This is a genomic window from Halorhodospira abdelmalekii, from assembly GCF_016583625.1.
Taxonomy (GTDB): domain Bacteria; phylum Pseudomonadota; class Gammaproteobacteria; order Nitrococcales; family Halorhodospiraceae; genus Halorhodospira; species Halorhodospira abdelmalekii.
On record NZ_NRRN01000017.1, the window covers coordinates 1 to 57,671 of the forward strand.

General features: G+C 62.3%; 50 protein-coding genes (1 of these 50 running past the window's edge). 17 read left to right on the forward strand and 33 right to left on the reverse strand.

Going from position 1 to position 57,671, the window contains the following annotated elements:
• Positions 1-65 precede the first annotated feature (65 nt).
• On the reverse strand, positions 66-848 hold the full coding sequence (locus tag CKO15_RS05500; protein WP_200193335.1) for a ParA family protein: 783 nt from the start codon (positions 846-848) through the stop codon (positions 66-68).
• 52 nt (positions 849-900) lie between these two features.
• On the opposite strand from CKO15_RS05500, the gene CKO15_RS05505 reads away from it, so the two are divergent.
• The 13 genes from CKO15_RS05505 to ccmI all read left to right on the forward strand — a co-directional run bounded on the left by CKO15_RS05505 (position 901) and on the right by ccmI (position 13,044).
• Positions 901-1,629, forward strand: a complete 729-nt coding sequence (locus CKO15_RS05505; RefSeq protein ID WP_200193337.1) for a hypothetical protein — start codon at positions 901-903, stop codon at positions 1,627-1,629.
• A 207-nt stretch (positions 1,630-1,836) separates the two neighbouring features.
• Positions 1,837-3,057, forward strand: a complete 1,221-nt coding sequence (locus CKO15_RS05510; protein WP_200193339.1) for an HD-GYP domain-containing protein — start codon at positions 1,837-1,839, stop codon at positions 3,055-3,057.
• Between the two features lie 34 nt (positions 3,058-3,091).
• Positions 3,092-4,282, forward strand: coding sequence for an HD-GYP domain-containing protein (locus CKO15_RS05515; RefSeq protein WP_200193343.1), 1,191 nt, complete (start codon positions 3,092-3,094; stop codon positions 4,280-4,282).
• 34 nt (positions 4,283-4,316) lie between these two features.
• Positions 4,317-5,552: a GGDEF domain-containing protein gene (locus tag CKO15_RS05520; protein WP_200193346.1), complete on the forward strand. Its 1,236-nt coding sequence runs from the start codon at positions 4,317-4,319 to the stop codon at positions 5,550-5,552.
• A gap of 121 nt (positions 5,553-5,673) precedes the next feature.
• Entirely contained in the window at positions 5,674-6,471 is a 798-nt protein-coding gene (gene ccmA, locus CKO15_RS05525) for a cytochrome c biogenesis heme-transporting ATPase CcmA (protein WP_338036006.1), read from the forward strand.
• Between the two features lie 15 nt (positions 6,472-6,486).
• A complete protein-coding gene (gene ccmB, locus CKO15_RS05530) occupies positions 6,487-7,155 on the forward strand; it encodes a heme exporter protein CcmB (RefSeq protein WP_200193348.1) in 669 nt (222 codons plus the stop codon).
• A 119-nt stretch (positions 7,156-7,274) separates the two neighbouring features.
• Complete coding sequence (locus CKO15_RS05535) at positions 7,275-8,138, forward strand: heme ABC transporter permease (RefSeq protein ID WP_200193350.1); 864 nt, start codon at positions 7,275-7,277, stop codon at positions 8,136-8,138.
• Positions 8,138-8,314, forward strand: a complete 177-nt coding sequence (gene ccmD / locus CKO15_RS05540; RefSeq protein WP_200193352.1) for a heme exporter protein CcmD — start codon at positions 8,138-8,140, stop codon at positions 8,312-8,314. Before CKO15_RS05535 ends, ccmD begins: the two co-directional genes overlap by 1 nt.
• A gap of 14 nt (positions 8,315-8,328) precedes the next feature.
• The gene (gene ccmE / locus CKO15_RS05545; protein ID WP_200193354.1) at positions 8,329-8,781 is read left to right on the forward strand and encodes a cytochrome c maturation protein CcmE; all 453 of its coding nucleotides are present in this window, start codon (positions 8,329-8,331) and stop codon (positions 8,779-8,781) included.
• Between the two features lies 1 nt (position 8,782).
• Positions 8,783-10,828, forward strand: coding sequence for a heme lyase CcmF/NrfE family subunit (locus CKO15_RS05550; RefSeq protein WP_200193356.1), 2,046 nt, complete (start codon positions 8,783-8,785; stop codon positions 10,826-10,828).
• A gap of 126 nt (positions 10,829-10,954) precedes the next feature.
• Positions 10,955-11,488: a DsbE family thiol:disulfide interchange protein gene (locus tag CKO15_RS05555; RefSeq protein WP_200193358.1), complete on the forward strand. Its 534-nt coding sequence runs from the start codon at positions 10,955-10,957 to the stop codon at positions 11,486-11,488.
• Positions 11,485-12,018, forward strand: coding sequence for a cytochrome c-type biogenesis protein (locus CKO15_RS05560; protein WP_200193360.1), 534 nt, complete (start codon positions 11,485-11,487; stop codon positions 12,016-12,018). Before CKO15_RS05555 ends, CKO15_RS05560 begins: the two co-directional genes overlap by 4 nt.
• 120 nt (positions 12,019-12,138) lie before the next feature.
• Positions 12,139-13,044 carry a c-type cytochrome biogenesis protein CcmI gene (gene ccmI / locus CKO15_RS05565; RefSeq protein WP_200193362.1) on the forward strand — a complete coding sequence of 302 codons (906 nt, stop codon included), beginning with the start codon at positions 12,139-12,141 and terminating at the stop codon, positions 13,042-13,044.
• 60 nt (positions 13,045-13,104) lie between these two features.
• On the opposite strand, the gene CKO15_RS05570 is transcribed toward ccmI, so the two are convergent.
• Genes CKO15_RS05570 through CKO15_RS05580 form a run of 3 tightly spaced genes read right to left on the reverse strand, consistent with a single transcriptional unit; the run spans position 13,105 to position 16,197 of the window.
• Complete coding sequence (locus tag CKO15_RS05570; RefSeq protein WP_200193364.1) at positions 13,105-15,258, reverse strand: S9 family peptidase; 2,154 nt, start codon at positions 15,256-15,258, stop codon at positions 13,105-13,107.
• A gap of 8 nt (positions 15,259-15,266) precedes the next feature.
• Positions 15,267-15,734 carry a PaaI family thioesterase gene (locus CKO15_RS05575; RefSeq protein WP_338036007.1) on the reverse strand — a complete coding sequence of 156 codons (468 nt, stop codon included), beginning with the start codon at positions 15,732-15,734 and terminating at the stop codon, positions 15,267-15,269.
• The gene (locus CKO15_RS05580; protein ID WP_200193366.1) at positions 15,727-16,197 is read right to left on the reverse strand and encodes a PaaI family thioesterase; all 471 of its coding nucleotides are present in this window, start codon (positions 16,195-16,197) and stop codon (positions 15,727-15,729) included. The genes CKO15_RS05575 and CKO15_RS05580 overlap by 8 nt, the downstream gene beginning before the upstream one ends.
• Positions 16,198-16,529: 332 nt before the next feature.
• On the opposite strand from CKO15_RS05580, the gene CKO15_RS05585 reads away from it, so the two are divergent.
• Entirely contained in the window at positions 16,530-17,912 is a 1,383-nt protein-coding gene (locus CKO15_RS05585) for an OmpP1/FadL family transporter (protein WP_200193368.1), read from the forward strand.
• A 203-nt stretch (positions 17,913-18,115) separates the two neighbouring features.
• Here the strand turns inward: CKO15_RS05585 and CKO15_RS05590 are convergent, their stop codons facing one another.
• The gene (locus CKO15_RS05590; RefSeq protein ID WP_200193370.1) at positions 18,116-18,886 is read right to left on the reverse strand and encodes a flagellar motor protein MotB; all 771 of its coding nucleotides are present in this window, start codon (positions 18,884-18,886) and stop codon (positions 18,116-18,118) included.
• On the opposite strand from CKO15_RS05590, the gene CKO15_RS05595 reads away from it, so the two are divergent.
• Complete coding sequence (locus CKO15_RS05595; RefSeq protein WP_200193390.1) at positions 18,885-19,079, forward strand: hypothetical protein; 195 nt, start codon at positions 18,885-18,887, stop codon at positions 19,077-19,079. The two genes, CKO15_RS05590 and CKO15_RS05595, sit on opposite strands and share 2 nt — an antisense overlap.
• 67 nt (positions 19,080-19,146) lie before the next feature.
• Here CKO15_RS05595 and CKO15_RS05600 read toward each other — a convergent pair whose 3' ends face one another.
• The 4 genes from CKO15_RS05600 to CKO15_RS05615 all read right to left on the reverse strand — a co-directional run bounded on the left by CKO15_RS05600 (position 19,147) and on the right by CKO15_RS05615 (position 23,431).
• Entirely contained in the window at positions 19,147-19,956 is an 810-nt protein-coding gene (locus CKO15_RS05600; protein WP_200193392.1) for a MotA/TolQ/ExbB proton channel family protein, read from the reverse strand.
• A gap of 164 nt (positions 19,957-20,120) precedes the next feature.
• Complete coding sequence (pgsA, locus tag CKO15_RS05605) at positions 20,121-20,675, reverse strand: CDP-diacylglycerol--glycerol-3-phosphate 3-phosphatidyltransferase (RefSeq protein ID WP_200193394.1); 555 nt, start codon at positions 20,673-20,675, stop codon at positions 20,121-20,123.
• A 22-nt stretch (positions 20,676-20,697) separates the two neighbouring features.
• Positions 20,698-22,500, reverse strand: coding sequence for an excinuclease ABC subunit UvrC (uvrC, locus tag CKO15_RS05610; protein ID WP_274600121.1), 1,803 nt, complete (start codon positions 22,498-22,500; stop codon positions 20,698-20,700).
• Between the two features lie 127 nt (positions 22,501-22,627).
• Positions 22,628-23,431, reverse strand: coding sequence for a response regulator (locus tag CKO15_RS05615; RefSeq protein WP_200193396.1), 804 nt, complete (start codon positions 23,429-23,431; stop codon positions 22,628-22,630).
• Between the two features lie 73 nt (positions 23,432-23,504).
• Here CKO15_RS05615 and CKO15_RS05620 point away from each other — a divergent pair, with 73 nt between their 5' ends.
• Positions 23,505-24,488, forward strand: a complete 984-nt coding sequence (locus tag CKO15_RS05620; protein ID WP_200193398.1) for a pyrimidine reductase — start codon at positions 23,505-23,507, stop codon at positions 24,486-24,488.
• Between the two features lie 102 nt (positions 24,489-24,590).
• On the opposite strand, the gene CKO15_RS05625 is transcribed toward CKO15_RS05620, so the two are convergent.
• Entirely contained in the window at positions 24,591-25,982 is a 1,392-nt protein-coding gene (locus CKO15_RS05625; RefSeq protein WP_200193400.1) for a class II fumarate hydratase, read from the reverse strand.
• A gap of 186 nt (positions 25,983-26,168) precedes the next feature.
• On the opposite strand from CKO15_RS05625, the gene purB reads away from it, so the two are divergent.
• Positions 26,169-27,536: an adenylosuccinate lyase gene (gene purB, locus CKO15_RS05630; protein ID WP_200193402.1), complete on the forward strand. Its 1,368-nt coding sequence runs from the start codon at positions 26,169-26,171 to the stop codon at positions 27,534-27,536.
• 75 nt (positions 27,537-27,611) lie between these two features.
• On the opposite strand, the gene CKO15_RS14515 is transcribed toward purB, so the two are convergent.
• The 23 genes from CKO15_RS14515 to lepA form a co-directional block, all read right to left on the reverse strand.
• A complete protein-coding gene (locus CKO15_RS14515) occupies positions 27,612-30,434 on the reverse strand; it encodes a VWA domain-containing protein (protein ID WP_200193404.1) in 2,823 nt (940 codons plus the stop codon).
• A 20-nt stretch (positions 30,435-30,454) separates the two neighbouring features.
• Positions 30,455-32,203: a PEGA domain-containing protein gene (locus CKO15_RS05640; RefSeq protein WP_200193406.1), complete on the reverse strand. Its 1,749-nt coding sequence runs from the start codon at positions 32,201-32,203 to the stop codon at positions 30,455-30,457.
• Positions 32,204-32,213: 10 nt separating this feature from the next.
• Positions 32,214-34,697 (reverse strand): FHA domain-containing protein, encoded by a 2,484-nt coding sequence (locus CKO15_RS05645; RefSeq protein ID WP_200193409.1) that lies wholly within the window; start codon positions 34,695-34,697, stop codon positions 32,214-32,216.
• A 16-nt stretch (positions 34,698-34,713) separates the two neighbouring features.
• On the reverse strand, positions 34,714-35,724 hold the full coding sequence (locus tag CKO15_RS05650; protein WP_200193411.1) for a Stp1/IreP family PP2C-type Ser/Thr phosphatase: 1,011 nt from the start codon (positions 35,722-35,724) through the stop codon (positions 34,714-34,716).
• Positions 35,725-35,910: 186 nt separating this feature from the next.
• Positions 35,911-37,674 (reverse strand): FHA domain-containing protein, encoded by a 1,764-nt coding sequence (locus CKO15_RS05655; RefSeq protein ID WP_200193413.1) that lies wholly within the window; start codon positions 37,672-37,674, stop codon positions 35,911-35,913.
• A 145-nt stretch (positions 37,675-37,819) separates the two neighbouring features.
• Positions 37,820-38,959, reverse strand: coding sequence for a tetratricopeptide repeat protein (locus tag CKO15_RS05660; RefSeq protein WP_200193415.1), 1,140 nt, complete (start codon positions 38,957-38,959; stop codon positions 37,820-37,822).
• 90 nt (positions 38,960-39,049) lie between these two features.
• Positions 39,050-39,808, reverse strand: a complete 759-nt coding sequence (locus tag CKO15_RS05665) for a hypothetical protein (protein ID WP_200193417.1) — start codon at positions 39,806-39,808, stop codon at positions 39,050-39,052.
• A 187-nt stretch (positions 39,809-39,995) separates the two neighbouring features.
• Positions 39,996-40,760, reverse strand: a complete 765-nt coding sequence (locus CKO15_RS05670; RefSeq protein WP_200193419.1) for a hypothetical protein — start codon at positions 40,758-40,760, stop codon at positions 39,996-39,998.
• A gap of 250 nt (positions 40,761-41,010) precedes the next feature.
• Positions 41,011-43,140, reverse strand: coding sequence for a protein kinase domain-containing protein (locus tag CKO15_RS05675; protein ID WP_200193421.1), 2,130 nt, complete (start codon positions 43,138-43,140; stop codon positions 41,011-41,013).
• A 430-nt stretch (positions 43,141-43,570) separates the two neighbouring features.
• A complete protein-coding gene (locus CKO15_RS05680) occupies positions 43,571-45,676 on the reverse strand; it encodes a protein kinase domain-containing protein (protein WP_200193423.1) in 2,106 nt (701 codons plus the stop codon).
• A gap of 180 nt (positions 45,677-45,856) precedes the next feature.
• Entirely contained in the window at positions 45,857-46,624 is a 768-nt protein-coding gene (locus CKO15_RS05685; protein WP_200193425.1) for a hypothetical protein, read from the reverse strand.
• Positions 46,625-46,873: 249 nt separating this feature from the next.
• Complete coding sequence (locus CKO15_RS14665; protein WP_200193427.1) at positions 46,874-47,155, reverse strand: Lcl C-terminal domain-containing protein; 282 nt, start codon at positions 47,153-47,155, stop codon at positions 46,874-46,876.
• 250 nt (positions 47,156-47,405) lie between these two features.
• Entirely contained in the window at positions 47,406-48,503 is a 1,098-nt protein-coding gene (locus CKO15_RS05695; RefSeq protein ID WP_200193429.1) for a DUF1566 domain-containing protein, read from the reverse strand.
• Between the two features lie 47 nt (positions 48,504-48,550).
• Positions 48,551-49,198, reverse strand: coding sequence for an NUDIX domain-containing protein (locus CKO15_RS05700; RefSeq protein WP_200193432.1), 648 nt, complete (start codon positions 49,196-49,198; stop codon positions 48,551-48,553).
• A gap of 85 nt (positions 49,199-49,283) precedes the next feature.
• On the reverse strand, positions 49,284-50,606 hold the full coding sequence (gene rlmD, locus CKO15_RS05705; RefSeq protein ID WP_200193434.1) for a 23S rRNA (uracil(1939)-C(5))-methyltransferase RlmD: 1,323 nt from the start codon (positions 50,604-50,606) through the stop codon (positions 49,284-49,286).
• Positions 50,596-51,372: a 3'-5' exonuclease gene (locus tag CKO15_RS05710; RefSeq protein WP_200193436.1), complete on the reverse strand. Its 777-nt coding sequence runs from the start codon at positions 51,370-51,372 to the stop codon at positions 50,596-50,598. The genes rlmD and CKO15_RS05710 overlap by 11 nt, the downstream gene beginning before the upstream one ends.
• Before the next feature lie 20 nt (positions 51,373-51,392).
• Complete coding sequence (gene acpS, locus CKO15_RS05715; RefSeq protein WP_200193438.1) at positions 51,393-51,896, reverse strand: holo-ACP synthase; 504 nt, start codon at positions 51,894-51,896, stop codon at positions 51,393-51,395.
• Positions 51,893-52,690 (reverse strand): pyridoxine 5'-phosphate synthase, encoded by a 798-nt coding sequence (pdxJ, locus tag CKO15_RS05720; protein ID WP_242464593.1) that lies wholly within the window; start codon positions 52,688-52,690, stop codon positions 51,893-51,895. Before pdxJ ends, acpS begins: the two co-directional genes overlap by 4 nt.
• 150 nt (positions 52,691-52,840) lie before the next feature.
• Positions 52,841-53,764 carry a DNA repair protein RecO gene (gene recO, locus CKO15_RS05725; RefSeq protein ID WP_200193440.1) on the reverse strand — a complete coding sequence of 308 codons (924 nt, stop codon included), beginning with the start codon at positions 53,762-53,764 and terminating at the stop codon, positions 52,841-52,843.
• Between the two features lie 8 nt (positions 53,765-53,772).
• Positions 53,773-54,690, reverse strand: a complete 918-nt coding sequence (gene era, locus CKO15_RS05730) for a GTPase Era (protein ID WP_200193442.1) — start codon at positions 54,688-54,690, stop codon at positions 53,773-53,775.
• Positions 54,687-55,403 (reverse strand): ribonuclease III, encoded by a 717-nt coding sequence (rnc, locus tag CKO15_RS05735; protein ID WP_200193443.1) that lies wholly within the window; start codon positions 55,401-55,403, stop codon positions 54,687-54,689. The genes era and rnc overlap by 4 nt, the downstream gene beginning before the upstream one ends.
• A 5-nt stretch (positions 55,404-55,408) precedes the next feature.
• Positions 55,409-56,164, reverse strand: a complete 756-nt coding sequence (gene lepB, locus CKO15_RS05740; protein WP_200193446.1) for a signal peptidase I — start codon at positions 56,162-56,164, stop codon at positions 55,409-55,411.
• Positions 56,165-56,228: 64 nt separating this feature from the next.
• Positions 56,229-57,671 carry the 3' portion of a translation elongation factor 4 gene (gene lepA, locus CKO15_RS05745; RefSeq protein WP_200193448.1) on the reverse strand. 384 nt of this gene lie beyond the right edge of the window, so the window shows 1,443 of its 1,827 coding nt (coding positions 385-1,827); the start codon falls outside the window, past its right edge; the stop codon is at positions 56,229-56,231.

The window sequence follows — 57,671 nt, forward strand, 5'->3', positions numbered from 1 at the left end:
CGCCCGCACTCAGCCCCCGAAAGCCACTCCCGGCTATTCAGCCCCAGCCATTCAGCCCCTGCCATTCAGCCCCTGCCATTCAGCCCCTGGTAAAGGGCGCAATACTCGGCCGTCAACTTATGCCGCGGTGCGTAGTGGATCAGCGGACGGGCGTACTGATGCGACTCCCGCACCCTTACGGAGGCCGATAGGTAGGGCTCAAGCACCGGCAGACGCTCCTCAATCAACTCTTCGACGAGCGTACGCGGGTGCCGCGCTCCCACCTGAAAGTGGTTCACCACCACCCCTTCGACTGCCAGCGCCTCGTTGTGATCCTCCTGGATCTCGTGGATATGCTCAAGCAGCTCGTAGAGCGCCCGACGCGAGAAGTCGTCGCAATCGAAGGGAATCAGGCAACGCTGCGCCGCGATCAGCGCCGAACGACTGAAGAAGTTCAGCGCCGGCGGTGTATCGATATAGATCGCCTCGTAGTTCGCACCGAGGGTATCGAGGGCATCGCGCAGTTTATAGATCTTGTAGCGCGCCTCCAGCTTACCTTGCAGGGTCTCGAGTTCGCGGTTCGCCGGCAGCAGATCGAGACCGGCAAAGGGCGTTTCGGTGATGTAGAGCTCGAGTTGCGGCGGCTTACGCGAGCCGATACGGAAACCGAGCGTCGAGGCGAAGAAGTCGGCCATCGTCTGCTCGAGACCCTCCGCGGCGTCACCGAGCACGTAGCGACTGGCGTTGCCCTGCGGGTCGAGGTCGACCAGTAGCGTCCGTCGCCCCTCAACGGCGCTGATCGCTGCGAGATTGCAGGCGATCGTCGATTTACCGACCCCGCCCTTTTGGTTGAAAATAACCCGCCTCATTGTCGGCTCCCGCTGTTAAACTGCGGCCATTCTACCGAGCACGGGGAGTTCGATGAAGCGGGTTCGCAATTTTATCGAGGCAGCGCGCATCGATTGGGCCGAAGATGCCGCTGGGCGCGGTGCCGTTAAGGCCCTGATCGGCGCCGTGCTGATCGTCGCCGGCGTCCTCAGCGCGCTCGGTGAACTCTCTGGAGTGGCCGTCGGCGCCCTGATCGGCGCCCTGCTGCTCTACCTGGGCAGTCAGCTCGAACCTCCAGAGTATGCTGATGAGTGCAGCGTCGAGGGCGAGATTGCCGAGGTTACGGAGCTGCAACGCCTGCGTACCGCCCCGCGTTTTCGCCCGATTTACAGCTACAAGGTCAAGGGCAAGTCTTACCGCCTGCCAGCGACGATCCGCACCCTGCGCCCCCCGCAGATCGGCACACCGGTGCGCATTGCCTGCTCGGCAAGTGAACCGGCGCTAGCACACCGCGAGGATGGCATTGAGGGCCATCTGCACTGGGTCGCCTACGCTGCCGGGGCCGCAACGGTCGTTGTCTCGCTGATCGGGCTCTTAGTCAGCCTAGTCTTAGTCGTCGCCGGTCTCTTTGCCGTACGCGCCGGGCAGGCCGATCGGAGCGAAGCCAAACAGACCCAGGGCCTGTTTAAGGACCTGAAGATCCTGATCTACAGCATCAGCGAGCGGGCGGCAACCGCGCGACAACGTAGACTTCAGCGCACAGAGCCCACAAAACGCTCTACAACTCAGCGACGACGCAAACCCAAGCACAGTGCTGAGTGAGTGCACCACAGCACTCGCTATTCCCCTACTGGCAGGTCGATTTTTGGCTTGGCTTATGGCAATCTAGAGCGGCTACAGAGAACCTTCGCCCGAGCCGCCCCAGGGCGTGCTGAGGCGCATCCTGAGCGGGCAGAGCAGTCGGGCGCAGCCGCGCCGTGACCGACCGCCGCGTCCGGACGCGGGCAGGAGCAGACGGTGGAGTGCGACATGACCAAAGAGTCTGACTACGGCGGCCTATCGGGAAATGCGCCGGTTTTCGATCCGAGCCACGATGGGGATGCTGCCCTGCAGTGCTTGTACGACAGCCTGCCACTGTGTGCTCAAACCCCGGATATGCGCCTGCATGAGCGTCTTGAACGGCTGCGAACGCACATCAATCAGCGCTTGAACAAAGGTTCGAGTGGTGGCGAGATTGACCGCATTGCCGTTGCCATTTACGAGTCCAAGAGCGGCATGCTCAAGACGTACAGCGCCGCTGGGAACCGCCCTAGCGAACTGCTTCACTACGAAGCAACGCTCGCTGAGATCCCGACCCTGCTCGATCTAGCTACGAAGAGCCGCGGCCATATCGTCCAGGAGTACCAGGAGCACTCCTGCTCGCAAGAGCATAGCCGTAAAGTGCGTGCCGCAGGGCTGCTCTCAGCCCTGATCCTGCCGCTTACTTTCGAGCATCAATTCTACGGCTTTATTTTCTTCAACTCGCGCCGAGCGCACTTCTTCACGAGCAGCACCATTGAGCAGCTGGCGCCATTCGCCGATGTTGCTCGCCTGCTCGCCGTCACCTCCATTCGCAAGACCCGAGTCATGCGCGGCGCGGCCCAAACCGCTCTCGTCTTTGGCCGCGCCCGCGACGACGAGACGGGTGGTCATCTGCGGCGGATGGCCGATTATAGCCGGCTCATCGCGCGCGAGCTGGCCACGCCATACCAACTCGATGATGAGTATATCGAGATGGTCTACCAGTTCGCCCCGGCACACGATGTCGGCAAGGTCGCCGTCCCCGACTCCATCCTCCTCAAACCGGGACCGCTCACTGACGCAGAGTTCGCACAGATGCGCGAGCACGTCACGCGCGGGGTTGCGATGGTGCTGCAGATCGCCGAAGAGCTCGACCTAAGCGAGGATCAGCGCACTGCAGTGCTGCGCAATATCGTGGCCTACCACCACGAACGGCCCGATGGCAGCGGCTATCCAACCGGCTGTACGGGTGATAGCATTCCGCTGGAGGGGCGCATCGTGGCTGTCGCCGATGTCTTCGATGCATTGACCTCCGAGCGGGTCTACAAACCGGTCTGGTCGCTTGCCGAGGCCGCCGCACTCCTGCAGCGCGAGGCGGCCGCCGGCAAACTCTGCCCCGTGTGTGTCGAGGCCTTCCTGAGGCGTACCGATGCGATCGTTGAGATCCAAAAGCGGCACACCTGCGACTAGTTTGCGAATAGACAGAGCGAGCGGATCAAGCCCGATGGAGTCGACGCCGACCTCACCCAGCCGTCCCATCCCAACCAAGCGCGCCACCGTCCTGCCCGAGGATGTCCAGGTCGGCTCGCCGGCACCATTCGATATCGAAGATGCCTACGGGCACTTGCTGCTGCGCCGCGGTGGGCTGATCGAATCGGAGGCGCAACGCGAGCGCCTGCTGCAGATCGGCCGAACCCCCTACCACGTCGCCGTCAAACGCCACGGCAGCGGCAGCGTCTCCAAGCGCCGCAACGATCCGAACGCCCCCTTTCTCAATCCATTTGATGAGATCTACCGCATCTCACTAACGCTTCAGGAGAGCTTCCGCTGGCTCGGCCACGACCGTTTTCTACGCCGCTTGGACTTGCTGATCAGCCGCATCGGCAACGTGCTCGAACACGACGCCGAGGCCTCCATCGGCGCTGCCCACCTCGATGAAGAGTTTCCCTACGCGATCCGCCATCCGATTCGTAAAGCGATGCTCTGCGATACTGTTGCTGCCCGCATCGGCATTCCAGACAGCGAGCGGCGCTCCATTGTCTGTGCAGCGCTAACGGCCAATCTCGGCATGCTCGAAGAGCAAAAACAACTGGATCGGCAATCCACTCCCCTGAGCGATGAGCAGTGGGAGCTGATACAGAACCACCCACACCGCTCCGTCGAGCGCCTACTCGATGCGGGGCTCACCGATCGGCTCTGTCTGCGGATTGTCGCCGAGCATCACGAACGACTCGACGGCAGTGGCTATCCGGAAGGACTCAAGGCTCAGGATATCTGCCGTGGCGCTCGTCTCCTGGCTATCGCCGACACCTACATGGCGATGGTCACCGACCGCGGCTACCGCCCTGCAACCGCGGTCCGTGAAACCCTCCTTGAACTGCTCAATCAAAGCGGCAGCAAATACGATCGCGATCTTCTCGCCGACTTCATCCATACGATCGGCATCTATCCAGCGGGCAGCTTTGTCGCCCTCGACAGCGGCGAGCGCGGGGTTGTCATCCACCGCGGCAGCCGAGGCAGCAGCCCGATGATCGCAGTGCTGATCAAACGCAATGGTCAACCGGTAGCCCGCCCCCTCTTTCGCGACACCAGCCTTAAGGGGATGCCGTCGATCGCCTCCCTTGAGCCGACACCCGAGGTGGCACGACGCTACCCTCTTGCCTCATTATGGGGGTACGAGACGCAGACGCGTTAACCCTATCCACCGACTGACTCTGGCGAGAGGCTTCATGGTTTGGCTCACACGCCTGTTCGGCTCCACATGGCTACTCCATGCGGGGTTGATCGGGTTGGCGATCATCTGGCTGTTGCTCGACGCCCCCTTCCCCGAGGGCTTCGCCGAGACCCTGGCAGCGCACAACCGCGGCTTGGCACTGACCGTCGGTCTCTTGGCGGCCGTCTTAGCGCTGCTCTACCAAAGCGCCAACACCGCGCTTCAGGCCGGTGTGCTAGTCGCCTTCTATCTGTGGATCCTCGGCAGCGCCGAACCTGAGGCCGCACTCGCTACTGCCGCCATCCTCCTGCCAATCAACCTGCTCATCCTCAGCTTGCTCGAAGAGCGCGGACTGCTCGGCCCACCCGGTTTGGTACGGCTCGGAGTATTGCTGCTGCAGGGGCTGGTGATCGCCGCCATTGAGGGGCAACGGCCACAGCTGCTTGAGGCGCTGAGTGGCCAGAGCTTCCTGCCTAAGACGCTCAGCGCCTGGACGGCCATCCCCGATCAAGGGCTGGTCATGCTTATTCTGGCCACTCTCATCCTGGCGGCCCTGTGCCTCGTCGAACGCCTACCGATGCTCTTCGGCGCACTGAGCGCCTTACTCTGCAGCACCTTCGCTCTCCATGTCATGGCCAACGAGCCGCACGCTGCCGCCGGCACCGCCCTGCTCCTGCTCGCCTTGATCGGATTGCTTATCGCGACACTGCAGGAGGTGCACCGGCTCGCCTTCCGCGATGCCTTAACCGGCCTGCCCAACCGCCGCGCCCTTGACGCCTTGCTACAACGCCTCGGCAACCGTTATGCCATCGCCATGATGGATGTCGATCACTTCAAAAAATTCAATGACACTTACGGCCATGAGGTCGGTGACCAGGTGCTGCGCCGGGTCGCTCAAACGATCGGCCAGGTTCGGGCCGGTGGTCGCCCCTTCCGTTACGGCGGCGAAGAGTTCTCCGTGATCTTCCCGGGGCGCGACGCCAAAAGTGTCTTGGAGGTACTCGATGAGCTGCGCCAGGAGATCGCCGACACCCCTTTCCGGGTACGTGATCCCGATCGCCCCGAGGACCACGAAAAGGGCGTAAACCGACGCAAAGAGCCGAGCGACAAGGGCAAAGCGGTGCAGATCACGATCAGCATCGGTGTTGCTGAACCGAGCAGCGTCCAAGACGACCCGAATGATGTCATTCAAGCGGCCGATCAGGCGCTCTATCGAGCCAAGAAGGCCGGACGCAATCGGGTCGCCGAGTAAGCGCGCCACAAGGTGTCCCGAAGGGAGAGAGAGAAAGAGGAAGCGAACCGCCCTTGTCAGGGATTGCATTTTTATGTATACCCGAGGCATCTTGTCCTACTGAAGGAGCCAGCGACCCCTCATGAGCCCCCCGACCGACCCCACCGCCGGGCGTGCTGCAGAGGGTGTGACCCGATCCTCATCCGGGCTCACCTCACCTAGGCCTCCAGCCGGACCCACAGGCCCCGCAGGGTCTGCCGCCTCTGCCACTGCCACTGCCACTGCCACGACAACTGCCGCGGCTGCTGCAACCGGGGCGCCCTCCACCTGCCTTGAGGTCGAAGCGCTGGCGTGTCGCCGCGGTGAACAACAGCTCTTCAGCGATCTTAGCTTTACCCTCAAATCGGGCGAATTGCTCTTTGTGCGCGGGCGCAACGGCAGCGGCAAAACCACTCTACTGCGTGCGCTCTGCGGCCTGACGGAGCCGGTCCGCGGGCAGGTGCGCTGGCTCGGTCAACCGATTCGCCGCCTCGACGAGGGGCTGCGCCGCAAGATGCTCTACCTCGGCCATCGTGATGCGGTGAAGGACGAATTGACCCCGCTCGAAAACCTGGAGATCCACCTCGGGCTGCGCGGCGAACAGGCCAGCGACGAGGCACAGCTGAGCGCCCTTGAAGAGGCCGGCCTCGCCGGACGTGAAGACATCCCGGTGCGCTACCTATCGCAGGGACAGCGCCGCCGCACCGCCCTCGCCCGACTCCTGGTCTCCCCAACGCGGCTGTGGATCCTCGACGAGCCCCTGACTGCCCTAGATCGCCGAGCCGTGGCGTGGCTCTTCGAACGCATCGGCGACCATCTGGGCAGCGGTGGCTTGGTCGTGACGACGAGCCATCAATCGATCGACGGCCTGCCTGAGCCGCAAATCCTCGACCTGGACTGAGAGCGACTATCGACTATGGGACGGTCACTGTGGACCCTACTCCAACGCGACCTGGCGCTGATCGTGATGCGCCGGCAGGACGTGCTGACGGTCGTGGCCTTTTTCGTCATCGTCATCACACTCTTTCCGCTGGCCATCGGCCCTGAACCAGAACGGCTACGGACCATCGCCCCGGGGGCGGTCTGGGTCGCGGCAGCCCTGGCGAGCTTGATCTCGCTCGATCGGCTCTTCGCCGACGATTGGCGCGACGGCACCCTGGAGCAGCTCGCCCTCTCGCCGCAGCCGCTCGCCCTGGTGGCACTGGCTAAGGTCGCTGCGCACTGGTGTGCTCTAAGCCTGCCGCTGGTGGCACTCTCACCAGCGCTCGGCTACTCGCTGGGGCTCACCGGTAGCGAACTGGCCGTTCTCGCCCTCTCGCTACTGATCGGGACCCCAGTCTTGAGCCTGCTCGGCGCGATCGGTGCGGCCTTGACCCTAGGGGTACGGGCCGGTGGCGCCCTGATGGCGCTGCTGATCTTACCGCTCTATGTGCCGGTGCTCGTCCTCGGTGCTGGAGCGGTCACCGAAGCGATGTACGACAGCGCCTTTCAGGCGCACCTTTCGCTGCTCGGCGCCGGCCTAGCCGTCGCCCTGCCGCTGGCCCCACTGGCGATCGCCGGGGCCTTGCGTATTGCCCTCGACTGAAGGCATTGTCATGTCGCACTGCTGGGTCATGTCGCGCTGCGGGGAACCTCTTGCAGCTCTGAGCGATCGAAGCCTAGCGAGAACGACCGCGGCCCATACACGATGAACGGGATGAATACATGAGCGCTCGATCGATCCCCTGGTTAAAGTACGCGGCCCCGCCGAACTTCTACGGCCTTGCCGACCGCCTCACCCCGTGGCTATGGGCAGGCGCTGGACTGCTCTTCCTGGTTGGCCTCTACGTCGGCTTCTTTGTCGCCCCCGTCGACTATCAGCAAGGCAACAGCTATCGGATCATGTTCATCCACGTGCCGACCGCCTGGATGGGGATGTTTCTTTACCTGCTCATGGCCCTCTACGGTATGATCTTCCTCGTCTGGCGCATCCGTATGGCCGATGCCATGGCGCGCGCCATCGCCCCGACCGGTGCCCTGATGACCTTTCTCGCGCTGTGGACCGGGGCCCTCTGGGGGGCGCCGACCTGGGGCGCCTACTGGGTGTGGGACGCTCGCCTGACCTCGACCTTGATTCTGCTCTTTCTCTTCCTCGGCTACATGGCCTTGCACGCTGCCGCCGACGATCGCGATAAGGGCGGACGGGCGGCATCCCTGCTGGCGATCATCGGGGCGGTGAACGTACCGATCATCTACTTCTCCGTGAACTGGTGGTACACGCTGCACCAGGGGGCCTCGGTCATTCGCCGTGACGGCCCGAGCATGGCCCCGGAGATGCTCGCCGCCCTGCTGATCATGACCGCTGCCTTCTGGCTCTACTGCGCCGCCATCGTCTTGCGGCGCGCCCAGCTCGAAGCGCTTGAGCGTGAACCCGGCGCTGAGTGGGCGCAGGCGGCCGCCGCCGGGGCACTGACCCGCGAGCAGCGTGAGCGCGCCGCGGCGACGGCCACCATCGGTGATGTCGGCGATCACGACGAAGGTGACACGCTTACCGGAAACACCGCCACGAAGCAGGAGGGACGCAACTGATGTGGGATGGAATCGGCGATTTTTTAGCGATGGGCGGACACGCCCCTTACGTCTGGGGCTCGTTCGGGATGGTGGCTGCGATCATTCTGTGTGAGTGGCTGCTGCTGCGTCGGCGGCGTCAGCGCACCCATGCGCGGCTCAGCCGACGCGCCCGCACCAGCAACACCTCTTCCTAAGGGGGAGAAGCGTAATGAAACAGCGACACAAACGGTTAGTCCTGGTGCTCGGCATCCTCGCCGGGGTGAGTGTGGCGACGGCCCTGGTCCTCAACGCCTTTCGCGATAATCTGACCTTCTTCATCACTCCTTCGGAGGTCATGGCAAAGACCGAGATCCCCGAGCGCCGCTTCCGCGTCGGCGGCATCGTTGAGGAGGGCAGCGTGACGCGCGATACCCAAAGTACCGAGGTGCGCTTCGGCGTGACCGACACCGTCAAGAGCCTGCCGGTGGTCTATCACGGCATCCTGCCCGATCTCTTCCGCGAGGGTCAGGGGGTCGTGATCGAGGGGCGCATCGGCGAAGACGGCACCTTCCAAGCCGATCGCGTCATGGCCCGCCACGACGAAAACTACATGCCGGCCGAGGCCGCCGAGGCCGTCAAGCGCGCCGGTGGCGATCTTAGTCAATTTGTGGATCACTATTGATATGTTGGGAGAACTGGGCAATTTTGCACTCATCTTGGCACTCTGCCTGGCCGCAGTTCAGGCCGTACTGCCGCTGATCGGTACCGCCTTAGGCGATGAGCGTTTGATGAACTCGGGCCGCTCGCTGGCGGTCGGGCAGTTCGTCTTTCTGCTGATCTCTTATCTGATCCTGACCTGGGCCTTTATCAGCAACGACTTCACGATCCGCTACGTCATTGAGAACACCAGTCAATCGACTCCGCTGATCTACAAGATCACCGGCGTCTGGGGCGGACACGAGGGCTCGATGCTCTTTTGGCTGCTCTCGCTCGGCCTCTGGGGGTTGGCGGTTGTTCTCTTTAGCCGCGCCTTACCGCGCGAGATGCTGGCGCGGGTGCTGGCGGTCATGGGTATGGTCGGGGTCGGCTTTATCGGCTTCACCGTGATGACCTCGAATCCCTTCGAGCGGGTCTTCCCCGGGCCGATGGATGGCATGGATCTCAACCCGCTGCTCCAAGATCCGGGCATGATCATCCACCCGCCGCTGCTCTTTATCGGCTACACCGGCTTGGCCGTCGCCTTCGCCTTCGCCATCGCCGCGCTGATCGGCGGGCGGCTCGATGCCGCTTGGGCCCGTTGGTCACGGCCGTGGACGACCGCCGCGTGGGCCTTCTTGACCCTCGGCATCGGGCTGGGTTCATGGTGGGCCTACTACGAGCTCGGCTGGGGCGGCTGGTGGTTCTGGGATCCGGTTGAGAACGCCTCACTGCTGCCCTGGCTTACGGCAACGGCGCTGATTCACTCCTTGGCAGTGACCGAAAAGCGGGGCGGCTTTAAGGTCTGGACCGTGATGCTCGCCATCGTCAGCTTCGCCCTGACCATCTTCGGCGGCTTCCTGGTGCGCTCCGGCGTAATCACCTCGGTGCACGCCTTTGCGACCGATCCGGATCGCGGCACGGTACTACTCGCCTTGCTGGCGATCACACTGCTCGGCTCCCTCGCCCTCTACGCGTGGCGAGCGCCTAAGGTCGGCTTAGGTGGCGCCTTCGGCTGGTACTCGCGCGAATCACTGCTATTAGCCAACAACGTGCTGCTGACCGTGGCATGCGCCGCCGTCCTCGTCGGTACGCTCTATCCGGTGGCGATCGAGGCGCTGGGCATGGGTAAGATCTCGGTCGGCCCGCCCTACTTCGATGCGGTCTTCATGCCGCTGATGCTGCCGCTGCTCTTTTTGATCGGCATCGGTCCGGTGGTCTCGTGGAAGCAGGGCTCGCCGGATGACACCTATCGCCAGCTGCGCTGGGTCTTCTTAGTCTGCGTACTCATCGGTGGTGTCTGGCCGCTGACCATGGGGGCGTGGAATCCGCTGACGGCCCTCGGGCTGGGACTGGCGGTCTGGATCTTAGCGACCGCTGCCATGGATCTGGGCAAACGCATACAACGGCGGCAGAACCAGGGCTGGAGCGTAGCCCTACGAGGTGCTCTGCGACCGAACTTCTTCGGCATGCACACCGCACACGCCGGCTTGGCACTGATTGTAATTGCCATCGCCATGGTCAACACCTACGAGGTCGAACGCGACGTCCGCCTGGAGACCGGCGAGACGGCGACAGTGCGTGGCTACGACTTCACCATGCTCAGCGCCTCGAACGTCCGTGGGCCGAACTTCGACGCCCAGCAGGTCACCATCGAGGTGCGGCGTGATGGCCAGTTGATCAACACCCTGCACCCACAGTTGCGTTACTACCACGCCAAGCCACAGATGCCGATGCACCAGGCCTCTCTGGATCGCGGCTTCAGCCGGGATGTCTACGTCGCTCTGGGCGATCACCTCGGCGGTGAGGCGTGGACCATGCGCCTCTACTACAAGCCGTACATGTTCTGGATGTGGCTCGGCTGTCTCTTGATGGCCTTTGGCGGCTTCCTCGCTGCAGCCGACCGGCGCTACCGCATGAGCAAAGATCGGCGGCGCCTCTCCGAGAAAGAGATCGACCGCAGCGACGGAGGCGTTATTGAGGATGAGCCGCGCCCGGCGGCGGGAACGGTCTCAAGCTCCTCCCCGTCCTAAGGGACGGGGGAGCGACCGGTACCGCCCCGCGCAGGCGGAGCGTTCGCACCTGTTCAACAACAGCGGCTGCCGCGCAGCCGCTAACGCTACCCGGCCCGGTGGGCGGGATGGCTTGCGGAGGAACTGATGAGCAAGCGGATTGTCATACCACTTGCGCTGGCACTCGGCGTCTTGGGTCTGCTCTACGTCGGCCTGCAGATGGAAGACGGCGGCCTGCCCTCCCCGCTGGTGGGCAAACCGGCGCCGCCGTTTGAACTCGAATCGCTCCACGATCCAGAAGAGCGGCTGACCGAGGCCGACTTTATCGGTCAAGTGGCGATCGTCAACGTTTGGGCCTCCTGGTGCGATAGCTGTCGACTAGAGCACCAGCACTGGCGGGCCTTGGCACAACGCGGCACGCCGATCTACTCATTCAACTACCGCGACCGGCGGGAGCAAGCGCTGCGCTACCTTGAGGTCTTCGGCGATCCGTTCGAGAAGATCGCCTTCGACCCTCAGGCCGATGCCGGCCTGGAGTGGGGGGTCTACGCCACCCCGGAGACTTACGTACTTGATGCCGAAGGCATCATCCGCTACAAACACATCGGCCCGGTCGACGCCCGGGTTATTCAAGAGAAGATTCTGCCATTGATTGAAGAGTTGGAGGCGGGGCAGTCATGATAGGGAGAGCGCTTCTGCGGCCTGCACAGCACCACCGTGCGCCCGGGGCCTTAGCGGGGCTGCGTGCGCTTGGGGCGGTGCTGCTGTTGTTAGCGGGCGTGCTCGTAGCTGCCCCAGCGACGGCCATTTCGATCGGCCAGCCCCTGGAGTTTGAAACAGAGGCGCAGCGCGAGCAGTACTACACTCTGGTCCGCGAACTGCGGTGCACCGTCTGTCAGACGGAGACGATCTACGAGTCGCCGGCACCCCTGGCGGCCGATATGCGACGGCGCGTCTATCAGATGACCATCGAGGGGTATAGCAAGAACGAGGTCATCGAGTTCATGACGCACCGTTATGGCGATTTCGTGCGCTACCGCCCGCCCCTGCAGTTCAACACGGCCCTGCTTTGGGTCAGCCCCTTTCTACTATTAGTGGTCGGCGGCGTTGCTTGGTTGCAGGTGGTGCGCCGACGCCAGCAGATGGCGGCGCACAGCGACCTGACCGAATCGGAACGCCGGGCGCTTGAGCGCTTTCGACGTGGCGACTGAGGGCGACTCACGAAAGGCGACTAACACGCGACTGCACCGGATACGAGGCAGCGCGTTAGATCGATGGATGAATGATCGGCTCCCCACCCTGCGGGTCTGGGGACGAGAGGCGGAGGTCTTATGGTTGGCAGTTTGATCGCCATGGTCTTGGTGCTCTGCTTGATGGCGCTGGGGTTCGTGCTCTTCCCGTTAATCCGCGATGTAGCGGCGCGGGCTAAACAGCAGTCGCGGCGCGAGGTGAACGCAGCGATCCACTACGACCGGGTCAGCGAATTGGAGCAAGACCTGGAAAACGGCACCCTAAGCCGTGAACAGTTCGATCAGGCGATGCAGGATCTCGAGCGCGACCTGATCCAAAGCGGTGCGATCGACCCCGATGAGGCACGCAGCGGCGACGGCGTAGCACGCGGCCATCGCGGTGCCGTGATCGCCGCTGCCGTCGGCAGCTGCATCGCCGTACCGGCGCTCGCTCTGAGCGTCTACGCGGTCGTCGGCGACCCGGACGGTGCCATCGACAACGCCAAGCGAAGTCAACAACAGATGGCGCAGCAGCAGCAACAGCCGCAGCAGCCGCACGCCGACGACGATCAACAATTGCTGGCGGCCGCCCAGCAGCTGCGCCAGCGGCTTGAGGCCGACCCGGAGGATACCGAGGGGTGGGCCCTCTATGCGCGCACCATGGTCTTTTTACAGGAGCTTGAGGAGGCGCGTGACGCCTACGAGCGGGCCGTCGAGCTCGACGGCCGTCAAGACGCCAACCTGCTCTCTGAGTACGCCGATGTCCTCGCTGGCACCAAGGGCAGCCTAGAAGGCCGCCCCGAGGCGCTCATCGCCGAGGTCTTGGAGATCGACCCGGAAAACGTGCGCGGCTTATGGCTCGCCGGTACCGCCGCTTACAACCGCGAGGACTACGACACGGCCGAGGAGTACTGGCAACGACTGCTCGGAGTCGTCCCCGCCGATTCGCAAGTCGCCCGCGAGATCCAGGCCAACATCGAGCACCTCGCCAGCCAACGCGGGGAGTAGCCGAGAGCAGAGAGAGCAGCCAGGGCCGGGCATTGCCCGGCCCTGCTCGGTCGACGCCGCTCAGCGGTTCGCCAGTCGGGAAGAGGGGGAGCCCGGCGAGCCCCCAGCGAACCCAAAGACCCACAGCAGAAAGGCAAAGCGCAGAGCGACCTCCTTTAGGTAATCGAAGCGACCGCCGGGACCAGCGTGGCCGGCGCTCATGTGGGTCCAAAGCAGCAGCGGCTGGCGGTCGGTCTTGAGTTCACGCAGGCGAGCGACCCACTTTGCCGGCTCCCAGTACGTCACGCGCGGATCGGAGACGCCGGCGGTGACCAGCAGCGGCGGGTAGTCCTGGGCGCGCACGTTCTCATACGGAGCATAACCAGCAATCGTCCGATACGCCTGCTCATCCTCAAGCGGGTTGCCCCACTCCGGCCACTCCGGCGGGGTAAGCGGCAGACTCGAATCGCTCATCGTATTGAGCACATCGACGAAGGGGACATCGGCGACGGCAGCACCGAAGAGCTCGGGGCGCTGATTGAGCACTGCACCGACGAGCATCCCGCCAGCCGAGCCGCCGTGCACGATCAACCTTCCCGCACTGCTGTAACCGGCCTCAATCAAGTGCTCGGCGCAGGCGATGTAGTCGCTGAAGGTGTTCGGCTTCGCCGCCCCCTTGCCCTGACGATACCAACGATCGCCACGCTCCTTGCCACCCCGCACGTGGGCAATCGCAAAGGCGAACCCGCGCGCGACGAGGCTAAGGCGATGGGGCGAAAAGGCCGCCGGCTGACTCATCCCGTAGGCGCCGTAGGCATAGAGCAGCAGCGGCGTCGTCGGCCCCGGCGGCGTATCGCGGTGATGGAGCAACGAGATCGGCACCGCCTCACCATCCGGCGCCGTCGCCATCAAGCGCCGACTGACGTAGGCCGCTGGATCGTGACCGCTCGGAATCACCTCCTCCTTGAGCAGCCGGCGCTCCCCGCTCGTCATATCGTAGTCGTAGATCCGCTCCGGCGTCGTCAGCGACGAGTAGGCGAAACGCAGCTGCTGTGTGGCGTACTCAAGCCCGGCATCGAGCGCCAATGCATAGACCGGTTCATCGAAGGCTAAGGTGTGCTCACAGCCATCAGCAAACCGATGCACGACGATCCGCGGCAAGGCATCGGCCATCTCCAGCCACACCAGATAGTCAGCAAAGACGACCATCTGCTCAATCAGCACTCCGGGGCGGTGGGCGACCACATCGCGCCACTGCGCCGGTGCTGGATCGGCAAGCGAGGCGCTGACGATACGGAAATCCTCGGCCGCGCGATTCGTCAAGATCAGCCACCGCTCGCCGTGATCGGTCACGCTGTACTCATGATCGCGCTCGCGCGGCAGCAGCGAACGAAAACCGCTCTGCGGCGCATCAGCCGGCGCCGCGTAGACCTCAGAAGTCGTATGATCGTGCGTCTCGATCAGCACGAAGCGGCGACTCTCGGTGCGCCCCAGCGCCACAAAAAAGCCCGGATCCTGCTCCTCGTAGAGCAACGGATCGTCCTGCGGCGCCGTGCCCAAGCGGTGCAGATAGACCCAGCGAGGCCGGTGCGCCTCATCAAGCACGGTATAGAGAAAGGCATCCGACTGCGTACTCCAGACCAAATCGCCACAGACCGGCTCAAGCTGCTCACCTAGCCGCTCGCCGCTCTCCAGATCGAGGATAGAGACCGTATACGCCTCGGCCCCCGTGGTATCGACCGCAAAGGCCAGATAGCGGTGATCGTCGCTATGCGCCCAAACGCCGAGCTCGAAGTAGGCGCAATCCTCGGCCTCAGCATCGCCATCGAGCAGCACCTGCTCGCTGCCCACCGCCTCCCCCGCCGCAGCCGCAGCGGCCTCCTCCCGCGCACACCGGCAGACGATCGGGTGCTCCCCACCCTCGCGGTAGCGCACATAGTAGGCGTAGGGGCCGTCCGGCTCCGGCACCGAGGCGTCGTTCTCCTTAATGCGCCCGCGCAGCTCACCGAACAACTGCTCACGCAGTGGCTGCAGATCGGCCAGCACCGCCTCGGTATAGGCGTTCTCGGCCGTGAGATAGTCGCGAATCGGCGCCTGCAAGCGACTCGGATCGAGCATCGCCTCACGCCACTGCGGATCACGCAACCAAGCGTAGGGATCTTCGTGACGGCAACCAAAATGCTCTACGCCGTGCGGGCGACGCGGCGCCTGCGGCGGGGTCGGTAGCTGGGCCATAGGACAGCTCAATCCTCCGGTGGGGTCAGCAAAAAGTGGCCGCGCGCCGCAGCGATCGGACGCTGCCGCTCGCCCTGCCAAGCGCGGGCATGGACGTTAGCCACCCGCCGCCCCTGGCGCAGGATATCGACCCGCGCGAAGGTCTCCGCCTCGCCCCCCGGACGCAGATAGTCGATATGGAAGTTAATGATCCGTGGCAAGTGCTCGCTCTCACCCCGCCAGAGCAGCTGCATAATCGCCGCGTGCTCCAAAAAGGCCCCGAGCAACCCGCCGTGCAACGAACCACTGCCCGGACGACCAATCAGATCGTCACGATAAGGCAGCCGCACCAACAACACCCCGCTCGGATCGTCCCGCTCCTCCGGATCGGGACCGATGACGATCCCCATCAACCGAGCATAGGGAATCAGCGCCGAAACCGCTGCGTAATCCCCCGCCGCCCGGGCACTGCGAATCTCCTCCAACCACTCAGCCACGGCCCCTCCCCGAACCCTTCTCTGCACGCAGCCGCATAAAAGCGCTCATACTGGTCGCAAAGGGGTGCTGTGGATCGTCCTGATACGCAACACAACGAGCAAAGGCCACCTCACGCGCAGTGCGGTAACACTCCGCCCGCGCATAGATCGGCTGCTCCGGGAGCGCAGGCCGCAGATGATCGATCCGCAAATCGAGCGTCACAATCGGCTCGCACGCCCCCGTCGCCACCATGACCGCCGCCCCACTGCTTTGATCGATCAGCGTCGTAATCACCCCACCGTGGAGATAACCCGTCTGCGGATTGCCGACCAACTCCGGACGATAGTCGATACCGGCCACAACAAAATCAGCCCCGAGATCGATCAACTTCAAACCGATCAGCGCACCGTGCGGCGACCCGTCGAAGAGCCGCCGAGCGACCTCAAACTCCGGCAGCTGCCCTGCCTCCTCACCTTTCCCCATTACTCTTCGCCTTCACTCCAGCCTAGCGCATCGCAGTCTCTCGCCTTCCAGCGCGGCGGTCAACCGCAGTGGTTGCACCCATACTCCCAAGCCGGCTAGTTTAGCGGGGGCACGTCACAAAAGAGAGAACCACGAAAAACCATAGCGCCTGCTCCCAGTGTCAAACACCGAGCCAGCCGCAAGCAGTTTTTCCAAAGTGCCCGACTACAAAAAACAGGTTTGTGCCCCCATCTGCAGGATGACACCCACAAGCATCCTTTTTTACCAGTATCTTGGGGCTTACCTAGCCCACTGATGAGGGCGCTACCAACAACAAACCCCGGAGGGAGCCAATGAAACAACCGTACCGCATCCTAGCAGCCGCGCCCTGCCTACTCGCACTCAGCGCGGCCCCCGGCGGCGCAGCACACGCCGCCGCCTTCCAACTCCAAGAACAAAGCGCCTCGTTGCTCGGCAGCGCCTTCGCCGGCCGCACCGCCGACGCCCGCGACATCAGCCACATCTTCTTCAACCCCGCAACCCTCGGCCGCCACATCGGCCACGGCGTCGAAGCCGAACTCATCCCCAGCTACATCGACCCGACCTTCGACTTCAGAGCCGATTCTGACACCATACCCTCAGAGGCCCCGGTCCACTTCGACGGCCGCGAACGCGCCGGCGGCGGCGAAGGCGCCCTCGTCCCCGTCCTCTACGCCGGCTTCGACCTAACCCCCGACCTACGCGCCGGCATCGGCATCAACGTCCCCTACGGCATGGAGACCGACTACCCCGAAGATTGGGTCGGACGCTATGACGCCGTCAACACCGATCTTATGACCATCGACATCAACCCGGCCATCGGCTGGCGAGTCGACGACCGCCTCTCCCTCGGCGCCGGCCTCTCCGCCCAGTACGCCGATGCCGAACTCTCCACCATGCTTCCAAGCCTCGCCGACAACGACCCAACCACCACACTGCAACCCGAGGGCGATGGCAAACTCACCGTCTCCGGCGACAGCTGGGCGTACAGCTTCAACCTCGGCGCCCACTTCGCCCTAAACGACCGCACCCAACTCGGCATCGCCTACCGCCACGGACTGAGCCACACCCTGAGCGGCGATGCCGAAATCACCGCAAGAACACTCTTCGATGACGATGATGATACCCCCCCCTTTATCTCGCTTGATGCTCAGGAAACCGGCGGCGAAGCCAAGCTCAACATCCCAGCCACCCTGAGCCTCGGCCTCACCCACCAACTCGCCACCCAATGGACACTGCTCGCCGACGCCACCTGGACCCAGTGGAGCGACTTCGAAGACCTCACCATCGAGTTCGACGATGCAGTTCCCATCGATCCAGCCGATCCGACCACCCGTGTATCCGACACCTACGACTGGGACGACGCTTGGTTCCTCTCCGTCGGCACCCTCTTCGACTTCAACGACGCCTGGGACTTCCGCCTCGGCCTGGCCTACGACCAGACCCCAACGAGCGACGAGTACCGCACCCCACGCATCCCCGACGAAGATCGGACGTGGCTTGCCATCGGCGGCACCTGGACCTCGCCGACGACCGACCAATTAACCGTCCACTTCGGCTACACCTACATCTGGCTCGACGACGCCAACATCACCCTTGCCCGCGAGATTGCAGAGGCTGGAGGATTCGAGACGATCGAGGGTGAATACAACTCCAACGTCCAGATCTTCTCCGCCTCGGCAAACTGGTACTTCTAATAAGAATGGGACGCCCTGGAGCCCCTCGGCATCCAACTTGCCAGACCCGCAAACCGGTACGGGGCAGCGGCGACAGCGAAGGGGGTTGGTCGCGCCCCCGAGCGAGGTCTCGGCCGCAGGGATGCGGCCGTGAAGCCTCCAGGGATGGATTCACGGCGTCCTCGCGAGCGGGGCCGGCAACCCCCTTCGCTCGGAGCCGCAAGTTAGTCAGTCTCCCCAGTCTCCCCCGTTTCCCCCGGAGCACCACCCTCTGTCAAAATAATCTCCACCCGCCGATTACGCGCCCGATTCTCAGCACTCGTATTCGGAACCAACGGACGCGTATCCGCATGCCCCTGCGCGATCAAACGACTCGACGGAACCCCCGCCTCCTCCAAAACATGCACCACAGAAACCGCACGCGCCGTCGACAAATCGAAATTCGACCGAAAACGCTCCGTCCGAATCGGCAAATCATCACTATGTCCAGCGACCCGAACCAAACCCGGCGTCTCCTGCAACACTACACCAATACGCCTCAAAACCGGAATAAAGCCCTCATCAATCTCCTTACGAGCCAACTCAAAGGCCGCCCGCTCCTCAAAGCGCAACAGCACCCCATCATCCTGCTCCCCGAGCTCAATCACCCCCTGCTCAATCTCCTCAGCAAGCGCCTCACGCAGAGTCTCCCGGATCTCATCCAACTGACGGAACTCATCAACATCACGGTCAATAACCCGCGGGCGTTCAAGAGGATCAAAAGGCTCCCCATCGAGATCGACCAACGTCGGTGACGGCTGCCGCTGCGTATCGCCAATCACCGCAGGCCCGAGCACTTCACGCAGCGCCTCAGCCATCTGCTGAAAACGGTACTCCTCAATCACCGACATCGAGTAAAGCATTACAAAAAAGACGACCAACACCGCCATCAGATCGGCAAAGGTCGTCATCCAGCGCGGCGAACCGCCCCTTTTATCACCACCGCCCCGCCTCATGACCACCTACTTAGCACGCTTGGCACGCCTGGCACGCTTGGCACGCTTGGCACGCCTGGCACGCCTGGCACGCCTGGCACGCTTGGCACGCCTGGCACGCTTGGCACGCCTGGCACGCCTGGCACGCCTGGCACGCTTGGCACGCCTGGCACGCTTGGCACGCCTGGCACGCCTGGCACGCCTGGCACGCTAACATTTTGGTAGCAGAAGCTACGGCTGAGATTTTTCGAAGTTCCCAAATAAAGGCTCCCCCCAACACCCTACCGATCAAGCGGCGCTGAATCGCTCACACCGGCCTGTGAACCGCTCGCCTTAGCCATCTCCGCAGCCCGTCGATTACGTGGCAAATAGACCGAGAGCAATTCATCAACCAAACGTGAATTATAGCGATTGTGAATGCAGACCACCGCATCAATAATCAGCGACTGATTGCGGTACTCATTTAGTGAACGCATCTCAAGGTTATCGGCAATCGGTAGCGCCACCAACTGCGCAAAGACCGCACCGTAGAGCGTCGTCAACAAAGCGACTGCCATCCCCGGACCCACTGTCGATGGATCTTCAAGATTCCCCAGCATCTGCACCAAACCGACCAGTGTACCGATCATACCGAAGGCCGGCGCCTGATCACCGATGCTGCGAAAGATCCGCTGCCCGGTCTCATGGCGCTCCATTTCGCGCTCCAACTCCTCGCGCAAGATCTTTTGCACCAGCTGCTGATCGATGCCATCAACAAGCAAATCGAGAGCCTTACGAAAGAAAGGGTTGCGAACCTCGACATCTTCAAGGGCAAGAATGCCTTGCTTGCGCGCAACCGCTGCCAACTCCTTCGTCTGTTCGATCAGCTCCTGCGGCTCCTCCTTATGCGTTGTGAAAGCCACCGCAGCAACCTTCAGCGAATTAATCACCTGCCAGAGAGAGAACTTGATCAAAGTCGCCGACAGCGTTCCGCCAAAGACGATCAACACCGCTGGGAGGTAATAAAACTGCGCACTGTCACCGCTCGCGGCAACGGCCGTAAAGATGATGGTGATCCCCACCAGCAGGCCTGTTATCGACGCCTTATCCACAAATTCCTCCCCTGATGCAGCAGCTGGAGCTACCAGCGTCGCCTCGGCCCTTTATAGCTGGTCGTACACGAACCGCACACGAACCATGCGCGAACCATGCGCGAACCATGCGCGAACCGTACACGAGCAGGTATTCCGATGCCGAGATAGAACGAACGATGCCCTCAAACATCCAGCACGCGCAGCGCCGCCCGCATATAGACGTAAGCCGAGTAGAGCGTCAGCAAGGCCGCCAACCACAACAGCAGCATTCCCATCTCCGGCAGCGGAATCGGTCCGATCGGTTCGCGATAAAGCAGCATCAAAATGGCAGCCATCTGCGCTGCAGTCTTGAACTTACCCAATTGACTGACCGCAACGGTTGCTCGCTTGCCGATCTCTGCCATCCACTCACGCAGGGCCGAAACAGCAATCTCGCGCCCGATGATAACCGCAGCCGGAACGGCCATCCACAGATGGGGATAGACTGTAACCAACGCCACCAGCGCCACCGCCACCATCAGTTTATCGGCAACCGGATCGAGAAAGGCACCAAAGTCAGAGGATTGCCCGAGCCGCCGGGCCAAGTAGCCGTCGAGCCAGTCGGTGATCGCCGCCAGCGCAAAGACGGCCACAGTCAGCAGATTCGTCCACGGCGGCGGGAGCAAGAAACACAGCCCAAAAACCGGGATCAGCGCGATTCGCATCAGCGTGAGGGCAGTAGGCACTGTCAGCTGCATGTTTGTTCCCTATGATCGTTCCCTAGCCGTGAAAAGAGTCGTAGATCCGTCGCGCCAGTGCAGGCCCAACACCCGGTACCGCGGCCAAATCCTCGGTACCAGCTTGACGAATCCCCTGGAGGCCACCAAAGCGCCGGAGTAAGAGTTGACGACGCTTAGGCCCGAGCCCGGGGATCTGCTCCAAGACCGACTCGCGCCGCCCCCGAGCACGCCGCTGCCGATGTCCGCCGAGGGCAAAACGGTGCGCCTCGTCCCGGATCTGTTGCAGCAGATGGAGCGCTGGGGAATCGGCCGGAACCTCCAGTTCGCGGCATCCGTCGGCCAACCACAAGGTCTCTTCGCCAGGGCGCCGGTCCGGTCCTTTAGCAATCCCCATCAGCGCCACGCCCTCAATACCGAGCGCCGTGAGCACCGCTTGTGCCCGGGCAACCTGTCCCCGCCCACCATCGATGAGAAGCAAGTCAGGGGCGATCGCCTCGCCTTCGGCGACTCTTCGATAGCGCCGCTGCAGCGCTTGCTCAAGCGCGGCATAGTCGTCGCCCAGGCCCACCCCCTGAATGTTGAAGCGCCGGTAGTCGCTTTTCAATGGCCCCTGCGCATTAAAAACCACACAGGAGGCGACCGTCGCCTCCCCCCCGGTATGGCTGACATCGAAACACTCGATGCGCTGCGGCGGCTGATCGACATCCAGCAACTTGGCCAACCCGCGGTAGCGTCGCTGCTGCCCGAGCGCCGATACGCCGCGTGCAGCGAGCGCATAGCGGGCATTCTCCTCGGCCATCTCGATCCAGCGCCGCTGCTCCCCGCGGACCCGGTAGCGAATCGTAACCGCCCTGCCCGCAACGGTACGCAGCGCCCCAGCGAGCAGATCGCGCTGCGGTACCGGACGATTGAGCAGCAGCTCAGGCGGCGCCGCCCGGCCCAGATAGTGCTGCGCTATGAATCCGGCAAGGGCCTCGGACTCCCGCACCCCTTCCGGGGCCTTGGGAAAGAAGCACTGATTGCCCAAACTAACCCCACCGCGAATAAAGAAGATCTGGATGCAGAACTCGGCCTCCTGACGAATGCAGGCGATGACATCCCGATCACCATCCTGCTCCTGAGCAACAACGTACTGCTGTTGCTGAATCTGTTGCAACAGGGCGATACGATCGCGCAGACGTGCCGCCTCCTCGAACTCCAAACGTGCCGCTGCCGTCTCCATCCGCTGGCCGAGTTCATCGACGACCTGCGCCGAACGCCCCTCCAGAAAGGCAACGACGTGACGAACCTCGTCTGCGTAGGCTTGCTCATCAATATAACCGACACAAGGGGCGCTGCAACGCCGAATCTGATACTGGAGACAGGGGCGTGAACGGTGACGAAAGAAGCTATCGCGGCACGGTCGCAGCGGAAAGAGCTTCTGGAGATGGTTCAAGGTCTCACGCACCGCAGTGGCACTTGGATAGGGGCCAAAGTAACGCCCCGGGCCGCTACGCGCGCCGCGATAGAAGGCGAGACGCGGAAAGCGCTGTTGCGTTGAGAGATAGATGTAGGGGTACGTTTTATCGTCGCGCAGCAGCACATTGTAACGCGGGCGGTGCGCCTTGATCAGGTGGTTCTCCAGGATCAGGGCCTCTGCCTCGGTGTGGGTCACCGTAATCTGCAACTCCCTCACCTGCGCCAACAGCCGCTCAGTCTTCGTCGACTTGCGTGCGGCGCTGAAGTAGCCAGCCACCCGTCGTCGCAAGCTGCGCGCCTTGCCGACGTAGAGGATACGGCCATGGGCATCAAGCATACGATAGACCCCAGGGCGCTCGGGCAGGTTGCGCGCCTGCTCGCGCAGCTCGTCGCGCCGCTTTGCCGCCCCTTCGGCAACGTCGCTAGCACCCGCAACCAGCGCGGCCGCCAAAGAGTGCTCGGCAACGACCGTGACCTGCTCTGCATCCTTCACCCACAACCTCCGCCAACGCTCAGTGCGTCGACCCGGTTGGATCGAGAAATGAGTCGATATTGTCTATCTCATCGACCAAATCGATATAACGGTTGACTGGGCTGCCTAGGTCGCCTGAACCAACACCGCCCTCGCCACTCGGATCGGAAGAGGGAAGTTCCGGCTCCGGCTGTTTAAGGACGGTGACAGCTCCGGCCAAGCCGTGCTCAATCGCTAAGCGTACCAGTTCCGCCTCGTTCTGTACCGCCAGACGACGATAGAGGCTCGAGCGGTGATTGCTGATCGTCTTCGGACTCAGGCAAAGGTCGGCAGCGATCCGCTGGTTTTTATAGCCCTTAAAGATGCCCATCAGGACCTGCATCTCGCGCGCTGTCAAACCGTCAAATGGATTGCTTCGCTCACCGGCCAAACTGCCCAACGCCAGCCACTGACCGATCAGCGGACTGACATACGGCCGTCCACCGTGAATCTGCCGAATGGCCGTGCATAGCTCTTCGGTTGCACAGTGCTTGGTCATACAGCCGCGCGCGCCGAGACGCAACGCATGACGGGGATGCGCGGTGCATTCGTGGGCACTAATCGCCAAAACACGTGGGCCGTCATTGCGCGCGCACAGTCTACGAATCGCTTCAAAGCCCCCCATGCCCGGCATATCCAGATCGATAACGATAACATCGGGGCGGCGTTCACCAGCGATTTCGATCGCCTCTTTACAACACGTCACGGTCGCGACGACTTTCAGATCGTCGACACGATCGAGACACTGGGCGACCGCTTGACAGTTCATCCGCTGAGCATTCACCAACATAATCTCAATAGTCACGCAGAGGACCCCCAATCCACTACATTACTCGCGGGTTCTAAAATATCACAAGCTTTTAGATAAGAGGGTTAAGATGCGACTTGATGACTCCTATGGCCTGGCTCTGCGCCTTTACCCGCAGAGCCCTACGCTTCCCGCCTCTCCGGGGCCACTCTGCGGCCTCTACCTCGGCGCCATCCGCAGCGCAGTGCACGCGCCCGTAGTCACCACCCTCTATACCAACTTTATTGCCAGCCTTGACGGGCGCATCAGCTTGGAACCGGTGAGTGGAGGTTGCCGCGTACCGGCCTCGATCACCAATCCGCGCGACTGGCGGCTCTTTCAAGAGCTGGCCGCTCAAGCCGACTGTCTGATCACCACCGGGCGTTACCTGCGCGAGTGGGCGAGCGGCTGCGCGCAAGCCCCCCTGCCCCTCGACTCTGACCGCTACCCGGATCTAGCGCAGTGGCGCCAACAAGCCGGATTGCCCCCCCAACCTGATGTGGCGGTCGTCTCGACAGGCAAGGCCTGCCCCATTCCACAAGAGTGGATCGAACAGGGGCGACGCATCTGGCTCTTCCTGCCCGCGGGGCGTGCGTGCGAAGTCCGCGTGGGCAACCGCCCTGTCTGCCCCTCTCCAGCCGACCGCTCGGGCCCCACAGCAAATACAGCACATACTGGCGGCACCGACAATGGCACAACAAACAGCGGTGTAGGAATCGGCGCTCACTACTCGGGCACAAGATTGCGCGGACGGCTGCTCCGCGAAACGCTCAGCGCGCTCGGCTACCGCTGTATCTATAGCGTCGCCGGACCGCGCATCGCCCACACCCTCATCGCCGATGCCGCACTCGATACGCTCTTTGTTACCACTCGGCATCAGTTGCTCGGCGGCAACAGCGGCACCTTCGAGACCCTGCTCGAGGGCGAGGCGCTGAGACCAACGCAGAGCTGGCCGCTCACCTGGCTCTATCTCGATGTCAGCAACAACGGCGCAGCGGCAGCCGAAGAGGGTGCCGGACAGCACTTCGCCCGCTACGACCGAAAGGAGAGCGGGCGAAGAGATGACGATTCATGACGCTGCCCAATCCGCGGCGCACAATCCTGCAGACTAGGGTGCAGGATCGGCAGCGGGCTGGGCAGCGGGTTGGGCAGCGGGCGGAGAACCGGTCGGCGCGTGCTACGCGGAGGCCACCCCACCGCGCGCCAACAGCCGCGGATCGAGCAGCCGCTGCAACTGCTCCTCGGAGAGCTCAGTCATCTCGCGCGCGACCTCAATCACAGGCCGCCCCTCCTGATAGGCCCGCTTGGCGATCTCTGCGCCCTTCTCATAGCCAATTACCGAGTTCAGGGCGGTGACCAAGATCGGATTGCGATCGAGAGCGGCACGCAGATTCTGCTCATTGACGGTAAACCCGTCGATGGCATCCCGCCCGAGGATCGTCGCGGCGTTGGTGAGCAGCTGGATGCTATCGAGCAAGTTGGCCGCGATGACCGGCAGCATGACGTTGAGCTGGAAATTTCCCGACTGTCCACCGATGCTGATGGTCGTATCGTTGCCCATGACCTGAGCACTGACCATAGCCACTGACTCTGGAATGACCGGGTTGACCTTGCCTGGCATGATGCTCGAGCCGGGCTGCAGCGCCGGCAGGGCGATCTCACCGAGACCGGCCAGCGGCCCGCTGTTCATCCAGCGCAGATCGTTGGCGATCTTCATCATGGAGACGGCGACCGTCCGCAGCTGCCCTGAGAGCTCCACTGCCGTATCCTGCGAAGAGAGCGCTTCGAAACGATTCGCCGCCGGGACAAACGGCACTCCCGTCGCCTCGCTCAGCAGCGCGCAGACGCGTTCGCCGAACTGTGGATGGGCGTTGATGCCAGTACCGACGGCAGTGCCGCCGATCGCCAAGGCGTGGAGCCGCGGTAGGGCGCTCTCGACACGTGCAACACCGGCGCGGATCTGCCGCGACCAGCCCGACAGCTCTTGCCCCAGGGTTACGGGCATGGCATCCATCAGGTGGGTGCGCCCGGTTGTGGTCACCTCGGCCAGCTCCTCGCTGCGGGCATCGATCGAATCGGCTAAGCGCCGCAGCGCCGGTAGCAGCTGATCGTGCACCTCGAGCGCCGCACTGACGTGGATCGCAGTCGGGATGACGTCGTTCGAGCTCTGCCCCATGTTGACGTGGTCGTTCGGGTGGATCGTCTCAGCAGTGCGCTGGTTGGCCAGATGGGCAATCACCTCGTTCGCATTCATGTTGCTTGAGGTGCCTGAACCGGTCTGAAAGATATCGACCGGGAAGTGCCGATCGTGCTGGTTGCGCGCGACCTCCTCAGCGGCGGCCGTGATGGCATCGGCGACGTTTGGAGCCAGGTCGGTGAGTTCGCAATTGACCCGCGCGCACGCCGCCTTGATCAGACCGAGCGCACGAATAAAGGGGGGCGGCATCGGCCGTCCGCTGACCGGAAAGTTCTCCACCGCCCGCTGCGTCTGTGCGCCGTACAGGGCATCCTGTGGCACCTGCAGCGTCCCCATGCTGTCACGCTCAATCCGATAGCCGTCGCTGTTCATCGCTCGCTCTCCATCCTGGCCAATATAGCGGTCTAAGAGATTCAAAAACTTGAGCACTGTGGCTTACCGCCCGATCCTAGAGCATCGAAGCGATCGCACAGCCCATCGTTTCAGTGCCACGCTGCTCAAAATAGCCGGCAGCTATTGTAGAATATCCGCCCGACTTTGACATGGAGCGGATCCACTGTGGAGCTTGACCCGTTAACCGCACTCGCCCCGAGCGATGGGCGCTACGCCTCCAAGACCGCCGCCTTGCGCCCGTGGCTCAGCGAGTATGGGCTGATCAGCCACCGCGTGATCGTCGAGGTGCGCTGGCTGCAGGCACTGGCCAGCGAGCCGGCGATCGCCGAGGTGCCGGCGCTCTCGAGCGATGCCGAGGCCTTTCTCGAGCGCCTGTTGAACGACTTCGATCACAATGAGGCGCGACGGATCAAGGCGATTGAGGCGACGACCAACCACGATGTCAAGGCCGTCGAATACTACCTAAAGGAGCGGCTCGGCGAGCACGCCGAGTTGGCGGACTACCGCGAATTCGTCCACTTCGCCTGCACCTCGGAGGACATCAACAATCTGGCTTGGGCCTGCATGCTGCGCGGCGCCCGTGACGAGGTGCTGCTGCCGGCCTACGATGCGATCATCGATACGCTGCGCACCCTCGCCCACACCCACGCCGAGTTGCCGATGCTGGCGCGCACCCACGGCCAAAGCGCCTCGCCGACCACCCTCGGTAAGGAACTGGCGAACTTCGTCCACCGACTGCGCGTGCAGCGTGACTGCTTGGCCGAAGTCCGTCCGCTGGGCAAGATCAACGGCGCGGTCGGCAACTTCAACGCCCACGTCGTCACCTACCCCGAGGTCGACTGGCCCGCTTTGGGGCAGCGCTGCGTCGAGCGTCTTGGCTTGGAGTGGAGCGCCTATACCACGCAGATCGAGCCACACGACTGGATCGCTGAGCTCTTCGACGCCTACGCCCGCCTCAATACGATCCTGCTCGATCTGGCACGCGATATCTGGGGTTACATCTCGCTCGGCTACTTCAAGCAGCGTCTGATCGAGGGTGAGGTCGGCTCCTCGACCATGCCGCACAAGGTCAACCCGATCGACTTTGAAAATGCCGAGGGCAACCTCGGGGTGGCCAACGCCCTGCTCGATCACCTAGCGCGCAAACTGCCGATCTCGCGCTGGCAACGCGATCTGAGCGACTCGACGGCGCTGCGCACGATCAGTCTCGGGCTGGCCCATACCCTCATCGCCCTCCACGCTGCTGAAAAGGGGCTGGGCAAGCTAGAGGCCAACCCTGCGCGCCTCGCCGCCGATCTTGACCCGGCGTGGGAGGTTCTCGCCGAGGCGATCCAGACAGTGATGCGCCGCTACGGCGCTGAGGAGCCGTATGAACAGCTCAAGGGGTTGACCCGCGGGCGCGCAATCGACGGTGAGAAGATGCGCGCCTTTATCGAGTCGCTTGACCTGCCTGAGGAGGCCAAGGACAAGCTGCGCGCACTCACGCCGAGCGCCTACATCGGCAGTGCGGCGGAGCAGGCGCGGCAGGTTTGAGCGCGGCAGTGGGGACTTATCCCGCCTGGCACACCGCAACTTAGGCGGTGTGACCAGGCGGCCTCGTCGGTAACATCATTGCGCCCCTCGGCGGATAAACGGATCCAGATCACTTCCTCTCGAAACCCCACGCCCCGGTGCTTCAACCCGAAAGCTTCGATCTAAAGCCCGCATAACGGGGCGGCCTTGTCTATCCTGGCCGTGAACATGAATCTGGACTCGATAGGTACCCTCATGGCTCGGCACCATCCGGAAAATAGTCTGCCCACTGGCACCGCCGAGCACTGCCTCAATGCCTCCGAGGCTGACTGTCTCGCTCTTCTGCTCCCCATTCGGATACCAAGTCCGAACCTCAGCACGATCCCACTGCACCTCGCCGCCGATCAGATCGAAGGCGTAGTCGTCGCCCACCGCCGGTACCAGCCTGTTGGTCTGCCACTGCGTCTTCAATTCAGCCTGCTGGCCAGCAACGCGCAGGGTGTAGGCCTGCCCTTCAGGGGCCAGATCGACACCGATGACCTCGACCTGCCATCTGCCAGCTTGCGGACTGCGTAGGCGGATCAGATCGTAGGTCTGCCGTTCCACCCCATAGCCGCCTCGGACGGCGGAGGCGGAAGTGTGGACCGAGCCATCGGGCGCGGTCAGCCGCAAATCGATATCGCTTCCGGGCCAGGTCGTTCGAAACTCCGTCACGCTTTGACCAGGCTCCAGCACAACCTGATGCGAATCGATTTCCCCCTCTCTGAGATGGCCCTCGGCGACGAGTATGACCTGGTCACCGGCAGCTTCGCCTACCAAATGGCTCAGGATTCTTTGCAAATCTTGGGGCGTTTGCGCAATTTCGGCGATACCTCCAGTCGATGCACTGACGCGCATCAGCGCATCCGGATCGGCTTCTTCAGAGAACGCAATGGAGTGGACATTGATACCCTCCGGGATGAAGTCGGCCTCGCCCTGCCATTGCGTCACGTTATCCTCACCATCGCTCATGAGTATAATGATCGGATGAACCCCGGCAGCAGAAGCCATTTCCAAGGCGCTCTCCAATCCTCCGCGGATATCCGTTCGACCACCGATGGAGAGACCGGCTAACGATTGACGCATCCTATCGCGCTGCGGCCCATCGTAGTTACCCATTGCCTGCAGCGGTGCAACCACCCGAGGTGAGGAGGCGAACTCTACCAAACCAAAGGTAGCCTGCTCATGTAGGCTGTCCACCAACATTTGCAGCGCAACCAGCCGCAAATCTTGAGGATCGTTCCAGCGCATGCTGCCCGAGCTGTCCACAACCGCAATAATCGCTGACCCCTCCTCAAACGAAGGCGAAGGGTGTGGCCTCCTGTAGATCTGTCGGACTTTCTCGAGAAGTTCTTCTCTGTTACTGCGCAAAAAATGGTTTTGAGCGACCCTGATAAAATGCTCCTCACGGAGACGCTCGATCTCTCCTTGAAGCGAAGGATGCAACCAATCCTTGATCGTGTAGATCGCCCACCTTTGAATACCAATTAAAGAAAAATCAAAGCGATCTTCCCACAGTGGTTGATAGAGGGTATCGACCACCTGGTAACCCATCTGCTGTTGAAAGGCGATCAGCCCGGGAAGATCCACCTCTTCAGCACGAATGGAACCAACCTCACCATTTGAAACAAGAGAGCCTACACGGCCGAGAAGATAGCGATCTATGGTGACCAAAGCCGCCAATAAATCTTCCTGAAAGTCTTCCACAGCTCTAGCCAAACTAATAGCCTCAGCAAAGGCCAAAGCAGCGGGGCTTGAGACCTTGCCGAGGCGAGCTGCCACCATCGCTACGCTGGCTGCTTCAACGCCTGTACTTAAAGATGCGCCTAACACAGCCCCCATACGCCTCAAACGGTTCTCAGAGTATTTAGCCATTTGATCGCGGGCATCTTCTAAGCCAGCGATCATGACCGGATCCGTCGAAGGATCATCACGGAGGATACGCAGCAAATCCTCAATCACGAGGAGGTTCTGCGCATCCTCGAAGGCCGCGGCCAGCAGCACGGTACGTTCGTGTTCCGCCATACCACTAGAGACAACGCTGAGTCCTACGTTTAACACGGTAAGGGCGTGACCACTATTGCCAAATCGCTTCATTACTCTCGTATCAACACTTCCTGCAACTTGGTCGGTAGACTGCAGCGCAGTGCTGGCCCCTGTGCTCAATAGTTCGGCGTTATCACGAATATCTTCAACACCGCTAAGGATTCTCGCGCCGGATCCGATTGCCTCGCCAGTCCTCTTGCCCGTTGACACGTGCGAGAAAAAACTCTCAGCGTTCCTTACCGTGCCGCGGGCCCAATTCTCCCCTTCCAACCGTTCTTGAAGGCGATCGTTGGCAAACGAGAGTAAGAAAGCATTCCGATAGAGCTGCCGCCGTAACTGCGGAACATCAATCCATTCCCGGCTGCGCCCGCTCCACGGCATGTCAAAGACCCCGGGCAAGGCGAACTGCGCCCCATCGGGGGCCCGCACATACTCCATTTCGTCGGTCGGATACCCCTCTTGCAACCAGGTGCTAGCCACCAGGGCTTGACTGATCAGCGGCCGTGCCTCCTCCCAGCTCAGTTCCGCCCCTGTAGCGCGGTCGCGCAATTGTATACCCGTTAAGCCGGGACGCAGCTGTGCCCGATCACGGCTGAACTGAAACAGCGGCAGCAGGCCTGATCGCACCTCACGTTCGGGAATACCGAGAGTGTGGCTCGATGGAGAGGCCTGCAGTACCTCGATGCCCGTCTCCCCCAAGGGCCAAGGACCATGCCAGGCATCGGCCGCAGCAGCTACCGAACCTATCCATGGAAAGAGCGCTAGAACGATCAGCACGGCCCCAAGAGAGAGCTTCGCAGATCGGACCGAAGCTGGTTTCAGCACCCTCTTCACAGCAGATAACCCTCCCATGGTCACTCTATCCTGCGGAGGAAGTCATCGAGAACGCCATCCTCGGCGTCCGAGTGAACACGGTATTGGATCTGCACTTGGCGCTGAGTGGGCGTCACCTCCCCTTCCTCTTTGTACTCCAGTATCCAAGCACGCTGGTATAGACCCGGCTTCTTATGGGGACCGATCGCATCGCCTGTCAGATCGAGCTGAAAATCGAGCGGGTTTTCACCCTTTCGCAGCACCCGGTGCGACCAACCGCCTTCAACTTCAGGGCCGTACGCGAACCGCTGCAGCGTTGTCACGGTCGCGGCAGCACGCGGATTCAAAAAAGACAACCAGCGCCTCTGCTCCAGCAGCAACGGCTCAACCTCACCGATTGGGCGCAGCAACCCAGGCCGATCACTGATGACCAAAACCCGCTCCGGTCTCTGCTCCCAGTTCAGCTCAATCGCACCCCGCCCCGGAGCGAGGGTGGCAAAGTGCAGGTCGCCGAAGGTGCGCAGCGTCCCTTCGCTCAGAGCCGGCGCCTCCCCACCGTGTACAAGCACTGTGAGCTGACCATCGGCGCGGTTACGCGCTACTCTAAGTCTATCTTGCGCAGCTTTTGCACTTTCGGCGAATTGGTCGGCATGCAAATCGAGCAGTGGGTTCGGGGCACGTGCACGATGAAGCGCCAGCACCAGGGTCGCCAGGGGATCGGCGCCGGAATCCTCCACCTGAACAATCTCCACCGAGTCATCGGCCCACGGCGACGCGTATGTGCCGCCCCGCTGGAGCGCGGCGACCGCCGCTGCGAAGTCGGCCGTCTGTTCACGATGCCGCTTCCAGATCTGCCACGTCTCATCTGCCGTCTTAAGGGTCACCCGATCCCCTACCCGCAGCATAGCCATAAGCGCTTCGCCCAAATCGTCGCGCTCTCTCAGCAACTCTACGGCCGCTTCAGCATCTTCCATCTGAACTGCAAAGGGGCGTTCGCTCCGTTGTTGTCGATAGCGGCGCTGTTCACGCCGCAACGCTTCGACCTCGCTCAACCACTCCCCCTCAAAGCGCCGTTCCCGACGATTGACTCTCAACGCCACAACGCGCTCGTCACCAGCCTCAATGGTGAAATCGACCGCACCGGTCAGTCGCTGCCGGTTATTGATTAAACGCACTCCAGCGACGGAGTAGGTACCCGGAGTGAGTGGCTCCAACTCCTGAGAACCAACCCCCAGATCACGCCCCTGAAAAAAGACCCGGGCCGACTCAGGCTCTGGTGTCACGGTCGCTCGACCGTGGCTAGGCTCCTCGGCCACAGGAACGGCCTCCAGTTCAATCGATCGGCTGACCTCACGGCCAGGCTCGATATGCAAAAGCTCGCGATGCGTGCGATACCCCTCCAGTGAAACCTCAAGCGTGTGGCGACCGGCGCTCAGCTCGGTGCGGATGCGACCCTGTGCCGGCCCTTCGTCGCCGATCTCGATAGTCGCCTCTTCAGGCAGTGCCCGGATCTCCACGGCAGCAAACCCCATCCCCAGGGGCACGGTAATGCGATGGTCACTGCTGCGCGGGATCTCCCTTCTTAGGGTGTCGCCACGGTACCCTTCAGCCTCCGATGAGAACCGATACCACCCCGGTTCCAGATCGACCGAGCCGCCATGAGCGACAACCTCCCCGGTCTCTGAAATACGGACTTGCCCTCCCGGGGGATCGGTATGGAGCGAGACTGTGGTCGAGGTAGCACAGCCAGTCAGCAACAGCAGGATAAAAATCGTTGCCCAGCCCTTCATGTGCGCTCTCCTACCGTCCAGGGGTGCGTCGTCCGTCGTGACCCAGGAAGACGGGCCAGGGTGCCGCTGCCGTATGAACAGTTCGATTGAACCCATACACGGAGATCCGCCCGTTATGGCTGGCCCCAACAACATCTAGCAGCCCGTCTCCGGTAATGTCGGCGAGCAGTGGTGAGGCGATAAACTCGTCGGAGTGGGCGACGCGCACCTGGAGTTTTTCGCGGCCGCGCACCCCGTCGATCACGCGCAAGGTGCCGTCACGGCCCAGCACCAGGATGTCAGGCAGGCGATTACCGGAAAAATCGAAGAGTGCCGGCGAAGCGAGCACCCTCGTTCCTAGCGAAGCGGACCAGATCTCATCACCGTTGCTGGCATTGAGCACGTACATCTTCCCACCCTGGGTGATCGCCACTACCTCGGGAAGACCGTCACCGCTCAGATCGGCAACCACGGGGCTCGCCACGAAACCACCGGATAGCGACGTCTGCCAAGCCAAGCGCCCAGAATCGGCGCGGACTGCGGTCAGACCGGAACGGGTTGCGGCAATAACCAGCCCCCCCTCCTCAAGGCGAGCAAAAGCGGGGGAGGCATACAGCACCTCAGGCACTTCGGCCTGCCACAGCTGCCATACGCGATTTCCTTGAGCAGAGACTGCCATCAGGTGGCCGCGATCGGTAACGCTGACGAAATCCACAATACCGTCGCGGTTCACATCGACGGCCAACGGACTGGTCACCACCTCGCCACGCGTCATCTCGGCGGTATCCCAGAGTTTCCAGCCCCGTGCGCCGTCCAACGCTACCAGTCCCCGGTCGGTGCTCGGCACGATGACATCCGGCACGCCGTCGCCATTGACATCGTGCAGGACCGGGCGATTTACGACTGTCCCCAGTTCCAGATCGCCGGCCCGCCACAGGATCTGACCCCGACCATCGAGCGCCAAGACGGTCCCACCCTGAGTGCCCACCACGATATCGGGCTTTCGATCACCCGTCAGATCACCGGCAACTAGAGGCGCAAGGATGCGATCGGCTACATCGACATCAAAAATGCGTTTACCCTCTTCGCCATCCAGCGCCAACACGAACCCCTTCGCATCGGCGACTATGATATCCAGCACGCCGTCGCCGTTGATATCGGCGATAACCGGGGTACTCGGCGCCTGCCGCTCGTCGGGCAGGGTCTGTGCCCAAACCGCTCCGGCTTGCAAGGGCGCATCGACCATCCCCTCGTTGCGAAACGGCAGGTGATCGCGAAAGAGCACCAGGCTCGCCAGCAAGGTCACAACCACGAAGCCGCCAACCGCATAGACCCAGGCCGGTATAGCATGGGACGAGGCAGGCTGCGCGGCCGGCCGCGGTGGGGCGAAGGTATCGTGGGCAGCCGACCCCGGGGCGGCATCCGCAGTGGTCGCAGGCTCAGTTTCGAACCGAAATTCTACCTTCCCGATCAGGACTCGATCGCCGTTCTCGAGCGCTCCGGTGTCGATCTTCTTACCGTTAATGAAGACTCCATTGGTACTGGCCAAATCCTCGAGTTGCCACCTTTCGGCAACTTCGCCGAGTCGCGCATGGCGAGCCGATACGGTCGGATCGTCGATTACGATGGTATTGTCTTTATTGCGACCCAGCGTAGCAGGTGGCACGACATCGAATTGGCGCCCTGTCAAACCTCCAGAGATACCGACCAAACGAGCACGAGCAATCGGGATGGACGACTGCACTTGGGTTCCGAAACTAGATTGGGGCGAAAAATCGGTGTCAGCACCTGAGGGATCGGCCTGCTGGAGCGCTGGGCGAACCGATGTTTGGCCCGCCTCACCGCTCTGCTGACCCCCAACCACTCGAAATCGCGACTGATCAAAGCGCAGTTCATCCCCCCCGCGGAGGGGGGACTCGGTCACGCGTTTGCCATTGACGTAGGTGCCGTTCGCCGAGCCGAGGTCGCGCACTTTCAGCCCCATCCCTTCGACCACGACCTCCGCATGGCGGCGCGAGACCTCGGCAGATTGCAGCACCACATCACAACCCGAATCTCGACCAAAAACGGTGCGCCCCTCCAGGGCCACCGACTTGCCTTCCGGCTCGCTGACCAACGACCACGCACTGACCGCGGGCCGCACTCGCGTGCCGCTGGCGGCCCCCTTCTCTTTCTTCTTCTCCTGCAGCATTGCATCGCTAATCGCGGCCCGCACTTGGGTCGGCCGCCGCCCGTCCGGGTCGACCAACTCACACTCCACACTATCGAACTTCAGGCGATCCCAGGCTTTGATTTCACGCCGTCCTGAGATCTTTTCCCCGTTGATTTCAGTCCCGTTCGTGCTCCCCAAATCGACCACAAAAAAGCGTCCGTTTTCGCTGTGCAACTCGGCATGAAAGCCGGAGACTCCGGACTCCTTAAGTACGATGGCGTTACTGGCGTCGCGCCCTACGGTAAACCGCCCCGGCACAAGCTCGACCGGAGCGTGCGCGTTATCCTTAAATTCCAGCCTCATATCCCCCCCCCAGCTCTTATATGGTGAAATACTGCCGTTTGCGGACGCCCATCTGCCCACATCGATTGTCCTGAAGACCTTCCACAACCTGCGCTATACCTTGTACCGCGACCGCCTCGGCTGGAGGCTCGCGCAGATCGAACCACCAGAGCAGACTGATCAGCAGTGCGCTAATTAGCACACCTGCGCCAAACATCACCCACCGCCGCAACCGCTGGCGCCGCCGCAGACTTCGATTGAGCCGCCGCGTATCGATCGGCACGGTTTTCTGTCCGACAGCCCCTGAAGATGCCGCTGAGTCGGCAGATTCCGCAGAACTGACCGGCGCATCGGGCGGAGCCGAGATCAACACCACCGTGACGTTATCCGCTCCACCCCGCTCCAGGGCCGCCGCAACCAAGGCATCGACCTGCCGCTGCACATTTCCGCGCGCCAGCCGCTGAGCGATCTCCTCCGCCTCTACCTCTCCCGATAGACCATCGCTGCACAGGAGAATCTGCTCGCCGCGGGTCAGCGTCCCAGTCACCGAATCGACCACGATCGTCTCAGCCACTCCGAGCGCCTGGGTTACCGTGTGACGTTCGGGGTGGTAGGCCGCTTCGCTGGCCGCAATGACGCCGGCATCGACGAGGCGCTGCACGTAGGAGTGATCGGTTGTCAGCTGCCGCAGGCTGCGACCATTCCAGAGGTAGGCCCGACTGTCTCCCACCCAGGCAATGTGGTAGCGACTCCCGGCTAGGGCGAGCGCCACCACCGTCGTCCCCATGCCGGGTGCGCCCTGCCCCACGGCTACGGCTTCAAGGATCGCCTCGTGCGCACGGCGAATGGCCTGCTCCAAGCCGTGCCCCCGCGCTACCCCCGCCGCGATCTCCTGCACCGCCAGGGCGCTGGCCACTTCACCTGCACTGTGGCCACCCATACCATCGGCGACCACCCACAACCCCTGCTCCGGCCGCGCGATCCAGGCGTCTTCGTTGTGTGTTCTGACCCGTCCTGTATCGGTAGCAGCGGCAAATGCAGTGCTCATGGAGGACGACCTCACCCCTGATAACGACGGACGTTGCGCAGTCGCAGTGCTCATCTCACCCCCGAACAACCAGACGCCCAAGCGCTGAGCCCCGAGCGCTGCCAAGGCGGTACCACGGCAGTGCCAAGGCTGTTCCACAACAGCACCACAGCAGTGCCACAATAGCGAAGCAGTGCCGACCCACTCTTACCTCCTCAGTGCAGCCAGGCGCTGCCAGCGACTGACAGCCAGCAGTGCCAACCACGGTGCCACTAGGGCCACCCACACCCCCCCCAACAGCACTGCGAAGAACCAACTCGGCCACCCGATCTCCAAAGCCAAGGGAGAACCCGCCCCGACCAAGAGGAGATAGCCCAAGGTGAACCACCCGACAATCGGCCAGGAGGCCTGCGTCAGCGCCCCCGGTTGCGCCGTCATCTGCCACGCCGTCGCCACCGGTGCTGCCTGTTGCACGAGCGGCAGCTGCACAAAGAGCGGCCACAGCCGCAGAGTGAGATAGAGCCATAGCACCGCCAGCGCAGTCGCAACCAAGGTCACTACACTTGCAGAGGCACCAAGAGCTGCAGCGACAGTGGCCACCCCCACGGCTGTCAGCGCCAGCAGCAGCGTCACCGCCAGCCACGCCCCGATATAGGCCAGCAGACGGGGCAGCAGCTCTGGCGCGGTCCTTGCGCACACGCCCTGTACGGCACCGGCGCCACGCAGGAGCGCAAACCAGCCGCCGAGCTGCAGTGCCCAACCGCCTCCCCACAGCAGGACGGTCTCCCACTCCCGCCCCGGAGGGATTCCCAGCGCAGAGGAGGCTGCAGCGTGGTAGGTATAGGGGTGAGGAGCCGACAGTGCGATGGCCAGGTAGATCCAACCCATTACGCTACTGGCGAGCAACAGGAGGAGCCCCGGCAGAAAATCGCGATAGTGGGCCAGCATTCGGGAGAAGAGCGGGCCAGGCCGCTCGGCTACGCCACTGTACGAAAGCCCTTCCATGACTGCGGTAGCGGAGAGCTGCGGATGCGTAGCCGCCGTCTTGCCACCCGAAGTCGACCGTCCGAAGGGTGGTTCATGGAACGACTCGCCGAAACTTTGATGGGGCGGTTGATGTTGTGATGGGTGGTGCGGTGGGTGGGATGGTTGCTGGTGCGGTGGGGAAGTGGAGATGTTGTGAGTGGCCGCTGAGATCTGCGTCGGCGCTGGAGCGTTGCCAACCGCAGGCTGCACCCGCGTCGGCGCTGCCGTATCACTGATAGCAGGCTGCAACCGGGTTGCGGCCACAGCAGGCGCTCCCGGCTCTCGCCACTCATACTCAATGAGATCGAAGCGAATCCGGTCGCCGTGGCGCAGACGGTGGCGCTCGATCCGCTGCTCGTTGACCCAGGTGCCGTTGCTGGAGTTCTCGTCGATGAGTTCGCAGCCATCGGCACTCGGCACGATGCGCGCATGACGCGACGAGACCGTCTCAACCGCGAGCTGCAGGTCGGCGCCTGCAGCTCTGCCTACGGTGATCTCGCCCGGCACCGCCACCACCTCGGGGTAGGGTCCAGGCGTGCGCCGCACCAGTTCGCCCGCGCTCGATGGGGCACTCTGCTCGGCCGCCGCACCCTGAACCGCCGGCTTCACCACCGTGCCGGTGCCGCTCGGTATCGCCTTCATCACCCGGGTCGGCGCACGCTGTTCGGGATCCACCAGCTCCAGGCACACATCCCCCACTTCGAGCGTGCACCAGAGTGGCAACGTCGTCCGGCCCTCGACCGGGGCGCCGCTAACCCGGGTGCCGTTGGTACTGCCGAGGTCGGTGACTGTGACTTCTCCTGCCTCCTGCAGAAGGACGGCGTGAAACCCCGAGACACTCGGGTCATCAAGGACGATATCGTTGCTGGCGGCGCGCCCGACGGTCACCCGCACCCCAGCGAGGGCGTACTCCTTGCTGCGCTTCGCCTCTCTCAGTTTCAGCATGCTCCCCCCTCTCTTGATTGCTGTTGTTGCCGTCCCTGCTATTTCTGCTGACTTTTATACCACTGCCCCACTGCCCGTGATTTGAGTATCAAAGTGCCCCCTGTCGATTCTGTTGTCGCCCCATGACCGATGACCACATCCAGCGTCACAATCGGCGCCGATCATCCCCCTGCGAATCGACGCGTCCAAGTTCCACCTTCAACCGCTCTAGCAGATCGCGGCGAGGTAGGGATCGGAGCTGCAAAGGTTCCAATGCAGTGGCCACACGTTGAGCCGCCACCCGATCAATGGTTGTACATGACCGGGCCGCTAGGTAAGGAGTGGCCCCCCATCGCCAGGCATTGTCATGACGCTCAAATTCATAGCGCTCCACTCTATATAAAAAGGGAGCGTCCACCCGAGGTGGCCGTCGAGGTTCTATCCACCCCGCCAGATCCTCACGACTGATCAGGCGCTTGAGCATTGGAAAAGCCTGCAACGCGTCATGGGCCTCATTCGTAAGGGCATCCCGTTCAGACGCATGCCATGCGGTAAAGGCCCTCTGCCACTGGGCATTCTCGATCCTCGGGCGCTCCGTTTCGGCCTCCCGCATTCGCTGTTCAACCTGCTCCACACAGCCACGACGCTCGATATCACACCGCACGATCATGCCACATGTCTGGCGACGCCGGGCCTCGGCTGCCAACCATTCGTTGAAGGCAGACGGAGTATCCTTCACCAAAACCGATTGCCTTTCTTCAAAGTCTCTGATTTCCTGATGCAGGCGTTGCTGCATATCCTTCAGCAAATGATTGACGGCGGCACCGTCGACGGATTCCAGCAATGCCAGCCAGGCGCCTCCATCCTCCCAGCGATCATCAGCCAAGAGCCAGGCTGTGCCCTGCTCCAGGCGATCCAGCAAGCGCCCGTCGCTCACCGGGGCACTCAGGGGAAAGCGCAATAGCAGATCGTCGAAATGTTCCAAAGACCGAGCGAACCATCCCTGGGAATAGCGCACCCGGGCCAACAGCAAAAGTGCCTCGGGCGCTACCACGGCATCATGCCCCTTGGCCAGGTCCGCCGCCTCGCGGGCCGCCTCTGAGAGACGATCCGCCTCATGAAGACGCTGGGCATAGGCCAAGCGCTGAGCGGCTGGTGCCGATTGGGGAGGTGGATGAACGGTAATATCTCCTTGGATACGCACCTGTGCCGCCAGTGGCGTAGCCAGCAGAAGCACCACGACTGTCCAGCAGGCAAAAAAAACGCTGAACGCCCGCCGATACAACACATTTTCTCCCTGCTGCATCCCACCCCCCCGCGCCTTTAGATGGTCCTCTGACCATCATGAGAGAGAAAGCACACCGTTCACCGCACACCGATACAAAAAAGACAGAAGCTAAAATTGGTAAACAAAATTCAAAGATCTTGTTGTGTGCCTAACATCAGAAGCATTGCTTATTTCGCTTTCTTGATCCCCTGTTGATCGCGCCTTGGCTTTAAATTCAAAGCCGGTCTTTTCTCCACGATGGCCAATCAAAAAACCGTACTGAACCCCAGAAAAACTGCTTTTTTCCCAGCTCTCTGTATAAAAACCCACGCCAAGCCCAAAGTTCCATCCTGGGTGATAAGCATTGGTACTCAGCCACAAGGTACTATCAAACCCGGACACACGCCCCCCTGCGGAATCGCTCTCGTTTTTAAGAAAGTAGTAACCAAAGTCACCAGACCACCTCCGATGAAACGCTCGACCCAAGAGCAATTGAAGACCTATATAATCACTCTTTTCTCTTTCGCCACTAAAATGCACTTGCGAACGAAAGCCATAGAGACCAACCCCGAAGAAAGTGCGCCTCGACTCCTCGTCCTGTTCGCTCAGTACCCTTTCACCATCGTACTGCCGCTCTTCCCTGACCTCTTCAGCGGGCGCTAGAGCAGGGACTACAGCATCGAGGTCTACTCCTGCGTCGGCACAGACCTCCCTAATGACATCGTCAGGAAGCTCGTTCTGGATCATGCGCGCGATATGCTCGGGTGTACAATCAGATTCTGCGGCGACCTGGCCCACCTGAGTGGCAACCCCGCAAAAGACCGCTAGAACCAGCGCCTTCCCAGTTGCTCCGTGCGTTCCACGGCTGCGATCTGCTTTGGCGGCCATGCCCCCCCCTTTTTTTATGACCTTGAAATTTGAAGCTCAGATCCCCAATTTATTGTCTGCGGACTGGGACCACAACAAGGGGCGCCCAGCTGCCCGACCGAAAAGATAAACATTCTTTGCGCGCTCACCAAATCGGATCGCCACATTTGTGAAGCGGCAGCACACCACACCAAACAAACAACAGGATCTAAAACTGGTATACATAGTTAAATGAATATGTTGAATGAGAAACATCAACGACCGACCTTTCACTTTCTTGGTCGGAGGTACCTCGCCCTTTGAGCTGTAAATCAAACCCCGATTTATTGCCACGATAACCGACCAGCAATCCAAACTGATACCCATAGATATTCCCCTGCCCCCACCCCCCGCTCTCCGTATAAAACCCGATGCCGACCCCAAAATTCCAACCTGGATTCAGTGCATTGGTGCTCCACCACAAGACACTATCAAACCCTGAAATACGCGAATCAGAGTAATCAGTGTGCCTACTCAGGTAGTAACCGAAGTCTCCCGACAATCTCCGCTGAAACGCTTGACGCAAGAACAAATTAAGGCCTATATAATCATCCGTATACTCTCCTCCCCGGTAGTAGTACGCGGTCGATCGAAGGTTATAGAGGCCTACCCCGAAGAAAGTGCGCCTCGGCCCCCCGTCCCGTCCGCTTTGTACCCTTGCCCGATCGTGTTGCCGCTCTTCCCGAACCTCTTCAGCCGGCACTACCGCAGCAGGTGCTACAGCATCGACGTCCACTCCTGCGTCGGCACAGACCTCCCTAATGACATCGTCAGGAACCTCGTTCTGGATCATGCGAGCGATGTGTTCAGGAGTACAAACAGCCTCTGCGGCGACCTGACCTACCTGGGCGGCAAGCCCGCAAGAGACCAATAGAGCCAGTATCTTCCTGCTTGCCAAGTGCGCCCTGAGACTGCAATCTGTTTTGACGACCATGCCCCAACCTTTTTTGTGAGCTTGAAACTTGAAACCCGGAAAAATTCTTGGTTTTTACTCGAGCTAACCACAAATAAAGCACACCTAGCTACCCATTCGAAAAAGACAACCAATCTCAAAGCATTCACAACAACCCTCGAAGGGAAAGCCAGCCTCAATTGCCAGCCGAAGGGCTCATGGCGAACTCTTATGCCGGCTCTGCTTACGCGAATCTTAGCGCGCACTCACTGAGTTCCATCTTCGGCCTCTATCACTGCCCATCGCGCAACAACCGAACCCTATAACCATGCCCCATATTCCAGCCTTGATCGTTGCCATTGGAAAAGAAGACGAGCCACGCGTGATTCGCCTGTCCTGCATAGGACGAAGCTGACCAAAAGGGCCAAGCTGAGGTATTCGGGAAGGCTTCCTCGACAATCGTAGGCTGTTCGTAGTCGCCGCGACAACGTGTACGCTCTCTGCCCTCGAGAAAACCGACCGGGGCCCCACTAGAGCAGTAACGCAGTGTTCGCAGTTCTTCGATGGTCGGCAAACGCCAGCCTGCATGCCGATTCGCCGCTTCAAGGGCCTGTTGCCAGGTGAATCGATCCGCATCCCCTCGACAAGTCTGCCCATCCCAGCGCTGACCCAGGCTGCAGCGCATCCACTGCAAACCCGTCCTGGTGTCCTCCACGACATCGTCGTTATCACCGCCAATACGATAACGGCCAGCGATCAGAGCCGCTTCTTCAGCACGCCGAGCCTCTTCGGCCCGTCTAGCCGCTTCTTCAGCGCGTCGGGCCTGCTCCGCCCTTCTAGCCTCATCAGCCCGCCGAGCCTCCTCGCGCGCGTGCGCCGCCAGTGCCGCAGCCACCGCGCTCCGCAGTTCGGCAACACGATCACTCTGCGGCTGCACCTCCGCAACCCGCGCAGCAAGGGTCTGCGCCCGATCGAACTGTTGATTCGCCACCGCCGACTCGATCAGTGTTGCATAGCGCTCCACAATCCGCTCCAAGCCAGGCGCGACACTCGGGTGATCCGGCTCTAGTTCCCGGATCGCCAGATACCTTTCGAAGGCGTTGCGCCCCTCAGGCGCCACAAGCCGATCATTGGCCAGATCATCCTCCGCCGCCTCCAGCAAACGGTCGACGGCCTCCTGACGCTCACGTTCAGCCAGTGCCGCCGCCCGCCGCTCGTCTTCGACAACCGACCCCGGCCTCTCTTCGGGCTCAGGTTCGGGCTCCCGCTGAGGTTCCGGCTCACGCTCATCTTCCTCACTTTCGGATCGTTCCACTAGCCATCGATCCGGCCACTCACTTGGAATAGTTGACTCCGGTGTGGTTAGCAGGGGAGTCGTCGATACCCCACCCCCACCGCCGCCGCCACCCATTGCACGCGGTGGCGGACCGGTTTGCTCCTGATAGAGCCACACGCCGCCGAGCAATACCGCCGCCGCTAAGGCGCCCATACCACCCCAAAGCCAACCGGGGGTGCCCTTTGCCCAACCCGATCCAGCAGCCAACGGGCCAGGCGCCGCCCCCTGAGCGGTCGCAAACTCTCCGGACGCCGCCCGCCACACGCTTGTTGCCGAAGGCGATTCGAGCACTTCCCCCCGCGCGACTCGATCCAGCGCCGCCATCAGTTCGGTGGCGCTGGCGTATCGCTCTTCAGGCATCTTGGCCAGCAGTCGATCGAGGAGCGGCTGATAAGCGGCGAGTGTACTGGGTAAGCGAGGGAGCGGAGCGGTGACGTGCTGGATACCGATGGCGATACTGTCCCCTGCATCAAACGGCACCCGGCCAACCAACATCTCGTAAAAGACCACCCCGAGGGCGTAGAGATCCGAACGCGGATCGACCGTCTGACCGCGTGCCTGCTCCGGGCTCATGTAGTGCGGGGTGCCCACACTCATCCCCGTCCCCGTCATCCGGGTGTGCGAGGCGACCGCCTTGGCGATGCCAAAGTCGCTCAGCACCGCCGAGCCGTCTTCACGAAAGAGGACGTTCTCGGGCTTAACGTCCCGATGCACAAATCCCTTATCGTGGGCATAACACAGGGCCGAGGCGATCTCGCGGGTCATCCGAACCGCCACGCTCGGCAACAACGGACCGTGGCGCAAACGCGCCTTCAGATCACCGCCCGGCAGGTACTCGAGGGCCAGATAGTGGTGGTGGCCCACCACACCCACGTCGTAGATGGTCAGGATATGCGGATGCGCCAGGTGGGCAACCGTGCGCGCCTCCTTGAGGAAGCGCTCGGAGAAGTTGCGATCCGCCGCCAGTGCCGAAGCCATCACCTTCAGCGCTACTCTGCGACCCAGCGACTCCTGCTCCGCTAGGTAGACGGTCGCCATACCGCCGTGGCCTAGCTCTTTGTCGATGCGATAGCCTGGAATCCTCATGAACAGTCCTTACGACCGGATCATGCGCCGTTAGAGCCACCAGACCCACTAAACACCACCGGGATGGCTATTCCGTCTACTGATCCGCAGCCTTCTTCTTCCCCCACCGCTCCCAACAATCGCGCCTGCAATATCCAGACAGCGCAGCGCAATCACAAAGAACCCCCTGCCCCGGGCCACGGTTCGCGCCCAAGACCGACTCATAATAAGCCGAATCCTACAACGACCGCACACGAAATGTGCGCGGCTTCTTTGCGCAGTCTGCCGAGTTCATCGCCAAGGCCCAAAACGCCGGGTTGGCGATCACGGCACCGGCCCCACCAAGGCCTGTACCGATGGCATCCACGGTCGGAGGCTACTTAGTGTTCCAGGAATATCTCCTCGACTCGCAGCGATAAATTCAAATGCCTGGTGACGCAAAAAAGCAAAATCACTGGACGTCGCGCACCAAACGGACCCTGTTGGGGCTACTCCTGCTGAGCCAGTTGTCGTTGCCATTGTGGAAGTGGACGTTCCACGAGTGGCCCGAAGTCCCAACATAGGGCGAGGCCGACCAGAAAGTGCGCGCTGGAGTATTCGGAAAAGCCTCCTGAACAATAGTGGGTCGTTGGTAGTGGCCGCCACAACTTGTACGCTCCCTCCCGCCCAGAAAAAGTGCCGGCTCCCCACCGGAGCAGTAGCGCAAGGTTCGCAGTTCCTCAATGGTCGGCAAGCGCCAACCCGCATACCGATCAGTCACCTGACGAGCCTCGTGCCAGGTGAAATAGTTCGCATGCCCTCCACAAGTCTGCCCATCCCAGCGCTGCCCCAGACTGCACCGCATCCACTGCAGACCCGTCTGAGTATCCTCTACGACAGCACCGTTACCGACGATGCGGTAACGGCCGGCAATCAGTGCCGCGTGCATGCGCCTCTCTTCCTCCGCTCGCCTCGCTGCTTCGGCACGCCGCATTTCCTCTGCCCTTCTCGCCGCTTCAGCACGCCGAGATTCCTCGCGCCCATGCGCCTCCTGTGCCGTAGCCACCGCGCTCCGCAGTTCGGCAACCCGATCGCTCTGCGGCTGCACCTCCGCAGCCCGTGCAACAAAGGCCTGTGCTCGATCGAACTGTTGATTCGCTACCGTCGACTCGATCAGTGCTGCATAGCGCTCCACAATCCGCTCCAACCCGGGCACGATACTCGGGTGATCCGGCTCCAACTCCCGGATCGCCTGATACCGTTCGAAGGCGTTGCGGCCTTCAGGGGCCATCAACCGGTTGTTCGCCAAGTCGTCTTCCGCCGCTCTCAGCAAACGCTCAATGGCTGCCTGGCGCTCACGTTCGGCCTCTGCCGCCGGCTGCTGTTGGTCGTCAACTACCGGCTCCGGCTCGGGCTCGGGCTCCGCCTCACGCAACTCCTCTTCAGGGTCGGATCGCCCCACCAGCCATCGATCCGGCCACTCACTTGGAACAGCTGACTCCGGGGGGAGGGTTGGCAAGGGAGTCGTCGCTACCCCACCTCCGCCACCACCCAGTACACGCGGTGGCGGACTGGTCTGCTCCTGGAATAACCACACGCCGCCGAGTAAAACCGCCGCCGCTAGGGCGCCCACCCCGCCCCACAACCAGCCGGGCACGCCCTTCTTCGAGTCCGGTTGACCAGCAGCAGCCACCGGGTCAGCCGTCGCCCCCTGAGCGGTCGCAAACTCTCCGGACGACACCCGCCACACTCTCGTGACCGAGGGCGATTCGGCCTCCTCTCCTCGCGCGGTACGATCAAGCGCCGCAATCAGTTCATCGGCACCGGCGTAGCGCTCTTCAGGCGTCTTCGCCAGCAGTCGATCGAGCAACGGCTGATAGGCAGCGAGTGGACTGGGTAAGCGGGGGAGCGGAGCGGTGACGTGCTGAATCCCGATGGCGATGCTGTCGGCCGCATCAAACGGCACCTGCCCTGTTAGCATCTCGTAGAAGACCACCCCGAGGGCGTAGAGATCCGAGCGCGGATCGACCGTCTGACCGCGTGCCTGCTCCGGGCTCATGTAGTGCGGGGTGCCCACACTCATCCCCGTCCCCGTCATCCGGGTGTGCGAGGCGACCGCCCTGGCAATGCCAAAGTCGCTCAGCACCGCCGAGCCGTCTTCACGAAAGAGGATGTTCTCCGGCTTGACGTCGCGGTGTACAAACCCCTTGCCATGGGCGTAGCTCAGGGCCGCGGCAACCTCACGGGTTAACTGCGCCGCCACGCTCGGCGATAACCGACCGTCGCGCAGTAGCGACTTCAGATCACCACCCGGTAGGTACTCAAGGGCCAGATAGTGGTGGTGGTCCACTACCCCCACATCGTGGATCGTCAGGATGTGCGGGTGCGTCAGGTGCGCAACTGTGCGCGCCTCCTTGAGAAAGCGCTCGGAGAAGGTGCGATCCGCTGCCAGTGCCGGCGCCATCACCTTCAACGCCACCTGCCGCCCCAGCGATTCCTGCTCCGCCAGGTAGACGGTCGCCATACCGCCGTGGCCTAGCTCTTTGTCGATGCGATAACCTGGAATTTTTATAATCATTTGTCATGCCCGGCTATGCACTGCACTGTTGGAGTCAGTAAATTTGAGGAGTCACCAGGCTCGGCACGCACCACCGCAAGGGTGCTGCTACTGTCTAGCATACGGCCCCCCTCCTACTCCCCTCGAAAAATACCATTCGTGACGCGACAGCTCGCCACATCAATAAAAATAACACAGGAGCTAAAACTGGTAGAGGAAATTCAAAGAAGATGCCCCATGATGAATATCAACATTCTTAAAATCTCCTTCTTGATCCGAGGTGTCTCGCCCTTTGAGCTTTAAATCAAAGCCAACCCTGCCACCACGATAGCCTATCAAAAAACCAAATTGATACCCATGGAAACTGTAGTTGCTCCAGCTCTCCGTATAAAGACCGAAGCCGACCCCAAAGTTCCAACCTGGATTTAGCGCGTTGGTACTCAACCACAAGGCACTATCAAATCCGGAAACAGTCGCATCAGAGTAATCTATGTGTCTACCCCAGTATAAACCTAAATCACCCGACCATCTCTGATGAAAGGCTCGACTGAAGAACAAATTAAGGCCCGTATAATTCTCTGAGTCCCTGCCTCCCCCATAATCAAAGGTCAAACGAAGATTGTATAGCCCCACTCCGAAGAAATTCTGCCTCGGCCCCTCATCCCGTCCGCTATGTATCCTTTCCCGCTCGTGTTGCCGCTCTTCCCGAACTACCTCAGCAGGCTCAACAGCAGTTTCTACTGCATCAGGTGCTACAGCATCGACGTCCACTCCTGCGTCGGCACAGACCTCCCTAATGACATTGTCAGGAACCTCGTTCTGGATCATGCGAGCGATGTGTTCAGGAGTACAAACAGCCTCTGCGGCGACCTGACCTACCTGGGCGGCAAGCCAGCAAGAGGCCAATAGAACCAGAGTCTTCCTGCTTGCCAAGTGCGACCTGAGACTGCAATCTTTTTTGACGACCATGCCCCAACCTTTTTTGTGAGCTTGAAACCTGAAACCCGGAAAATTCCTGACCTTTACTCGAGCCAACCCCAAATAAAGCACAACCAGCTACCCACTCGAAAAAGACAACCAATCTCAAAGCATTCACAATAACCCTCGAAGGGAAAGCCAGCCTAAATTGCCAGCCGAAGGGCTCATGGCGAACTCTTATACCGGCTCTGCTTACGCGAAGCTTAGCGCGCACTCACTGAGTTCCATCTTCGGCCTCTATCACTGCCCATCGCGCAACAACCGAACCCTATAACCATGCCCCATATTCCAGCCTTGATCGTTGCCATTGGAAAAGAAGACGAGCCACGCGTGATTCGCCTGTCCTGCATAGGACGAAGCTGACCAAAAGGGCCAAGCTGAGGTATTCGGGAAGGCTTCCTCGACAATCGTAGGCTGTTCGTAGTCGCCGCGACAACGTGTACGCTCTCTGCCCTCGAGAAAACCGACCGGAGCCCCACTAGAGCAATAGCGCAGTGTTCGCAGTTCTTCGATGGTCGGCAAACGCTAGCCTGCATGCCGATTCGCCGCTTCAAGGGCCTGTTGCCAGGTGAACCGGATCATGCGCCATTAGAGTCACCAGACCCAATAAACATCACCGGGATGGCTGTTCCGCCTACTAATCCGGGCGGCGCACTCATCGATAAGATGCATGATTTCTATAACGACTTCCTAGCAAGCGGTCACCCCCACTGGCTGAGGCAGGCACGGCATCTCACGGCCGGCGCGACGAGCGGCGATGTCATTAACAATATCACTGGCCGATACGCACCAACCGGACCCTGCGGTGATCGCTCATGGGGCTCCAGTATTCGTGGCCATTGAATCCGAAGTTGACGCGCCAGGCGTAGTCCGAACGTTCAACATAGGGCGAGGCCGACCAGAAAGGGGACGTCGAAGGCGTATTCGGGAAAAAGTCCCTGTCAATGGCGGGACGGATTCGTCCCAAGTGGGTGATGGAGTGAAGTTCGTCCACCGTGGGCAGACGCCAGTCGCTGGCACCGCACAGGCCTTCGTCATTGACCGCTTGCACAAAGCCGTGGGTGTCGCAGGCGCTGCCAACGCAGTTTCCACCGTCCTGGCGCCCCGGATTACCCATGTTCGGACCGTCGGGCTGATACCAGCTGTAGTTGTTGTTGCGATCCCGTAGGCCGCGATCGGTGGTCTTGACCTCCCAAATCAGACCGGTCACGTTGTCTCGGGTGCAGGCCCAGTTGTTCGGGCCGTCGCCGAGCGTTGCCGACGCTGGTAATTCCGCCCCGCTGTTCGAGATCTTAGTGAAGTCGAATCCGGCAGCTCCCGCCCCCACTTTCTCAAGTGTACCCGCACGGGCGGCTGCGTCACGACCGAATTCGCCATCCTGTCCTGGATAGCCGGCCACCGGGCAGGTGAGGTTGTTTGTGTCGCCATCGGCACACCAGTCGATGCCGGTATCGTTTAATGTCCCTAATGCGTAGTGGCCGCCCACTCCTTGAGCTGTAGTAAATCTAGCACTCACCACGCAGTCTTCTGTAATTGACCCCGTCGTATAGGTGTTGCCACTAATACTACCGCCACACCCAGTCACCGAATCAATGCGATAACCACTCTCCGGCGTTACCGTAAAGGTCACTGTCTCCCCATGCTCAACGATCACACGGCTTGGATCGACATCACCTCCAACGCCTGCCTCAGAGGTCACTTCATGGCTGCTTAAAGTCGGCTTCGCTGTAGATTTACCATCTAATTCTTCGCCATAATCGGCAGAAGAGAGGCAACCGTTGAGCACTGCCGTAGCGGATACCAAAACCAACAGCCACCAGCATGCCGACACCAGCATGCCCAGGAAACCGCCAGATTCGGCAGTGCGCATAAAACCATTGCCCCTCGAACAATTCGACGGAACCAACAACCAGCCCCTCAATCCGGCTCGTCCCAGAGGTTTTCAGCCCAATCGCCGCCGGTCCACTGCGCGCGCAGACGCTGGCGGTTGAGCGCTAACCACTGCAGGGCGATGATCGGCATCGCCGTGTGCAGCTGACCGCCGAGGGCCATCTCGATGGCGACCTCGGCGCTCAGCACGTGGTTATAGATATCTTCGTTCTCTTCGTTGAGGCCGTGGATGCCACCCGCTGCGCTGGTGTCACAGCGCGCGCAGTAGAGGCGGATGCGTTCGCTGCTGCCACCGGGGCTCGGCAGGTAGTCGGCAATCAGTTCGCACTCTTCTTCCGCTAGGCTGATCTCCAGACCGCTCTCCTCGCGTGCCTCGCGCCGTGCGACCTCTTGCGGCGCCTCACCCGGCTCGGCAATACCGGCTAACGTCTCCATTACCCACGCTCCGTGCGGATCATCGATGGCGCCGACGCGAAACTGCTCGACGAGCACGACTTCGTCACGCACTGGGTCGTAGGGCAGCACCGAGACCGCCAAGCCACGAATCAGGCACTCGCGCTGCACGACCGGGGTCATGCCGCCGGCAAAGCGTGCGTGGCGAAAGTGGACCCGTTCCAAGGCAAAGAAACCGTCGTAACACCGCTCGCGTTTTACCACCTCGTAGCGTCGCGCCATGCCTGCAACCTCCTCTCTCCAGCAGGGCAGTCCTCTTCACCCTCACGGTAGCACACGCTATCACAGCGTCCTGCCGGCTACTGGGTCAACGCCGCTCGAAGACCGCGAAACTCTCGACGTGGGCGGTGTGCGGGAACATATCCATTACCCCCGCGGCGACCAGGCGGAAGCCGTGCGTATGCACCAGCGATCCGGCATCACGCGCCAAGGTCGCCGGTGCGCACGAGCAGTAGACCACGCGCTCGGCCCCCGTCGCCGCCACCGCCGGCAGCACCTCGGCGGCACCGCTGCGCGGCGGATCGAGCAGCACCGCATCAAAGCGACTGCGAAACTGCGCCGCCGCTGCCGGTTCGCTGAGATCGGCGGCGATAAAGTGCGCGGTGAGCCCATTGGCCGCGGCGTTGCTCTTGGCCCGCGCGACCAGCTCCGCCTCCCCCTCAACCCCTGTGACCTCGGCGCCGGTCTGCGCCAACGGCAGCGTGAAGTTGCCGAGCCCACAAAAGAGATCGAGGATGCGTCGCCCCGGCGCCGGCTCGAGCGCCGCCACCGCGCGCTCGACCATCGCCGTATTGATCACGGCGTTGACCTGGGTGAAATCGGTCGGTTGGAAGGCGAGTTGGATCCCGAAGGGCGCTAGCGTGTAGTCGAGCTGTGGCCCCGTCACTGGGTGCAGCGGCGTGATGCTGCGCTCATCGCCCGGCTGCACCAATACGGCTAAGCCGCTCGTCTCGGCGAAGGCGATCAGGCGTTCGCGATCCTCGTCACTGAGCTCGGCGAGGTGGCGGACCACCACGGCCGCCTGCTCATCGCCGCACGCCACCTCCAGCTGCGGGATCTGCTCGCGGCACGAGAGCTCATTGATCAGCGTCGCCCACTCACCCAGCCGCTCACCGATGCGCGGGTCCAAGACCGGGCAGCTGCTCAGCGGGGTCACCAGCGGGCTGTGCTTTTCGCGAAAGCCGACCAGTACGCCGCCCTTCTTAGGCACGTAACGGACTGCCAGGCGCGCCTTGCGCCGATAGCCCCAGACCGGGCCGGTCAACGCCGGCAGCCACTGCTGCGGCGCCACGCCACCGATGCGCTCAAGCTGCTCGGCCAGCACGCGCTCCTTATGGGCGAGCTGTGCGGCGGGCGGCAGGTGCTGCAGCGCACAGCCACCGCAGATACCAAAGTGCGGGCAGGCCGGGGCGATCCGTTCAGCGGCCGGCTCTAAGATCTCCTCAGCACAGCCCTCGGCGCGCGCCCGGCGCAGTTTGGTGTAGCGAAAGCGGACGCGCTCACCGGGGAGAGCAAAGTCGATAAAGACCGGGCGGCCCCGCTCATCATGGGCGATTCCCCGGCCCTCGTGGCTCATCGCGGTGATATCAGCCGTCACCCACTCCTTCGGCAACCGTCTCTTACGCCCCACGCCACGCCTCCACAAAACGCTGCAGGTGCGGGCGCTCGCTGGCGGTTAAGATGCCGGCGATCTGCTCGTGCGCGCGTTCTAAGTCGTCGTGATCGAGCGCCCCGCGCAGGTGCTGAAAGCGCAAAAAGAGTAGATAGGTGTTCAAGACATCGACCTCGCAGTAGTCACGCACCGCCTTGAGCTCGCCGCGGGCCACCGCGTCGGCGACACCGGCACCGCCGATCCCCATCTTACCGGGCAGTCCGCAGAGCAGCGCGATCTCATCGAGTGGCGCGGCGGCACGCAGCTGAAAGCCGGATAAGACGTCCATCAGATCGAGGTGCCGCTCATGGTAGCGGTTGCGGTAGTTATTGAAGCGAAAGTTGCGATCACCATCGCCGCTCTCCCAGTAGCGCGGCGCAGCGACCCCGTGGATCAGCGCCCGGTAGTGGAGCACCGGCAGATCGAAACCGCCGCCATTCCACGAGACCAGATCGGGGACATAGCGATCCACCCCTTCGAAGAAGCGCCGGATCAACGCCGGTTCATCGTCCTCAAGGTCACCGAGTGACCAGACCCGAAAGCGCCCCTCGATCACCCCGGCCACCGCGATGGCGACGATGCGATGGAGATAGGTGCGGGGAAACTCGCCACCGCCGGTCTCTTGTCGGCGCCGCGCCGCCATGGCGTTGGCCACCCCGGTATCGTCGAGATCGCCGAGATCGAAGAGCCGCCGCCCCCCTTCCAGATCGGGCACCGTCTCGATATCAAAGGCCAGTACGTTCATGGCGCATCCTCTCTTATTCTTTACTGTCCAGCGCGATCGTCTGCCGGGTGGCCGCACGCGCCTGCGGGACCACCGGTCTTCTGGTCATCGGGGCAATCGCCTCGTTGATCGACCCGGTGGGGCAGATCGGACCGATCGGGGCCACCATAGAGGACCACGAAGGCGAGCGCATAGGCCCGCTCATCGCTGATGCTCAGGCACGCCTGCACCACACCGAGCGTCTCCGCCCGCTGCGCCGCGGCCCCGTGCAGGTGCAACAGCGGCCGCCCGCGCCGATCGTGCGCCACCTCCAACAGGCGCAGCGTGATCCCCTCGCTCAGCCCGGTCCCCAGCGCCTTGGCCGCTGCCTCCTTGGCGGCAAAGCGACGGGCCAAGAAGGCGGCGGGCGCGGCGTTGTGGCGCTGCTGCAGCTGTGCCCACTCCGACGGATGGAGCAGCCGCTGGGCAAACCGTTCACCGTGGCGCTGCCACGCCTCTCCGATCCGCGCTACGGCGACGATGTCGGTGCCGATCCCGACAATCACCGCGCTGCCTGGGCGGTATGGGTTACACAGGCTGCGGTACGCATCAGCCGCTTCATCTCACTGACCGCTGGGACCACCCCGGTAAAGAGGGCGCGGGCGACGATGGCATGCCCGATATTGAGCTCGGCGATGCCGGGCAGCGCCGCGATCGCCTCGACGTTATGGTAGTGCAAACCGTGTCCGGCGTTGACCTGGAGCCCCTGCGCCTGGGCGTGGACAACCGCCCGCTGCAGCCGTTCGAGCTCAGCGGCCTGCTGCTCGGCATCAATCGCCTCGGCGTAGGCGCCGGTGTGCAGCTCGATCACCGGGGCTCCGGCGGCCGCGGCGGCATCGATCTGGACCGGCTCCGGGTCGATAAAGAGCGAGACTCGAATGCCGGCGGCGGTCAACTGCGCACAGGCGGCAGCGACCGTCGCAGCGGCGGCGGCGACATCGAGCCCCCCTTCGGTGGTGAGTTCGGCGCGGCGCTCGGGGACGAGGCAGCAGTCGCTCGGGCGCAAGCGGGTCGCGATGGTGAGCATCTCCTCGGTGACCGCCATCTCAAGATTGAGGCGGGTCTGTACATGCGCAAGCAGCTCTGCGACATCGCGATCTTGAATATGGCGGCGATCCTCGCGCAGATGCACGGTGATCGCATCGGCCCCGCCCTGCTCAGCCGCGGCAGCGGCGTGCAGGATATCGGGGTAGCGGGTGCCGCGCGCTTGGCGCAACGTTGCGACGTGGTCGATATTGACCCCTAACTGGATGGCCCGGTGTGGCTGCATCTGTGACTGCATCGTCGTCGTTGCCGACATCGTCTCTTGATACTCCTTCGTACTGGTACTGCTTGCTCTCTACGACTGCGCGACTGCGACTGAGCGACTGCACAACTGGGCGCTGGGCGCACCTGCTTCGGCGCTGGCGCTGCGCCCGTCCCGCCAGCCCTCTGGCCGCCTATCACCAACCTAGCCCGCCGCGGCCCCGCTGCGCCAGAGTTCGCGACTGCGCAGACGGCGCCCGCCAAGACGCTGATCGATCACGCAGCGCAGCAGGCGGCGTGCCTCACCGCGGTGCGGCTCTTGGGTCAGCGGATTCTGGGCCGGGTCGCGGCTCTGATGAGCCAGGTCGCGTTGGCGGGGTCGCTGGACCAGTGGCTCTTGGGTCGCTTGGGTCGCTTGGGTCGCTTGGGTCGGCGAATCCTGGATCAGCGGCTCTTGAATCAGCAGCCCCGGGGTCGGCGACTCTTGAGCCGCTTGGGCCTGCCACTGCGGCGGCTCGATCAGCGGCTGCGGCGCTGCGGCAGCGAGTGCTAAGAGCGTCTCGCCGCTGACCGCCACGCCGCTGTCTCGATCGAGACCGCTCCAAGCTGGCTCGGCGCAGCAGCTCGGACCATACTCAGGCCGATAGCGGTAGTGGGCACCCGGGTCAATCGGTGCCCCGTCGACATCTTCGGTGAGCATCAGGCCGTAGCCGGCCTCGGCCAGCAGCGTCACCTCAAAGCCGCGCAGGGCTGGCTCCCACTGCGCACCGCTGAGACCATCGATGGCCGCCGTATAGGCGACCCAACTGCGCGGCGACGGCTCATCGCGGCGCAGCAGGGCGAGCAGCAGCTCAGCCATGTAGAAGCCGCACGCCAGCGCATTGCCCCGCAGCCCGCATCCAGCCCCGGCCTGCTCGACCTGCTGCAGGCTCTTTAACTCACCGCGTCCGCTCCAGCCGACCTGCAACGGGATAAAGGGCTCGAGCAGACCGCCCCAACCGCGGCGCTGCGCCCCGCGCGCCACCGCGCCGACTCGCCCGTGCGCCTCGGTGAAGAGCTCAAGCAGGGCGCTCGTCTCGCGGTAGGGGCGCCGGTGCAACACCCACGCCGGCTGCCCCTCAACGGACATCGTCGCCGTCACTCGCCGTAGCCGAGCTCACGCAGCGCACGCGCATCGTCACTCCACTGCGCCTTGACCTTGACCCACAGCTCAAGGTGGACCTGCTCGCCGAGCAGCTGCTCGATCTCGCGCCGCGCCAGGGAGCCGACCTTCTTAAGGCGCTTGCCGCGCTCACCGATGACGATCGGCTTCTGCGCCTCGCGTTCGACCCAGATCAACGCCGCGATCTTGCTCACCCCTCCACCCCGCTCAAACCCCTGGATCTGAACACTCGTTGCGTACGGCAACTCATCGCCGAGGGCAACGATCAGCTGCTCGCGGATCAACTCAGCGAGGCGGAACCCGACGTCTCGATCGGTGATCTGATCGTGCGGGAAGAGCGGCGGACCGGGCGGCAGGCGGGTCACCACTTCCTCTTGCAAGCGATCGAGGTTGCGCCGACGCAGCGCCGAGATCGGCACCACCGCAGCAAACTCGCGCAACTCGCTCAACCGCTCGATATGCGGCAGCAGTTGCCGCTTATCGGCGACTCGATCGACTTGATTGATCGCCAGAATGACCGGTGCCGAGACGTTTGCCAGCGCGGCGAGCGCCCGCTCGTCCTCCTCGCCCCACTCCAGCGCGCGGGTCACCAGCAAGACGACGTCGATCTCTTCCAGCGCCGCCAAGGCTGCGCGATTGAGTTCGCGATTTAAGGCGCGCTGACCGCGTGCGTGCAGCCCTGGGGTATCGACCCAGACCACCTGCGCCTGTTCCTGATGCAGCACCCCTAAGATACGATGACGCGTCGTCTGCGGCTTGCGCGTCGCGATGCTTACCTTTTCGCCCAGCAGCGCATTCAGGAGCGTCGACTTACCGACGTTTGGGCGACCGATGATGGCACAGAGGCCGCTGTGTTCGAGTGCAACGAAGGGCTGCTGCTCGTCCGCGCTCACTGCTCACCTCCCCACTGTTCGCCCCGCTGCTCGCCGTATCGATCCGCATCGAGTTGCACCAGCATCGCCTGGGCGGCCTGCTGCTCGGCTTGCCGCCGGCTGCCCGCCTCACCAAGCGTAGTTAATGGGCTGTCCTCAAGCCGGCACTCGACGTGGAATCGCTGATGATGCGCCCGCCCGCTGACGGCAAGGACTTGGTAAGCGGGCAGTGGCCGGCGCTTCGACTGCAGCACCTCTTGCAACCGCGTCTTGGGATCTTTCAGCCCGCCGGCGGCCGGCAACGACTCAAGCCGCTGGGCGTAGAGGCCAACGATCACCTCCGCGGCACGGGTAAAATCACTATCGAGGTAGACAGCCCCGAAGAGCGCTTCGAGGGTATCGGCGAGGATCGAGTCGCGACGGTGTCCGCCGCTTTTCAGCTCGCCACCACCCAAGCGAAGGTAAGCGCCGAGGTCGAGATCGCGGGCGATCGCTGCCAGTGTTGCGCGATTAACCAGGCTTGCGCGGAGGCGCGATAACGACCCTTCGCTATCCTGGGGCCGCCGGTGAAAGATCTCGTGGGCGATGACGAAGTTTAGGATCGCATCGCCGAGGAACTCGAGCCGCTCATTGTGATCGACACCCGCGCTGCGGTGGGTCAACGCCTCCTGCAGCCGCGCCGCCTCCTTAAACTGGTACCCGAGCTGACGCTGCAGCGTCGACAGATCGCCCATACCCACTACTCGATTCGTTTTCCGATCCGATCCCAAGCGATCCCGCCCTCCTGCGAATCCCAACTCATCCAGATGATAAAGGCCCGACCGGCCAGGTAGTCATCGGAGACCGGACCCCAGACCCGGCTATCGGCACTGCGATCGCGGTTATCGCCCACGGCAAAAAACTGACCCTCTGGAACGGTGTAGGTGAAATTGCCCGATGGAGAATCGGGGTGGTGCACGATCTGATACTCACGATCGCCCACTTGCTCGCGACGCACCAGCGCCGGTCCATCGACATCGCCGCGCTCATAGGCACCGACATCGCTCTGTTCGAGACGCTCGCCGTTGACGTAGAAGACTCGATCTTGATAGCGGATCTCATCGCCCGGCAGCCCGATGATGCGCTTGATGTAGTCCTGACTCGGATCGACCGGGTAGCGGAAGACCGCCACATCGCCGCGCTCCGGCTCCCCGTTGCCGAAGAGACGCGTGCGCACGATCGGCAGCCGCACCCCGTAGGCCGACTTGTTGACCAGGATAAAGTCGCCCGCCTGTAGCGTCGGCAGCATCGAGCCGGAGGGGATGCGAAACGGCTCGGCGGCGAATGAGCGCAACAGCAGAACGATCAAAATGATCGGAAAGAGGGTACGCGGCAGATCGATGTACCAGGGGTCTTGATCGCGATCGACGCCCTCGCGCTCGCGCAGCCAGCGATCCCACGCCCAGACCAGGCCGCTGAGCAGGGTCAACACTACCAATAGCAGCTCGAAGCTCATCCGTTTGTCCGTTTATTGATTAATCCGGTTGTCGTCCGGTTATGTCGTCCAGTTATACAGCGTCTCACTCGCGCGAAGAGTCGACCCGCAGCACGGCGAGGAAGGCGTCTTGCGGGATCTCGACCTTACCGATCTGCTTCATGCGCTTCTTACCCTCTTTTTGGCGCTCCAGCAGCTTGCGCTTACGCGAAACGTCACCGCCGTAGCACTTCGCGGTTACGTTCTTGCGCATCGCCTTAACCGTACTACGGGCAATGATCTGATTGCCGATCGCCGCCTGAATGGCCACCTCGAACATCTGCCGCGGGATGATCTCTTTAAGTCGCTCGACGAGCGCGCGCCCGCGGTGGTAGGCGTGCTCGCGGTGAACGATATTCGAGAGCGCATCGACGCGATCGCCGTTGATCAGCACGTCGAGCTTGACCAGGTTATCGGCCTTAAAACGCTTAAGCTCGTAATCGAAGGAGGCAAAGCCGCGCGAGGCCGACTTAAGCCGGTCGAAGAAGTCGAGCACCACCTCGCTCAACGGCATCTCGTAGATCAGCGAGATCTGCTGCCCGACGTACTGCATCTCCTTCTGCGTGCCGCGCTTCTCTTCGCACAGGGCCAGTACGTTGCCGACGTACTCCTGCGGCACCAGGATACTGGCCTCAATCATCGGCTCGCGCATCTCGGCAATCTCACCGTTGGGCGGTAGATTGGCCGGGTTATCGATCTCTAGCGTCTGCCCGTCGTTGGTGACGACGTGGTGAACGACGGTCGGCGCGGTAGTGACCAGATCGAGATCGTACTCGCGCTCCAACCGCTCCTGAATGATCTCCATGTGGAGCATCCCGAGGAAGCCGACGCGAAAGCCAAAGCCGAGTGCCTGTGAGTTCTCCGGCTCGTATTTGAGTGCCGAGTCGTTCAGGCGTAGCTTGCCGAGGGCGGTGCGCAACGCCTCGAAGTCATCGGAGCTGCTCGGAAAGAGGCCGGCAAAGACGCGCGGCTGTACCTGCTTAAAGCCGGGCACCGGGCTCTCCGCCGGACGCGCTGCGTGCGTCAACGTCGCGCCGACCGGCGCACCATCGATATCCTTGATCCCGGCAACGACGTAGCCGACCTGCCCCGGCAGCAGCGAGTCGCGCGGCGTCCGCTTCGGGGTGAAGATACCGAGTTCATCGACCTGGAACTCGCGGCCGGTCGCCATCACGCGGATCCGATCGCCCTTGCGCAGTTCACCATCGAAGACCCGCGCCAGAGTCACCACCCCGAGGTAGTTATCGAACCACGAGTCCATGATCAACGCTTTGAGCGGCTCATCGGGGGCGCCGCGTGGCGCTGGAATGCGCTGCACCAGCGCCTCAAGCAGCTCCTCGACCCCCTCTCCGGTCTTGGCACTGACCCGCAGCGCCTCGGCAGCATCGAGGCCGATGATCTCCTCGATCTGCTCCAGCACCCGCTCCGGCTCGGCGGAGGGCAAATCGATCTTATTGAGCACCGGAATGATCTCGAGGTCTTGCTCCAG

What these genes read in the sequence shown, in the direction of transcription:
- CKO15_RS05505 (WP_200193337.1), top strand. Translation starts at nt 901, where the DNA reads ATGAAGCGGGTTCGCAATTTTATCGAGGCAGCGCGCATCGATTGGGCC.
- CKO15_RS05710 (WP_200193436.1), bottom strand. Translation starts at nt 51,372, where the DNA reads ATGAACGTACTGGCCTTTGATATCGAGACGGTGCCCGATCTGGAAGGG.
- CKO15_RS05550 (WP_200193356.1), top strand. Translation starts at nt 8,783, where the DNA reads ATGTTGGGAGAACTGGGCAATTTTGCACTCATCTTGGCACTCTGCCTG.
- pgsA (WP_200193394.1), bottom strand. Translation starts at nt 20,675, where the DNA reads ATGCAGCTGACAGTGCCTACTGCCCTCACGCTGATGCGAATCGCGCTG.
- CKO15_RS05580 (WP_200193366.1), bottom strand. Translation starts at nt 16,197, where the DNA reads ATGGGGAAAGGTGAGGAGGCAGGGCAGCTGCCGGAGTTTGAGGTCGCT.
- CKO15_RS05685 (WP_200193425.1), bottom strand. Translation starts at nt 46,624, where the DNA reads ATGGTCGTCAAAAAAGATTGCAGTCTCAGGTCGCACTTGGCAAGCAGG.
- rnc (WP_200193443.1), bottom strand. Translation starts at nt 55,403, where the DNA reads ATGGGCGATCTGTCGACGCTGCAGCGTCAGCTCGGGTACCAGTTTAAG.
- CKO15_RS05675 (WP_200193421.1), bottom strand. Translation starts at nt 43,140, where the DNA reads ATGAGGATTCCAGGCTATCGCATCGACAAAGAGCTAGGCCACGGCGGT.
- CKO15_RS05555 (WP_200193358.1), top strand. Translation starts at nt 10,955, where the DNA reads ATGAGCAAGCGGATTGTCATACCACTTGCGCTGGCACTCGGCGTCTTG.
- CKO15_RS05695 (WP_200193429.1), bottom strand. Translation starts at nt 48,503, where the DNA reads ATGCGCACTGCCGAATCTGGCGGTTTCCTGGGCATGCTGGTGTCGGCA.
- CKO15_RS05520 (WP_200193346.1), top strand. Translation starts at nt 4,317, where the DNA reads ATGGTTTGGCTCACACGCCTGTTCGGCTCCACATGGCTACTCCATGCG.
- CKO15_RS05650 (WP_200193411.1), bottom strand. Translation starts at nt 35,724, where the DNA reads ATGAGCACTGCATTTGCCGCTGCTACCGATACAGGACGGGTCAGAACA.
- CKO15_RS05535 (WP_200193350.1), top strand. Translation starts at nt 7,275, where the DNA reads ATGAGCGCTCGATCGATCCCCTGGTTAAAGTACGCGGCCCCGCCGAAC.
- CKO15_RS05700 (WP_200193432.1), bottom strand. Translation starts at nt 49,198, where the DNA reads ATGGCGCGACGCTACGAGGTGGTAAAACGCGAGCGGTGTTACGACGGT.
- CKO15_RS05500 (WP_200193335.1), bottom strand. Translation starts at nt 848, where the DNA reads ATGAGGCGGGTTATTTTCAACCAAAAGGGCGGGGTCGGTAAATCGACG.
- CKO15_RS05570 (WP_200193364.1), bottom strand. Translation starts at nt 15,258, where the DNA reads ATGGCCCAGCTACCGACCCCGCCGCAGGCGCCGCGTCGCCCGCACGGC.
- CKO15_RS05590 (WP_200193370.1), bottom strand. Translation starts at nt 18,886, where the DNA reads ATGAGGCGGGGCGGTGGTGATAAAAGGGGCGGTTCGCCGCGCTGGATG.
- CKO15_RS05620 (WP_200193398.1), top strand. Translation starts at nt 23,505, where the DNA reads ATGCGACTTGATGACTCCTATGGCCTGGCTCTGCGCCTTTACCCGCAG.
- CKO15_RS05645 (WP_200193409.1), bottom strand. Translation starts at nt 34,697, where the DNA reads ATGAGGCTGGAATTTAAGGATAACGCGCACGCTCCGGTCGAGCTTGTG.
- CKO15_RS05680 (WP_200193423.1), bottom strand. Translation starts at nt 45,676, where the DNA reads ATGATTATAAAAATTCCAGGTTATCGCATCGACAAAGAGCTAGGCCAC.
- ccmB (WP_200193348.1), top strand. Translation starts at nt 6,487, where the DNA reads ATGGGACGGTCACTGTGGACCCTACTCCAACGCGACCTGGCGCTGATC.
- CKO15_RS05595 (WP_200193390.1), top strand. Translation starts at nt 18,885, where the DNA reads ATGACCACCTACTTAGCACGCTTGGCACGCCTGGCACGCTTGGCACGC.
- CKO15_RS05510 (WP_200193339.1), top strand. Translation starts at nt 1,837, where the DNA reads ATGACCAAAGAGTCTGACTACGGCGGCCTATCGGGAAATGCGCCGGTT.
- CKO15_RS05515 (WP_200193343.1), top strand. Translation starts at nt 3,092, where the DNA reads ATGGAGTCGACGCCGACCTCACCCAGCCGTCCCATCCCAACCAAGCGC.
- CKO15_RS05560 (WP_200193360.1), top strand. Translation starts at nt 11,485, where the DNA reads ATGATAGGGAGAGCGCTTCTGCGGCCTGCACAGCACCACCGTGCGCCC.
- CKO15_RS05640 (WP_200193406.1), bottom strand. Translation starts at nt 32,203, where the DNA reads ATGAAGGGCTGGGCAACGATTTTTATCCTGCTGTTGCTGACTGGCTGT.
- ccmI (WP_200193362.1), top strand. Translation starts at nt 12,139, where the DNA reads ATGGTTGGCAGTTTGATCGCCATGGTCTTGGTGCTCTGCTTGATGGCG.
- ccmE (WP_200193354.1), top strand. Translation starts at nt 8,329, where the DNA reads ATGAAACAGCGACACAAACGGTTAGTCCTGGTGCTCGGCATCCTCGCC.
- ccmA (WP_338036006.1), top strand. Translation starts at nt 5,674, where the DNA reads ATGAGCCCCCCGACCGACCCCACCGCCGGGCGTGCTGCAGAGGGTGTG.
- CKO15_RS05655 (WP_200193413.1), bottom strand. Translation starts at nt 37,674, where the DNA reads ATGCTGAAACTGAGAGAGGCGAAGCGCAGCAAGGAGTACGCCCTCGCT.
- CKO15_RS05670 (WP_200193419.1), bottom strand. Translation starts at nt 40,760, where the DNA reads ATGGTCGTCAAAACAGATTGCAGTCTCAGGGCGCACTTGGCAAGCAGG.
- CKO15_RS05660 (WP_200193415.1), bottom strand. Translation starts at nt 38,959, where the DNA reads ATGCAGCAGGGAGAAAATGTGTTGTATCGGCGGGCGTTCAGCGTTTTT.
- recO (WP_200193440.1), bottom strand. Translation starts at nt 53,764, where the DNA reads ATGTCCGTTGAGGGGCAGCCGGCGTGGGTGTTGCACCGGCGCCCCTAC.
- pdxJ (WP_242464593.1), bottom strand. Translation starts at nt 52,690, where the DNA reads ATGTCGGCAACGACGACGATGCAGTCACAGATGCAGCCACACCGGGCC.
- CKO15_RS05625 (WP_200193400.1), bottom strand. Translation starts at nt 25,982, where the DNA reads ATGAACAGCGACGGCTATCGGATTGAGCGTGACAGCATGGGGACGCTG.
- CKO15_RS05585 (WP_200193368.1), top strand. Translation starts at nt 16,530, where the DNA reads ATGAAACAACCGTACCGCATCCTAGCAGCCGCGCCCTGCCTACTCGCA.
- lepB (WP_200193446.1), bottom strand. Translation starts at nt 56,164, where the DNA reads ATGAGCTTCGAGCTGCTATTGGTAGTGTTGACCCTGCTCAGCGGCCTG.
- CKO15_RS05665 (WP_200193417.1), bottom strand. Translation starts at nt 39,808, where the DNA reads ATGGCCGCCAAAGCAGATCGCAGCCGTGGAACGCACGGAGCAACTGGG.
- ccmD (WP_200193352.1), top strand. Translation starts at nt 8,138, where the DNA reads ATGTGGGATGGAATCGGCGATTTTTTAGCGATGGGCGGACACGCCCCT.